Genomic DNA, 56,897 nt, shown 5'->3' on the forward strand with positions numbered 1-56,897 from the left:
CACGTAGCGCACGCCGGCTCCGATGCTGACGAGTCCGTTGCCTACGGCGAGCTTGTAGCGGCTCCAAAGCGAAGCCTGATTGCCCGGCACGCTCGCCAGCCGCCTGCCAAGTTCGGCGGCCGTATTCGATCGGATCACCCGGGCGTCGATATGGGAATACGCAGCCACCACGTCCACGGCTTTGGTCAGCGCCGCGACCGCTTCCAGTTCGACACCCTTCGAGCGCGCCTCCCCGGTTTGCACCTGGTTCAGGGGGTTGGCCGGATCCGGGGTGCGTCGATTTGTCTCGCGAATATCGTACACCGAGGCGGTGAAGCTGAGACCGCCGTTCGGCGCCTGATACTTGACGCCGATCTCAGCCTGTTCCGCCGTCTGCGGCTGGTAAGCCTGGCCGAATGCAGTGACGCCCGTGACCGGCAGGAACGATTCCGACCAGCTGGCATACGGCGACCAGCCCGAGGGATGAGCATAGGCGATACCCAGGCGCCCCGTCGTCGCGCTGCTGTCGAGGCGAGATGCCGCCGCTCCGCCAGAGTCGGACTTTGCGTGGTCGCGCCGCAGGCCCACCACGCCGATCCAGCGGTCGGCCCATTTGCCCTGATATTGCAGGTACAGTCCGGTTTGCCGCTGCTCGGTGATAGTCTGCGCTCCGGGGGTGACCGGCGTGAAGTTGCCGTAGACGGGAGCATAGACGTCGATGGTGGGCGCGGCGGCACTCGTCGCGGCGTTGCCCAGCGTCACGCGCTGCACATCCCAGCCGGCCAGCATGGTGCTTTCGAGCCGCCCGCTTTTCCATTTGGCTTCCAGCTGCGTGTCGGCAGTAAGGGCGTCAGCCTCGTTGGCGGCGGCATAAATCGTCCGGTTGACGGTGCGTCCGTCCGGGTTCAGCGTTGGCCTCGGCCCGAAACGGGAGTACAGCGATCGGTAGGTCACCTCGCTCTCGCTCTTGCGAATGTGATGCCGCAATGTCAGACGCTCGCCCAGCTTCCAGCTTGCCTCGACGCCCAAGGCCTTCTGGTCGGCCTTGAACTCGTCGAAGCTCGGCTCGCTGATGAAGGTATCGGTTGGAATCCTGCCGAATGGCGCCGGCAACAGCATGCCCTGCCATGGAAAGAAGCCGACGGACGAGCCCGACTCGTCCTTCTGCATGCTCGCGTAGAGGCGCACGCTTGTCCCTGCATTGGGTTTCCAGGTAAGCGATGGAGCAAGCAGCCTGCGGTCGTCGGGCACATGATTGACCTGGGTATCGCTGTCGCGGCCAAGAGCGATCAGCCGGTACAGCAAGGTGCCTTCTTCGTTCAGGGGGCCAGTCAGGTCCACCGCCAGTTGCTTGCGATTGTGATTGCCGACAGTGAGATCAATCTGCCTTTGCTCCGTGTCCAGCGGTCGCTTCGAAACGAGATTGACCAGGCCGCCGAAGCTTCCCTGGCCGTACAGCACCGAGGCCGGTCCCTTGATGATTTCAACCCGTTCCAGTGACCACAGGTCCGGCCGCACATTGTTGTAGAAGCCGAACAGCATGCGCAGGCCATCCTGGTACTGCGCAAAATCGGTGCCGCGGATGCGCGCCCAGTCCCCGCGATTGTCGAAGCCGAAGGTATTGGCGTAAACGCCGGCGGTATAGCGCATCGTATCTTGGAGATTGGATGCGCCCTGATCCTCGAACTGTTCCCGCGGCACCACCGAGATCGACTGCGGCGTCTCGTGCAGCGGAGTATCGGTCTTGGTGGCGGTCGCGGACCGCTTCGCTCGGTAGCCGGCCACCGGGCCGGTCGCGGTTTCCTCGGCGCTGGGTGCCGTCACGGTCACGGTAGGCAGGGTAACGCCCGGTTGTTCGTTTTGCTGGGCATATGCAGCGAGCGGGCAGGCGGCAGGAAAGGCGAACGCAGTCAGCACTGCGGCCGCCAATGGGGTACGTCGGGTCATTGCGATCCTTGATTAGGCTGTTACAGACGAATGGCTCCAAGGGAGCCGGACTGTTGGCTGGCTGGATCGGTCTGCACCGACTGGCTGACTCTACGGGTTCCGCATTCTAAATGAGAATCAATATCATTTCAATAAATGCGATGGATGCCAAGCCGTCGCTTTCGCAAATCAATGGCGGCTCCCCTGCTGCACCGACGGCCGGGGAATATCGGCGCGCTTGGGAAGGCCAAGGACATTCGGCAAGATCTTTTCCTGATAAACCCGGAACAGCCGCCGAAGCTCCTCCATCGGCGCACCATGATCATCAATCCTGATGTCGCACAATGCATATTCTTCGGTCGAGAATACAAGGACGTTGACCGAACGTTCGCCTTTGGTATCGCCGCCTGCCTCATCGCCCGCCAATAGGGCCAGCGTGAGGCGTTCCGCAAGGTCGAGATGCTCCGTAGCGAGCATCGATTGAAGCGCCCGATCAAGCACCTGCGGTCCGGCGAGCCGATTGCCCTGGATGCTGCAGTGCCGACCGCCGATGTGTCCGGCCCACGGTATTGCCTCCGAGCCGGTCCAGGCCGCGGTTCGTCCATGGTTGTCCACCACGCCGACCTGCCGCTTGTCTGCCTGCGCATCAGTCTTCAGTACTAGCTCCAGCGCCTCCTCGGCTGAAATCCCCCGCTCCAAAAGGCGTAATCCGTCATAGGCGAGGTACGGGTTGGTCAAGGCTTGCGAAGCAATCGCGCCTACATTGGCAACGGCATGGCATGCGAGTTTGCCGACGGCCTGAACTGCGGTCGCTGCAGCGACGCCAACCTGGCCGGTGCGCTGGCAATATGCAACGATGGAAAACGTCAATGTCGATCCCCTGAACGTAATGAAAAGGCAGAGAGACAAACATACCTTGAAACCCGAATGATTTTCTTAAGGCGGCGCACATCCAATGCGCATGCCTGCGCTGTTCCGCCGTCTCCTGTGGCGGCCGGACCCGAAATCCAATGGCTTGGTGCCGCCGGAAGGCTTTGGCAGCTTGAGACAGGCAGGATTATCTCGTTCGGCGCAGCCCGCGACCGGCCGCCGCTATATTTCCGGCGCTTGACATGCGTCGCGTGGTTTCCGCCAGACTATGGTAAACAGGAAATACAACGCTGGCTTTAACACGGGATAAGTCCGAATGACCCTCGACATCGCGCAAAACTTCCTGATTGCATTATTGATTGGCGCCCTGGTGGGCATCGACCGCGAGAAGAAAAAGGATAACGAACCCGGCCATACCGCCGGCATTCGCACTTACATCCTTCTGGCGCTGGTCGGAGCGGCCGCCGCGTGGATATCTCTCCAGCTTGATACGGCATGGACCTTTGCCGCAGCCTTGCTGGCTGTCAGCGCGACCGTCATTGCAGGTTATGTCTTGCAGAACCGGACGCAGGAGGATGCCATAGGACTCACCAGCGAGATCGCGGCCATCGCGGTGTTTTTGCTGGGCGGCATGGTCGTGATCGGATATCCTTCCCTCGCGGTCGCCCTGGCAGTCGTGACATCCGCAGTCCTCGCCTACAAGCAGCCGCTGCATGGTTTGGTCGAACGCATCGGTAGCGAAGACATTTTTGCAGGCATCAAGCTCCTTATTGCTTCGTTCATTATTCTTCCCCTTTTGCCTGACACGGCTGTCGATCCCTGGGGAGCGATCAATCCCTATAAGCTGTGGCTGCTTGTGATCCTGATCGCCGGTTTGTCCCTGGTGGGCTATGTGGCGACCCGTGTATTGGGAAAGGCCCACGGCACCGCCGTTACCGGACTGACAGGTGGCCTGGTTTCATCAACCGCCACCACGCTCAATTTCGCCCGCGTCAGCCGCAGCGAGACGGAAACCGGGGACGGTCACGCCATCACCGCGGGCATTCTGCTCGCATGGCTGGTGATGTTCGCGCGTACCGCGGCGCTCGTGAGCTTCATGAGTCCGTCATTGCTTCAGACAATGTGGCTTCCCTTCGCGGCCATGGGCGGCGTAACGGCCATCTTCGCCGGATGGCACTACCGCGCAAGCATGAAGGCAGCGGCACATCGCAGGTCAGGCCATGCCGGTTTCAGCGGTGATCGCGGAATGGAGTTACGCAACCCGTTCAGCCTCGGTTCCGCCGTTCAATTCGGCTTCGTGTTTGCGGTCGTGCTGCTGGCAGTGAAATTCGCACAGGAAAATGCACCGGGTCTTGGAGTGTATGTCGTCTCGGGATTGGCCGGGTCCGTCGACGTGGATGCAATCACGCTATCGATTGCCGAAAATACGGGGGACTCAAGCGACCTGGTCCAGGCGGCATCGGCCATCAGCATTGCCGCACTCGCCAACACGGCGGTGAAATGCGGGATGGTGATCGTGCTGGGTGCCGGTGCCGCACGCCGCCAGGTGGCCGTTGCCACGGCTGCCGTCTTCATCGCCGGGGGCGCATGGTTCTGGCTCAGGGCAACTGTTCTCTCAGGATAGAAGACAAGATACGGATCAAGGCATTCTAGAATGGTAGCGATCGGAGAATCCGGAACCCCGGGCTACCCGCGCCCGTCATCTGGCAACCGGCATACCGTTGTGCCAAACAAAACTGTTACATTCGGGACCGACGTTTTCACCTGTGCGGCTGTCTCGGCCGGTACAACCCATACCGCTCATTGCCATGTCCCGCCGGGGAAGAAAGGAACGCCAGCATGAAAATAGTGAAAAGCCTGCCATTTCTCTTGATGTTCGCCATGGCAAGTGTCTCGGCGCAGCCGTCGCACCCACTCGACGGCCGCATATGGGATACGCGCAGCAAGAGTTTCATCAGCACGGAAGTGGCCTATGAACGTGCCGTATCGAGCCGCCACCTGATGCTCGGAGAAAGGCACGACAGCGAAATCCATCACCGGCTGCAACTGGACGCACTACAGGCGCTCGCACGTCGCGGACGCAAGCCGACTCTGGTCATGGAGCAATTCGACCGGGAGAATCAGCCGGCACTGGCATCGGCGCAATCAAGCGGCGTGACCGATGCCGAGCGTCTGGCGGATGCGGGAAAACTTGACCGAAAGGCGTGGCAGTGGCCGATGTACAAGGACCTGATCAGGTTTGCGGCCGAGCGCAACTGGTCATTGGCGGCCGCCAATCTCTCGCGTACCGAGGCGAGGGAAATTGCGATGGGCCGCCGCCAGGCCAAGTTGCCGGATATCGGTGCGGCAGCCGTCAAGAACCTGGAAGAGGATATAGTCAACGGTCATTGCGGGCACAGGATGCCGCAGGACAGGCTGGCTTCGATCGTGCTGGCACAGCGCGCGCGCGACGCGACCATGGCTGAAGCCGTTGAAACCAGCCCCCCTCCCACTGTATTGATTGCCGGTGCCGGCCACGTGCGTCATGACCGCGCGGTACCTCGCTATATGAAGGACGGCAAGGACGTGCTGACCATTGCCTATGTGGAGACTGTCGACGGCAAAATTCAACCATCGGCCTATGACAGCGACGGTTTCGACCTCCTGTGGTTTACGCCGCCTACTCAACGCCACGATCCCTGCAGCCAACCGCTTTCCGGCGCCGTAGCAAGGGAAAAGCCTTGATCCAGTTCAGTGGCTTCGGAGCGCATGACCCCACGCCATCCATTTTTGCAACCATCGGTAATGAATGCCGCCTGTTGAACACACCGCGTCTGTGTCGCTTTGCTTCTCACGGGCACTTAGAGCGTTTTCACCCTGACCTGCCTGCCGATGCCGGACAGATTGCCGCCGGCACTGCGTTTTGACTCCTTGCCATGGCTTGGCCATGCCGCGTCGTCACGCCTTGTTCCAGCGGCAATCTGCCTCGGCCTCGACTAGGCAGGTCAGGGTGAAAACGCTCCAGCGTGATTGATGCGGCGACCGTGGCCGGAGCGGAGCTTAATGCTGTAATCCAGCAACATGCCCCATTGGGAAAGATTCAGCGTTTATACCCTTGTCTTAAGTCGTCAGATGCAAAGCCAAGCTGCATGCATTTTCATCATGCTTAAGTACGGATATCCTGCAAAACCAAATGAGAAGCGATGGATGCACCTTCATCGTGCTCATTTTGAAGAACTTGTTTGCTGAAAGTCGTATCGTGCTTCAGAACTGCTACAGCAGAATTTGGCACGGTGCGAAAATCCAGATGTCATTATGATTACAACCAATGCGTCGGCGGCGATTGCAATGCATTGGAAAACCGCTTTTCCCTTTCCCCGACGCCATGCTTTGGCCTATAGGAACGAGGTACTAATGATGGGTACCAATGTCGATGACATGCAGCACCAGGTTGCAAAACTCGAACACTTGCTGGAAGAGAATTGCTTGGCATTGGCGGCGGCACAAGAAGCACTGACGAATGCCGAAGCGAAGATTATGGAGGTCACACGGGTTTACCAAACGACCTTCGATCTGGCGGCGATAGGTATTGCACACATTACGCTGGATGGGAAATGGCTTCGTATCAATCCATTCCTGTGTGAAATGCTTGGCTATAGCAAGGAGGAACTGCAAGCAAAAACATTCCAGGAACTGACCTGCCCGGAAGACTTGGCGCCCGATCTGCAACTGGTCAATGATTTGTTGACCGGAATACGTACCTCCTACTCGATTGAAAAGCGTTATATAAAAAAAAGCGGCGAGCAGGTATGGGGGCATCTCAGCGTCTCTCTGGTCCGCGATGCGCGCGGCTTGCCTAGTTACTTCATCTCCATCATCAAGAACATCGATGCCCGCATACGGGCCCAGGACCGCGGGGAACAGAGTCGCGCGCGTTTGAAGGCCATACTCGACAGCCTGAGCGAAGGTGTGATCGTCTTTTCCAATGAGGGCCAACTGCTCGAGGCCAATCCGGCGGCGATGAGGCTGTTCGAATACAAGTCGCAAGACGACATCCGGTCAACAACCGAGGTTCTTGCAACCACCTTTGAAGTGAGCACGCTGGACGGTGACGCAATCTCCGTCGAAGACTGGCCTATCTCCAGGCTGTTGCGCGGCGAACCCGTTTCCAACGTCGAGTTGATCGTGCATAGGCTGGACACCGGCAGATCCTGGATCGCCTGTATCTCGGGCGCGCTCGTCAGTACACCGCAACTCTCCGGCCCGCTCGCCGTGTTGACCGTCGAAGATGTCACCAAGCAGCTGATGGCTGAAACTGCATTGCGGGTCAGTGAGCAACGCTTGCGCCTGGCATTCGACCATATTCCCGACATGATCGTGATCTATGATCCTGACCAGCGTATTCAGTACGTGAATCTGGCCGCAGCTCACAGTATTGGTGTGAGCGACCGCGATTTAATCGGCCAGCATGCGAGAAATGCCCCGCCAAATTCCATCCTCGCATTATGGCGGCCCTTGCTGATGGAAGCACTCGAGTCAGCGGCTTTGCAAGCGGATGACTTCGATTTCACCTCCGATACCGGCCTTCGCAATCTGAGAGTCGCCTGCGTTCCGATCACCGAAGGCGGTCATGGGGTGAGGGAAATCATGGTCATCTGTCATGATTACAGCGAGCGGCGCCAGGCCGAGGAAAAAATCCGCCAGGCTGCGCTGCATGACCCGCTGACCGGATTGCCCAATCGCGCCCTCCTCTATGAATATGCCCGCCATACCTTCGCAGCGGCAAACCGCAACGATCAGGAAGTATCGGTATTATTTATCGACCTCGATCGTTTCAAACCAATCAATGACATCCATGGGCACGAGGTCGGGGACATGGTATTGCGCGAGGTCGCCGGCCGCTTGAGACGCAGCATGCGGGGAGAGGACATCGTTTTCCGGCTTGGCGGCGACGAGTTTCTTGCCCTGGTGCCTCACCATCACGAAGCGGCTTCGGGCGAGAAGGTCGCACAGCACTTGATCGAGGCAATCAGCCGCCCCTATCATATCGGCCAGGTCGAAGCGGCGTTGTCGTGCTCCATCGGGGTCAGCGTCTATCCCCGTGACGGCGATGACGTCGACATGCTGATCGGCCATGCCGACGCAGCGATGTACGTTGCAAAGCAAATGGGCCGCAAGGCGATCCAGTTTTATACGTCTTCGCTGGCCGAGCGCGTCTACATGCAATCCATCATCGAGGAAGGCATCAAGACGGCGCTCAAGCAGGATGAATTCTCGCTGTATTACCAGCCCGTGGTCGATATGCAGACGCAGCATGTCGTCAGCGTCGAGGCCCTGCTGCGATGGCCGGGCAACGGCATGGGTCCTGACCGCTTCATCCACGTGGCCGAAGCGACCGGTCTGATCGGCCGCCTGGGGGAATGGGTTTTCGGTCAAGCTTGCGAACAGCATTCAGCCTGGATCAGGGGAGGCTTGCCGGCAATCCCGATTGCGGTCAATGTATCTCCCGTTCAGTTCCGCAAGAAGAATTTCGCCAGCCACCTGCAGGAAGCGATTCATGCACACTGCATCGCATCCAAGGGGGTACAGATAGAACTGACCGAGACGGCCGTCATGGAAGACATCGATCATGCCATCACCGTGTTGAACGAATTGCGAAGCATGGGCATCAAGATCCTGCTTGACGATTTCGGTACCGGCTATTCCAGCCTCAGCTATCTGAGTCGGCTGCCGTTGGACAAGATCAAGGTGGATAAATCCTTCGTTCACCGGATCCAGCATGACAAGGCGAGTCGGGCAATCATTGAAGCCATCATCGCGTTGGGGCATACATTGAATCTTGAAATTGTTGCCGAAGGCATTGAATCGGACTCCACATTGCAGTACCTCCGTTATCACGGATGCCATCAGGCACAGGGCTATCATGTCTGCAGGCCAATCACTGGAAACCAGTTCGCGGCATGGTACCGGGAGTACACTTCGTTGCCGCACTGAGCCCTGCCGCATTACTTGTAAGTTCTCCTGAGCTGAGGGGCGTTTCGCTGCAGGTATTCCCAAAGCCTGGCGGCAACCGGCCCCGGCCGCTTGTCTAGCCGGCGGGCTGCCGCCACCTCTTCCGTGCTGCCCGGAAGGTATCTGCCCGCAATCGAAAGCAGGGAGCGATCGTGCAATTCGTCCTCAATGAGAAAACGCGGCAGATGCCCCCATCCCATACCTTGCAGTATTACTTCCTTCTTCATTGCATGATCGGGCACAGTGCACTGGTGCGCGCCCTCCACCAGGTAGTAATCGCGCGGCGCTGAATGCCGCGCGGTGTCGCGAATGATGCATTGGGTGTAGGGGCGCAGCTGCTCCGGTCGAATCGCGCGGGATATCGGAAAGGACAGGAAGCCCGGCGCCGCCACTGGCACAAGCCTGACCTTGCACAAGTCTATCCATTCGAGCCCCGGATTCCCCTTGTCGATGCCGTGCAGGATCAGGTCCGCTTCTCCGTCGAGAAGCCGCTCAAGGGGGCCCTGCACGGCTTCGAAATGAAGGTGCAGCCTGGTGCGCGGCACTTCCGCGAAAAAGCGGCTGAGCAGGGCAAGTATGGGCGGCCGGGGACACAGGTCGCCAATGACGATGCGCAGTTCGCTTTCCTCGCCGGCCGCCAGTTGCGCCGCCTGCTGAGACAGATCATGCGCCGCGCGCAGCACCTCCTGCGCATGGCGGTGAAACGACTTGCCGGCATCGGTCAGGCGCACCCGGTATCCGCTGCGGTCCAGCAGCACCAGGTCCAGCTGGCGCTCCAGCTTGGAAACGGCGGCAAATACCGCCGGATGGGTACGGTGCAGCTGGGATGCCGCTGCCTGGAATCCTCCAGTTCGCGCGACGGCGTCGAAGCATTGCAGATCATGCAAAGTAAATGTGCCCATGTCAGGTTTTCTTACAGAGATTTGCCAAACTTCATAATATTTTATTAAACGCCCAAGGCCTATGATTTCAATGTCGGCATGGTTGCCGGTTCCCCTTCACGATCTAAGGATTTAAAGATGAACATGAAATCAGACGCCTTTTTTACCGCTGGCGACGGCACGCGCATCGCGTATCGAATCGACGACATCGACGGTCCCCGTGATGGTGCCGGCGCCTCGGACAAGCCGGTGCTGGTCTTGTCCAACTCCATCGGAACCAACATGCGCATGTGGGACCTCCAGATTCCGCGGCTATCCGAGCATTTTCGCGTGGTGCGATTCGATACCCGAGGCCATGGCGCATCGGACGTTCCGGCCGGCGCTTACTCGTTGGACCGCCTGGGCAGGGATGTCGTTGAACTGCTGGATGCGCTTGGCATTGAAAAGGCGCACTTCCTCGGCCTATCGCTGGGTGGCTTCACCGGACAATGGCTGGGCATCCATGCACCCGAGAGAGTGGATCGACTCATTCTCAGTAACACTTCTTCCTATCTCGGTCCGGCGGCGCAGTGGGATGAGCGCATCGCCGCCGTCCTACGGGAAAAGGACATGAACGCGACCGCCGCCATGTTTCTCGCCAACTGGTTCCCGGCGCACATGCTGGAGTCGAAAGCGGCGATCGTGGAAGAATTCCGCGCCATGCTGCTGGCGACTAGCCCGCAAGGACTGGCCGGTTCCTATGCCGTGGTGCGCGATGCCGACCTGCGCAGGACCATCGCACTGATCGATCGCCCGACCCTCGTCATCGGAGGCAAGCACGATACCGTGACACGTGCCGACCACAGCGAGGCCATCGCCGCGACGATACCCGGCGCAAGGCTGCTACTGCTCCCTTCTGTACACTTGACCAATATTGAACTTCCTGAAGAATTCATGCATGCGGTCGTCGATTTCCTGAGGGAGGATTGAAGAGCTGCGGCGATGAAGCGGATGTGTTTCCGGCCTTGCCCGGAATTGCGGCGCATTCGCTATGGAAGATGGAAGAAGCGGTATTCAAGTGCCGGCAAACTCTCCATCTTCGAGTGGTACTCTGCCGCCTTGTGCCTGTTTGATTGAGGACGGCCCGCATTCAGGCTACAGCCAGGCCACGGCCGGGTCAGAATCGTACGGCGCCAGCGGCGATGTCGATGCAGGCATCGCGAAAGCAGCGTGCCGCCGGGCCGAGCGCCTCGCCACTGCGATGGCAGAGGTAGGCATGATACGTGGTCCGTCCTTGCGGGCCTAGTGCAGACGCTGGCAGATTCACGAGGGTACCTGCATCGAGATCCGCAGCAACCAGCCATGCTGGCATGCTTCCCCAGCCTACGCCCGCGCGCAGCATGGATAGCTTCATGACCATATCGCTGACACGCCAGGTGCGGTGCGAAAGAACGCCGTAGTACCTTTTGCCGGTAATCTGCGAAGGATCTTCGACAACGACCTGAAGATGCTCATGGAAAGCCTGCTCCCATGCATCCTGGTTATCGTTTGGCAGCCGCGCCAGCGGATGGAAAGGCGCCACCACCGCTTCCGTCGTCACCGGCATCAGATAGCTGCGGGCGATGCGTTCATCCGGCAGATCGAGTGCACTCAATGCCACCGCGCACCTGCCGGACAACAGTGCATCCAGGGTTCCGCCCAGCGAGGTAGCCTCCACCCTGACTTCAACGTTCGGAAAACTTGCATGCATGCGCCTGAGCGCGTCGGCCGCGATGTCCGGCGCGAACAGGGTATCGACCGCCAGCGATAGCTGAAGCTCCACCCCTTCCTGCAGTTCGCGTGCGCGCGCCTTCAGGCCGTCAACCTGTCCGAGTATGAGCTTCACCTCCGCAAGCAGCGACAGACCGGCCGGCGTCAGTGCGGGCCGATAGGCAGACCGGTCGAACAATGCCACGCCCAGCTGCTCCTCCAGCATGCCAACGGCGTAGCTGATTGCCGATTGCACCCGATGCAGTTTCCGCGCGGCGGAACGGAAGCTACCGGTCTCCGCAACCGCCGCGAAGATGCGCATCTGGTCGAGCGTCAGGTTATCCAACATGTTCCATTCCTTAGATCAGGATCTTCAAGATTATCCGATTTTATCGATTGGCGAAAACTGGCAAAGTTAGGCACATGACAGCAATCAACACTTGTAGCGGACATGAACGGGAGGTTAGGTAAATGCGGCCGGAACACATTGGCACTCTGCGCACGGGCGCTTCGCCCCAGCCTTCGGCGGACGCCGACGTTCCAGTCCTGTGGCTCATCGTCGGTGCGGGAATCGTATCGGCCTTCCAGGTCGGGGAGATTTCAATTGCCTTGCCGAGCCTGAGGGATAGCATCGGCATATCCCTCCCGGATGGCGGATGGCTGTTATCCGTCTTCGCCCTGGTCGGCGCCTTGACAGGCATGCCGGTTGGAGTCAGTGTCGACACGGTCGGCGCCCGGCGCATGGCGCTCGCGGGTCTCGCCGTCCAGGGCACTTCCTCGTTGCTGAGTGCGACGGTCGATTCGTTCGCTTGGCTGCTGGCATTGCGCGTGCTGGAAGGGCTGGGATTCATGTCCGTCGTGGTAGCGATGCCTGCGCTCGTCCTCGCGTCTACTCCGGAGCATAAGCGCAAGCGGGCATTCGCCATCCTCGGCACCTACATGCCGCTCGGCGTTGCCATGGCCATGCTGTGCGCTCCACTCATGAAGTTCCTCGGATGGCAGGGGCTGACCCTGCTCAGCGGAACCGGCCTGTTTGCTTATGCCGCCCTGCTCCTGGCGGGCACGCGCCATCTTGCCGTGCCGGCCGCCGCGCAGGCTTCAGGTTTCGCCGCCATGCGCGGAACGGCCATGGCCCGCGCGCCGCAATTGCTGGCCATGCTGTTCGCCGCATTCACCGCAGCCTACTTTTCGGTATTCGGCTTTCTGCCGACTTTGCTCGCAAGTCGCATGTCGCTCGATGGCGCGACGGCAGGCATGACGGCGGCGCTTGTCGTGGCAGTCAATGCCGCCGGCAACCTGGCTTGCGGAGTTCTCCTCTCGAAAGGAATCTCTCACTTGGCCTTGATGCGCTTCAGCTTCATTGGCATGGCCGCATGTACCGCCGCAGCCCTGGCAACGGATGTATCCGGACTGACGGCCTTGGTGTTTTGCGCGCTGCTCTCTTTCATCAGCGGCCCGATACCCGTGATTCTGATGGAGCTGGCACCCCGGTCGGCGTCTTCCGCCGACCAAACCGGCGCCGCGGTGGGACTTGTCATGCAGGGCAATAATATCGGCCTGCTGGTCGGCCCTGCGGCGGCAGGCATGATCGCGAATGCGCATGGCTGGCAATGGGTATCCGCGTGGGTCGCCTGCCTGGTGCTCTGCGCTCTCGGCCTGATTGCATGGCTCGGCCGGATGCGGTCTTTCTCCTGATCAGGGAAAGCGGACATTCGCCGCGAGAAAATCGAGAAATACCCGTACACGGCTCGGCAGATTGCCTCCATGACCGATGTACACCGCATGAACCTCCTCGGCGTCTCCGGGGTTGTAGCGTTCCAGCACCGGGACCAGACGCCCGGCTGCGATGTCGTCCTTGACCTGGAATTTCGCGAGCCGCACCAGGCCCAGACCGCCGACGGCCAGCCGGCGCAGCGCCTGGCCGTCGCTCACCCTTGCGTTTCCGTTCGGCATGAAGGAAACCGGGCCGCTCTTGTCCTGCAAGGGCCAGCCCGGACTGGCCCTTGAATAGTTGAATCCGAGGCGGTTGTGCGTTTCGAGATCTGCGGGCTTGCGCGGCATTCCCTGCCGCGCCAAATAGGACGGCGCTCCGACAATCATCATGCGGGTCTCTCCCAGTTTGCGTGCCACCAAGCGTGAGTCCTTCAGCGGCCCCGCGCGAACGGCGACTTCGGTGCGCTCGCCCAGGAGATCGATCACTTGGTCCTGCAGCACCAAATCCAGCGTCACCTGCGGATAATGCAGCAAAAATTGAGGCACGAGCGGCAGCAGGAAATGCTCACCGAAAGGCACATTGGCATTGACGCGGATGCGCCCTTTCGGCTCGGCGCTGGTCGAAACGCATCTCTCCGCATCTTCAAGCTGAGCCAGCACTTGCAAGCTGCGCTCGTAAAACAGCGTGCCTTCCGGCGTGAGCTGAAGCGCGCGCGTGGAGCGGTTAAGAAGCCTCGTGCCCAGACGCGACTCGAGGCGCGCAATCAGCTTGCTGACCGCCGACGGCGTCATCTGGTAATCGAGGCCAACGGCGGTGAAGCTGCCCAGTTCTACGGCGCGCACAAAGATTTCCATCTCTCCGGAACGATTCACATCGAGTCTTGCCATGATGAATTCAACTCACAAATGTTTTTCTGGATATAGTCTATTTCAACAATCAAATTTCGATCAAGATGCCATGCTTTTCGTTCATGGAGAATCGAAATGCCAGTCGCATTGTTTGCGCTCACCGCCGGCGCGTTCGGAATCGGGGTAACCGAATTCGTCATCATGGGCTTGCTGCTCGAGGTGAGTCATGACCTGGGCGTCACCGTGCCCGCCGCCGGGCTTCTCATTTCGGGATACGCGCTCGGCGTCGTGCTGGGAGGGCCGCTGCTCACGCTGGCCACGCGCCGCTGGTCGAGAAAGACGGTGCTGATGAGCCTGATGGCGATTTTCACGATCGGCAATGCCGCCTGCGCAATGGCCGATACCTATGCCATGCTGATGGCGGCACGCATACTGACCGCACTTGCCCATGGCACGTTTTTCGGCGTCGGGTCGGTGGTTGCCACCACGCTCGTCCCGCCGGAACGGAAGGCATCGGCGATTGCCGTCATGTTCACCGGCCTCACCGTCGCCAACATCCTTGGCGTACCGGCGGGAACCTGGCTCGGGCAGGCGTACGGCTGGCGCTCCAGCTTCTGGGCTGTCACGATAGTGGGCCTGATTGCGCTGGCGGTCCTTGCCATGTTCGTATCACGCGATGCGGCGGTACGAACCGACAACAGCGTTCTCGACGAACTGCGGGTGCTGCGCCGCCGGCCGGTGCTGCTGGGGCTGCTGACCACGGTCCTTGGTTTTGCGGGCGTATTTACCGTCTTCACCTACATCGCCCCGATCCTGACTCGCATTACCGGGTTTTCCGACACTGCGGTATCGCCGATCCTCCTGGTGTTCGGCGTCGGGCTCATCATCGGCAACCTGGTGGGCGGCAAGCTCGCCGACCGCAGGCTGGTGCCGACCGTCATCGGAAGTCTCGTGACATTGGCCATCGTGCTGTTGGCGATGACATGGGCGCTGCCGCACAAGACCTGGATGGTCGGATTTATCGCATTGCTTGGCGCTGCGGCATTCGCCACGGTCCCGCCGCTGCAGATGTGGGTGCTACAGAAAGTGGACGGCGCCGGCGAGAGCCTTGCATCGAGCTTCAATATCGCGGCGTTCAATCTCGGCAACGCGCTGGGCGCATGGCTGGGGGGCATCGTCGTCGATCACGGGCCGGGGCTGGAAGCCGTTCCGTGGGCTGCGGCGATCCTGCCCGGTATTGCCGTGCTGATTGCCACGGCAAGCATCAGGGCGGAGCGTTCCAATGCCCATACCCAAGCCGCCATTGAGGCGCAAAGGCAGCCTTCCAAGGCATCCATGACTGCGTGATGACCCGCTACTTCGGACCGCTCCGGTTGTTATGGTTGCGCCGGTTGTTTCGCTGGTCTTCAATGGTCCGCGGCAGACAGTCGGCGCAGTCGCGGATGATTGGAGAGCCGCGCGTACAGGAACTCGTTCATGGCCTTGAAACGGGCGGTCGAACGCAGGTCGGGATGCATGAGTATCCAGACGTCGGTATCGAGCGCGCCTATGGCCGGAACGACGCGCTCGAGCGTCCCGTGGGATTCGGCCAGCACGTCCAGCAGCAGGCCGAGCCCGGCGCCATGCACTACCGCCTGGGTCATGCCGGCGAGGCTGTTGACGCGATAGACCACCCTGTCGGCAGGCACATGCTGCTCCATCCATTGCGCCTGGCCGAGGTGCGCCAGGCTGTCGTCGAATCCTACCCACGCATGTTCGGCAAGGCGATCGGTTCGCGGGGCATGGCGCAAATAATCCGCCGAACCGTAGACCGATGAGGCGAGCCGGCCGGCACGCCGGCCCACCAGATGCTGCGGCGGCTGATTGCTCGGACGCACCGCGATATCCGCCTCACGCTTGCTGAGGCTGGAAAACGCGTTATTGATGCATACCTGCAGTTCGATCCCGGGATGCAGATGACCGAACTCGACGAACAGGGGTGTGAGCAGTCCAAAGGCAAGCGTATCCGTCGTTGTGATCCGGATGATTCCCGAAAGCTCGGTATCCCGCCCTGCGACATGGCGCTGCGCCGATTCGATCTGTTCATCGACATTGCCCAGGCGCGTGCGCAACTCCTCGCCGGCCGCCGTCATGAAGTAACCCGAGGGCGTGCGTTCAAACAGGCGCACTCCCAATTGCTGCTCCAGGCTGCCAAGCCGCCTCAGCACCGTCGAATGATTGACCCCTAACCTGCGCGCGGCACCGGACAGGGAGCCTGTCCGCCCCACCGCCAGAAAATATCGAAGGTCATCCCAGTCGCGGTCCTGCATCTTTGCACAGGCAATATGCCTTTTTCAGGAATTGTTATGCGATGCAGTATAGCCCAAAGTGTTTTCCGACGAGACGACTAGTTTCCTAGTTTCCAAGGAGTTCACGTGCAAACATTGTTCATACTTTCTTCACTCATCGGCGGCACGGTGCTGGCGTTCCAGGCGGGCGCCAACGCGCAGTTATCGAAGGCCATGGGCAATCCCTACTCGGCAACGGCGGTCCAGCTCGCAGTCGGCGCCGGGCTGCTGCTGGCGGCTACAGTCCTGACCGACTCCTTGAGCGCACTCGGCAGGTTGTCCGGCGCGCCGTGGTGGCATGCCATTGGCGGTCTCGCCAGCGCGCTGTATGTGTTGTCCACGATCGTGCTGTTTCCGCGCATCGGCGCCATTGTTACGGTCGGTTTGCTGATTGCTGGGCAGATGTTGATGTCATTGATTCTTGACGGCTTCGGCTGGCTCGGCGTTCCGCGCCAGGAACCGGACATCGGCACCTTGCTGGGCACAGTGTCGGTGCTTGCCGGCGTCGCGGCCATCATGGCGGGACAATCGGGCAAGGATGCTGCACAAGGCCTGTCTGGCAAACCCGGACTCGCCGCTTTCGCCCTGCTCTCCGGCGCATTGCTGCCGGTACAGGGCGCCATCAATGCCTTGCTACGGGCTGACTTGCAGGCATCGTTTGCCGTCGGCTTCGTCAGCTTCGCCGTCGCCACGATGGCCATGGCGGCCGTGCTGACCTTGCGCCTGATCTTGTCCGCCGCATCGGCGCCCGTATCGGCTTCGAATGCAGGCGGATTCAGGAGCCTGCCATGGTGGGGATGGCTGGGCGGAGTTGCCGGCAGCGTCTACGTTACTGTCGTGTTTACCTCCATTCCCGCAATCGGCGCTTCCGCCGTCATCGCGCTCACCGTCGCCGGCCAGCAGGCCGCGTCGATTGTCGTCGACCGTTTCGGCCTGCTGCGATTTCCCAAACGGGAGATCAGCCGCATCCGGCTCGCAGGCGTGGCTGCGCTGCTGGCGGGCGTGGCATTGATCAAGCTTTTCTAAATGAAATCCACCATGGCACCGCTACAGCGCCATACCTACTCCACGCCGAACGGCCAATCGAACATCGCTTCCAATCTTTCGGAATGGATGCATGCCGGGCGGACGTCAGCCAATGCAGTTGCAAACGCCTATCTCGACGGCGCCGCGGGCCGCTTTTCCAGGGCGGACAGGATCCGGTAAGCTGCCTTGATCCTGGCCGCGTTCGGATAATTCCGGTTGGCCAGCATGACAATGCCGATGCTCTTGCCCGGCACGAAGGCGACATAGACGCCGAAGCCGTTGGTCGAACCGGTCTTGTTGATCAGCACATTGCCTTGCGGCGCGACGGAAGGATCGAGCGCGGTCACAGGGTTTGCCTTCAGCACCACGTCTGCGGAACTGTTCTCGATCAGCGCATCAAGGGAGCCCGGATAGGAATACCGCTCCCAGCCCAGGCCCTGCGTCAGGCTTCCCATTCTGAAGTAACCGGCGTGGGTCGCCGAGATTGCCTGCTGCATCTCTTTCTCGAAGCGCGAAGGATTCATGTTGGCTTCGACGAAGCGGATCAAGTCGGCGGAAGTCGATTTGACGCCATACGCTTCGGCATCGAGCGGCCCCGGACTGACCCTGACCGGCGTATCGTCCCTGGCATAACCCCAGGCATAGTGTTCCATTTTCCGCTCCGGAACCCGGATATGACTGTCGCGCAGCCCAAGCTTGGGAAACAGCATGGTTTCGAGGAGCTCGGCATACGGCTTTCCCATGCTGCGCGCCGCCAGAAAACCAAACAAGGCTATGCTTGGATTGGAATAAAGACGGTGTGTACCGGGCCCATACGCCGGTTTCCAGTTTTTATAATAGGCCTCGATGTCTTCCTGGCTGCCGACGGCATCCGGAAACTGCAACGGCAGTCCGCCCGCAGTATAGGTCCCCAATTCTAGAAGGCTGATCTTTTCGACAGCGCTGCCGCGGAGTACTGGCCAGTATTTGGCAGCGGGATCGTTCAATGACAGCGTACCGAGCGCCTGCCCGTAAGCCGCAAGCGTTGCCGTGAAGGTCTTGCTGACCGAACCGATTTCGAACAGCGTATCCTGAGACACTTGCTGCCCGCTCTGGCGGGATGCGACACCGTAGTTGTAGAAATACCTGTGTCCGTTGACGGTCACGGCAACCGACATGCCCGGAATCCGGTGCTCCTGGAGAACCGGTTTGATTGCGGCGTCAACCGTCGCTTGCAAGCTGTCTTCAATGGTTTCGGGGCTGGCGGCATGAACCGCCGTGCATAGGCCTGCCAATGACAGCATGGCGCTTCCGAGTGTTGCGAAAATTTTTTGATACATAGGCATTTGAATTACTTTTTCCTCTAGCAAATGAGCCGGCTGCACGAGGTAGGTGTATCGGAGCGGGCCGCATCGAAGTCTATCGCGTCTGATACAAGCAGGCCCGTGGCGATATGTGGGCAGCTTGTGCCTGCCGGCATGCCTTGCCCGATTAACAATATCGAAGGCAAAGCGAGCAGGTATCGTAGGAGAAGCGGAGTCTGCGGGCAACGGCTGGAGCCTTAACCCCGGCAACCGCCGTAACCGCTGTAACACAACTGAACGGGCAAGCCGCAAACACGGCACAATAGAGCGCCCTGGTGCCTACGCCATCACGCAGTTCAATGATCACGACCATTAAAATCGAGTTGACCGCGCCGCAGGCGGTCAACGGCCAGCGGGCCGCCTACCAGTCTCTGTGGCTGCTGGTACGGCTCTACCATGCGGCACGTTTCGAAGCTGCCACCGATGCGATCCGGCTGTCCGAACTGCGCCAGCAGTTCACTGATGCGCGCAGCTTGCGGATGTTCATCAGCCGCGCATTTCGCGACTTTTCGCGCTGGGGAATCCAGGCGGGCTGGGGAGAAGACATGGACAGTGATCCGCGCTTTTTGAACCCGGACCGCCGCAGCCAGGGGCCGTTCTGGTTGTCACCCGGGGAAGCGGACAAGATCGTCTGCATGGTGAACGGGGCGGCGGCAACGCGCACCGATCTGTTGCGCTTCCTGAACATAAAGGTCAAGCCGTTGCCGACAGAAAGTTCCACGATGCCGATGCCAGCCGATTTCTGGATGCGCTACGCCCTCGCGCAGCAAAACCTTAGACAAGGCCAACTGCTCGCGACGATGGCGGAGCAAGGCGGAGCGGAGCGTCATCCGGGCGCATTGGCCGGCTTCAAGGATGCCGCGAAAATGGCGAGCAGCCGCTCCCAGCACGCGTTGGCGGCATTGGGCGAAGCGCAGGTCTGGCGGCGGCTGGACGATCTGGAGGCGGCCCGCAAGACCTTGTCCCAATTGCGACGCCTGCTCAAGGAAGCGCGGCCCGATGAGGGAGGCTATCTGGACGCCATGGAGCAAATCCTTACTGCATGGTGCGCATACAGCCAACGCGATGTTTCCCTGACCGAAGCGTTGCTGGCCGCAATGCGCGACATCGAACCCCGCGCCAGCGTGGTTCGCTACCATCCGCGCATCCGTTTCGAATGGCACAACCTGATGGCGCTGGTGCGTCGCGCCCATGCGCTCAAGGACGAGGACTCTCCGGTTCGCCAGCGCGCGGCCGCCGAGTCGATGGCGCATTTCGCTTCGGCGCTTGACGCCGCGTTCGAGATCGGCTCCTTCGACGCGGCGCAGCAAGTAGCCGCCAACGTCGGCATGGCGACCTGGCTCTTCGCCAGCGAAGGCCTGGTACCGGGCACCGATGCCATGGGCGCGCGGCCCGAGGCGCTGCGCTGGCTGCTGCTCAGCGAATGGCTGTCACAGCGGTCCGGCACGTCGGGACAGTCGGCATGGAATGCCATCTACCTGATGCGCATCGCGCGGGGTCATTGCGATACCGGCGAGCGCCCTTCGCTTGCGGCGTTCCGCGCGCAGCAGCCATTGCAGCCGGCGGACTTGCATGATTTTCTCGGCGCGGGCGCCGAGTTCAATATCGGCATGCTGCCGGTCTCCGACTGGCGTGCGCTTGCCACCCGTCTCCTGGCCGCGCAGCAGCATGGCGACAGCCGTTACAGCCTTCTGCAGCGATGCGGTTGCCGGCTCGAACATGCCTGGTATGCGACCCATGCCGGCGAACTCGCCGCGGCATCCCGCTCGCTTGCAACGCTCGCGGCGGAAATCGCCGGTTTGCCGGCAAGCGACAAGGCCTTTTTCCAGGCGATGCTGCGCCGCTTTCCGGTCGAGGTCCTGGAGCTGGAGCGCGCGCCTTAGCGGCTCTCGATCAGCCGCCATGCCGGTGATCCCGGTCGTGCCCGCGCGGTTGTGCAAGCTCGCCCATGATCCATTCCTTGAGGACGGTCACGGCCGGCTGATCGCTCCTGCGCGCGCTGTACACGAGGTCGTAACGGAAGCTTTCGAGCGACATGGCGAACGGTTGCACCAGCACTCCCGAGGCAAGCTCTTCCGCCACGAGAGTCAGGCTCAACAGGCCCACGCCCTGCCCAGCGAGCGTGGCCTGGACCGCATGGATTTCATCGGTGAACGACAGGCCCGCGTCGGCGTCGATGCCGGTCATGCCTGCCTTCTCCAGCCAGTGACGCCATACCGATGCGCGGGCGTCGTTGCGCATCGCCGCGCCCCATTCGAAATGAATGAGCGTCGCCTTGCGCAAATCTTCCAGCGTCGATATTCCCAGGCGGGGACTGCAGACGGGACCGAAGGAATCCTGGAACAGGGGAATGACCGTCATCCCCGGATGGTTGCCGCTGCCATAGCGGATCGCAAGGTCGGCCTCCGAGTCGAGATCCACGGTCTTGTTGGACGCATCCAGGCGCAAGGTCCAGTCGGGATGCGCCTCGCGAAAGGAGCCGGCAAGCGGCGCCAGCCGTCGCGCCATGAAAGCCACCGTGGAAGACAGGATGGCGGTCTTGCCGACCTGCGTTCGGCGTACGGCGTCCACCGCACGCTCGAAGGAATCGAGTCCATCGCGCAACGGCGGAAACAGCTGGTGGCCTGACGAGGTCAGCCTGACGCTACGGGTTCCGCGTTCGAACAGCTTTGTACCCAATGTCTCTTCGAGATATCGGATCTGGTGACTGATAGCCGTCGGCGTCACGTTCAGTTCATCAGCCGCCGCCTTGAAACTCAAACGGCGCGCCGCGGCTTCAAATGCCCTCAGGGCGCTCAGTTGAGGCAGCTTTCTCATGTTCCGATATGCATGAATTCATCTCATTCATAAGCTGAAAAATGGCCATTTGTCGGCCAATTCAAGTTCTTCGATACTGCATACAGGCGGAACTCAAACGAGCACGCCATCTTTTATAAATGATTTTAACTTATCCGTTGAAATGATTTTTCCATGACATTCGAACAGGTACGCACCGAGCCGGATCCCTATGCGCCCTATCTTCTGTCCCAGGCCATCCGCCTGGAAAACCTGCTGTTCGTCTCCGGCCAGGCGGGTTACGGCGATGACGGCGCCATCGTCGGCCGCGAGGATTTCGATCGCCAGGCTGACCAGGCCTTCCGCAATCTGCAGCGGGCGCTCATTGCAGGCGGCTCCAGTCTCGACAAGGTCGTGAAGGTAACGATTTTCCTGACCTCGATGAAGCACTTCGGCAAGATCGTCGAATTGCGGCGCAAATGGTTCAGCGCGCCCTATCCGGCCGACACCATCGTGGAAGTGTCGGCCTTGTACACGCCGGACGCAATGATCGAAATCGAGGCAATTGCGATTGCAACTACCAATTCGCAAGGAGAAAAATCATGACGGCGAGCGACGACCGTTACGCATCATTGCTTGCACCGTGGGAAAGAAATCGGATTGCGGTCGGCAACCGGCTGGCCGTGGCGCCCATGACGCGCATCAGCGCAACGGCGGACGGCACGCCGACCGAAACGATGCGGCGCTACTACGAGCGTTTCGCGCATGGCGGTTTCGGGCTCGTCATTACCGAGGGCATTTATACCGACCAGGCCTACTCGCAGGGTTACCTGTTCCAGCCCGGGCTGAGCGACCGCCAGCAGGCCCAGGCCTGGCGGGGTGTCACGGATGCGGTCCATGCGGGCGGCGGGAAGATCTTTGCGCAACTGATGCATGCAGGCGCGCTGGCGCAGGGAAACCGCTTTCGGACGGAATCGCTGGCGCCGTCGGCTATCCAGCCCAAGGGCATCCAGATGCGCGTCTATCGCGGCGAAGGAGCATATTGCATGCCGCGCTCCATGTCGGATGCCGATATCGCAGATGCCATCGACGGTTTCGCCCGGGCCGCTTCGCTTGCGATGGATATCGCGCGGTTCGATGGAATCGAAATCCACGGTGCCAACGGCTACCTGCTTGATCAGTTCCTGACCGACTACTCGAACCACAGGAAAGATGCGTGGGGAGGCGCAATCGACCGCCGCATCCGCTTCAGCGTGGAAGTGGCGCGGGCGGTTCGCCGGGCGGTGGGCGCGGACAAGCCGGTCGGCATCCGCATTTCCCAGGCCAAGGTGAACGACTACGATCACAAATGGCAGGAAGCGGAAGCCGGCGCCGCTGCAGTTTTCGGCGCGCTGGCAGACGCCGGGCTCGACTATATCCATGTGACCGAATTCGAGGCATGGCGGCCCGCTTTTGGCGACCATGGCCCGAGTCTCGCCGGCCTCGCCCGCCGATATGCGCCGGGGCTCACCATCATTGCGAACGGCAGTCTTGAAGATCCCGTGCGCGCCGTCGAACTGCTGCGGCATGACGCCGACCTGATCGCGCTCGGCCGCAGTGCCTTGGCCAACCCGGACTGGCCGCGGCTGGTGGCTGCCGGGCGGACCCCGAGGGCGTTCGACCAGGGGCTGCTATCCCCGCTCGGCGATATCAAGCCTTTCGAGATAGAGGCTTGACCGGAGCAGCTTCCGCGCCGGCGCCGACATACGCTTCCGGCATCAGCCAGCGGAATACCAGGACGGCGGCGACCGCCCCCGATACCTCGGCAGCGATGAAGCCCGGCACATCTGCGAGACGGATTCCGGAAAAGGTATCGGTAAAGGCGCGAGCGAAGCTCACCGCCGGATTGGCGAAGCCCGTCGGCGTAAACCAGAAGCTCCCGCCGATATAGGCTGCGACAACCGCGGCTGCGGATGACGGGCGCATTTGGCCGCAGACCCATACCACTCCCACCAGGCCAAAGGTTGAGATGAACTCGCTGAACAGTAGTGAGGGAGTATCCCTGGCTTGCGTGGACAGTGCGAATACCGGGCTGCCGAACATCGCCGCCGCCACCCCCACGCCGATAAGCGCTCCGACGAATTGGACCAGCGCATAGGCCATGGCGACGCGCGGCTCGATGTCGCCTCGTACAGTGGTGGCGGCTGTGACCAGCGGATTGAAGTGCGCGCCCGACAACGGCGCGAACCACTCGATCAGCGCATACAAGGTGGCCGCAGTAGCCAGGGAATTCGCCAGCAGCGCGATGGCCGTATTGCCGCCGGAAAGCCTGTCGCCGAGGATGCCCGAACCGACGATGGCGATCAGCAGGAATGCGGTTCCCAGCGCTTCGGCCGCAAGCCGGCGATGCAGCGGAAAAACAGAAACGGAAGATACAGGCAAAACCGCAATCATCGGACATTCCGGCGCTCCTGTCTCGTCCCGCACCGTCGCCGATGCGCCGGCGTCAGCATCGACATCGACATCGAACTTCGTCCGAGTGGAAGCCGGTAAGCCGGTCTTGCAGCGAACATTGTCCATGGGGTCCATTCAAAGTACTTCGCACACTTTGTAGGCGATTCCGCCGTCGACGAGGTAACCGGCGCCGACGCAGACGATGTCGTTCACCCACGCATATTCCTTCGAGCCGGTTTCAAGGAGTGGATTGGTCCGGAAGTAATAACGGGAGGGGTCGACCCGCGAACGTCCGGCGGGATCCGCCATTTCCACCTTGAGTTCCGGCGGGGTCACCCAGCGACCGCCGTAGGTCATGTGAATCAGGGCGCCGTCATGGGTTTTCAAACTCAGTCTCACATCGAGCGTCATCGTGCCATCGGGACGAAACAGCGCCCAGTCGCCGCCTCCGGCAAGGACTTCGCCACGCAGTTTGGGGCCGTCGAAACTGCCGCCTGCGGAGCCGAACAGGATGCGCTGCCCGAAGGGGCCGCTGCCGAAGTTGAGTCGCGGATTCAGGTCGACGACGATGTCGAAGAGATGTCTAGTTCCGATTTCGCCGATATCTTTTACGCGCGGATCTTTAGCCATGATCTGGTTTCCTTTGCTGTTTTGATTGCTGTTTCGATTACTGTTGCCGCTGGTGTTGCTGCTGTTGTTCAATGCGCGGCGGGAATCAGGACGCCTGCACTTCCAAACAGCTTCTGCCGGACCGAGTCCGTGGATACGCCCGACTGTGCGCAAAGCGTGGAAAGATCGAAGAAGAAACGCTCGCTTGCAATCAGGTCATCCTTGAATGTGAAGTGGATAAACACCGGCATCTCCGTGCGCTTCCCGTTAGGCATGACACCGAAACGGTTTCCAGTCATTGTCATGCGTACCTTGCCCCAGCAGATCAGCGTTTCCGCATTGCTTGCGCTTCCCTGCAGCTCGACCTGGTAGTCGGGGAAGCTCATGAAGAAGCGGTTCAGCGCCTGTTCATTCTCGGCATGTCCCTTCGCCGTGCTGCCGAATGCCGGATTTTCCAGCACCATGTCGGGGTGCAGGAACTGCATTGCCGCAGGCACATTCTGCCGGCTCTTTGCCGACGCTAGTCCCTGTACAAGTTCGAACATCCTTTTACTGTCCATTTGTTCTCCTCCTTTAAGACACGAACGCGCCACGCATTACCACGCAGAACAACTCTTGCGAGTCGATAACACCAACTTATAAACTTCATGTTTTTTACATACCGTATGTATACGTTATGCCTGCAGTATTTTTGTGTCAAGTGGTATATTTAAACCATGGATATGGAAAAATCTGCCCGCAGCCGCCGGGATGAATACACTGAAGCGACTCGCCTGGCCTTGCTGGCTGCAGGCCGCGAAGCTTTCTCACAGGATGGCTATCAAGCCGCGGGCATTGAAGCGATCTCGCGTGCCGCGCGAGTCACGCGGGGTGCCTTCTACCACCACTTTGATGACAAGAAAGCGTTGTTCGATGCGGTGGTCGTCGCCATGCAGAAGGAAGCGGCGGACGCCATCGAGCAGCGGGCGAAGGCCGTCCCAAGCGTCTGGGATCGATTGAGTGCCGGCGTGAACGCCTATCTGGATGCCTGCCTCGATCCTGCTTACAGGCGAATCGTCATCCAGGAAGCGGCTGCGGTATTGGGCAATACCCGATACCGTGAAATCGAGGAGACGTATCCGATGTCCCTGCTGATCGCAACACTTAATGCGCTCAAGCAGCGGGGCGAGCTTGAATTCGATGATATTGACTTGCTGAGCCGCATGGTGGACGCGATGATCTGCAAGCTCGCAATCATGCTGCCGGATGTGCAGGATTCCGGAAAATTGAGGAAGGACGGGCAAAAGATCATTGCCAGCCTGCTGGATGTCTACCGGCGCCCCGCACTCCGACATCCTGAACCTGGTTGAATCTCCTGGCCCGGAAGCGCACCTCCCCAGTGCTATCAGGACGTGGCGGTATTGCGTTTCCGATATGCCGCCACTTTATTCCGGTTGCCGCACAGGGCCATGCTGCACCACCTGCGGCGATGGGCCTTGGTCCGGTCGTAGAACCACATCATGCATTCCTGGTCTTCGCACTGCCGGACCAGCTTGAAGTCGGCCTCCGCCAATAGTCTGGCAACCGCTTCCGCGACCGCGCCAAGCAGTTGAGCCCTGGAGCTGGACGTCGGCTGCCATACTAGACGCACTTCATCGGCATTGCTACAGCTCAGTACCGGGTAGCGCTGGTATTCGCGCAAAAATGCATTCAGCCGTTCCGCACTTCCGCTCCTGCACAAACCGGCTTTACGCTGCTCCACCAACTCGCGCGCAATGGCACGCAATTCCCTGGCTTCTTCAATTAAATCCAGCATGTCATCAGGCAACGTCGGGATTTCTTCAAGAAAGCCGGAGCGCTGCATCCACCTGAGGACGTCGTCATTTGTCCGCCAGAAATCATAGGGGTTGCCGGCGATCTGCGCTTCCGTATTGAGCAGGTCCAGTGCGGGGTGATCCGCCAGCAGGTGGGGCCCCATGGAAATGGAAGCGTCGATGAAAGTCATGACTTTCTCCAAATGGAAATGATGAGAAATGCCGTTCATTGTAACCATTAAAAAACCACTTGAAAAGTTACAGCACGCATGCAAAGATACCTAGCATAACCTCTGAAATGCCATTTTTATGGTTACTCAATAGGTTCAGTGTGGAATTTTTCTAAGGAGCGCGTTATGGGTCACGCAATACCAGCCGTTCTTGCCGCCGGCTTTGCGGCAGTCGTCGGTCTTACGTCTGTCAGGAGCGAAGCGGCCGTACCTGTCCAGCCGGTCCGCCACAATGTCGAAAACATCGACGGAATCCAGGTGTTCTACCGGGAGGCAGGATCCAGGGATGCGCCCGCGGTCCTGCTTCTGCATGGCTATGGCGCCTCGTCGCACATGTTCCGGGACCTGTTGCCCAGGCTGGCAGCCGATTATTACGTGGTTGCGCCCGACCTTCCCGGCTTCGGCTTCACCTCGGTGCCGCAGGAAAAACCGTTTGCCTATACATTCGACAACCTCGCCCGTGTCATTGATGCCTTCACCGAAGCAAAGGGCATGGACAAGTATGCGATGTATGTCTTCGACTACGGGGCACCGGTCGGCTGGCGCCTCGCCGTGAAACACCCGGAAAGAATCACGGCGGTGATCTCGCAGAACGGAAATGCCTATGAGGAGGGGCTGAGCACCGCCTGGAACGATATCCGCGCGGCGTGGAAGGCTCCCGGCACCGAAAGCCGCGACAGCCTGCGCAACATATACACGCCGGAGATGACCAAATGGCAGTACACCGCCGGCGTCAGGGACGAAAGCCTGATTGCTCCCGAGACCTACTTCCTTGCCCAGGCGATGATCGACCGCCATGGCCATGAAGCGCAGCTGGACCTTATTCTCGACTATGCCCGGAACGTCGAGCAATACCCCGAGGTGCACGCCTACTTCCGCCGCCATCGTCCGCCGACGCTGGCGATCTGGGGCAAAAACGATCCATTCTTTCTGCCCGCTGGCGCTTCCGCCTTTCGCCGCGATAACCCGGATGCGGAAATCGAGTTCCTGGACACGGGGCATTTCGCATTGGAAACCCATGGCAATCACATCGCGGGCAAAGTCCATCGCTTCCTCGACCGCCATCTCCGCAAGGAGACAGATACGGTCCGGGAGGCACGATGATCAGTAGCTCCTTTCCCCGCGGATCGGATCCCGTACCGTCGCGCTGATATCGATCGCCATTCCTTGGAGATCGACCACCAATTCAGCCGGTTCAGCCGGCAATTCGGGAAGCGGCTCGGAAACCGCGGTGTTGGCGATTACCGCGGACGCCAGGCCCGCGGTTGAAAAAACAAACGCGCAGGCGATCAGAAGTCTTGATGCATTCATTGTCATCACATTTTCATTAACGATTGAGGAAGTCATGCATGCCTGACGGCACGCAGCTGGGGAATTAAATTAAAGGTACCCGGGACATCGAAAATATAATGCGATACCGCCAATCGTACAAACGATTAAATCTTCGAGGATAGTTAAGAAAAACTTGTCCCGTGCCCCAGCGACACAAGGGCGCAAAACACAAGGGCGCGATTGCATTGAAATTGCAGCGTAGATGGAGGGGCGAGCTAATTTATTTGACGGCAAGGCGCAGCACAAACCTTTTCCAGGCACCGCGCCCGGAAAAGGTAGGCGGTTGTCAGCGGCATTTCTTGCAGTGCAGGCGGTGTTGAATTATGCCGGTTAATCGATCTGCAGGGATTTGGCAAGCCGCCTGTCTTCAATCGTGCGGCGGGCCGAGATGCGCTTGTCCAGCGCATTGCGATAGGCCTTCGGCGTCATGGGCGGCTGTCGCATCACGTCCTTTAAGCTTGCCTGCTGTTCCACCTCAGGATAACTTTTGCGGTTCATGGTTCACCTCTTCGCAACGAAATACATCTCTCATCTTCTCGCAAACATCATGCCAGTCATCCAACTAGATCAAATGCGCGATAAATAAATGTGTGCACGCTCCATTATGGTGATTAACTTCCAAATCGGTGCATGCAAGCGCATGACGCGCTGCGTCATGAATTTTTTGGCAGTGTCCCGGTAGTATTGCCGAATTTGCAGCTCGAATATCCGGCATTGCAAACGACTTTCGGATGGCATGACAAACGACCAGCAAAAAGAATGCGTTGGCCTTGGAGCGGCCTTGCGAATATCAATCAGCATTGGAAAGGCGCGGGCTTCGCTTGGATGCCCTCCCATTTTCCGCGGATTCGCGTACAGCACTGCCACGCGTTCGCAAAGCGCGTTCATTCGAAGCCGCGCTTCTTTTTGCCCCTTGCTGCCGCGCATCCCCTAGGTTAGCCGCCATGACCAGGATCGTGCGCATGGTTTCCTGATCATTCGGATTGACCAGCCCGATGCCCACTCCCAATTCGGCTCCTTCAGCAAGCTTTTTATAAACGACGCCGGCCCGTTTGAGGCTGGCAAATGATCCGGGAAGCAATGCAAGGCCCCGGCCCCTCGCCACATCGGCCAGCAGAACATGGTGGTCATTCGGCTCCCTGAGGGTTGACGGGGCAAAGCCATGTCGAGTGAAGATTTGCTGGCAGTGGTCATAGAAGGCAGGCTGCCGTGCGCGTTCGAACCAGAAGACCGGTTCCGATCCGATGTCGGCCAGACTGATTGTCCTTCGCCGCGCCAGCCGATGGTTGCTGTGCATGGCGACCATCATCGGCACGCGATCGAGATGCAGAACGGTCAACCCGCGCACATCGGTTGGAAGCGCCACGAATGCGGCATCCAGCTTCCCGGAGCGAAGCTGGCGCACCAGCCTTGGCGAGGTGTCATAGAGCACCGATACGGCCATCTCCGGTTGCGTTGCCTGCAGCCGTTCAACCAGACCATCGAACCAGGCTGGTTCCACGGCGTTGGTTAATCCCAGCCGAAAAGCGTTGGGCAATCCAGGCGCGGTCAATTCCGCTTCCGCGTCGCGCAGGAGCCTTGCAACACGTCGTGCATATGGAAGCAACCTGCGCCCGTCCTCAGTGAGGACGACGCCACGTGTATTGCGCACGAAAAGCGGCATTCCCAAGCGTTCTTCGAGTTCGCGAATGGCCCGACTCAACGGCGGCTGCGACATGTGAAGGGTCTCGGCCGCCTGACGGAAGCTAAGCGTGTCCGCCACGGCGAGAAAGAGTGCGAGAGAACGGGAGTCCAGGCGGTTTGACATACCAAAAAGGTATCACCAATTTGGTTATTCCGCCAACCGGGCGGGCACTTTAAATTGACTCATGCCGACATTTTTGGAGAACAAATTGATTCAGCACCTTCGCAATCCTTCATCGCCTGCCCTTAAACCGATCTCTACGAGCTCGCCGTTGGCGATATCAGAGACGGTACGTTCCAGCTGTATCGACACGGAGACATCCCATGAGCAATGAGCGTTATGAGCGCGGTGAGCGCATGTTGTCCGATGTGGACGGTCCGGCCGGTTTGGCGGTGGTCGACTCTCTCTCGAAGTCATTCCCCGACTTCGCCCGTTATCTCGTGGAATTCCCGTTCGGGGATATCTATGCCCGCAAGGCGCTGAGTCTGCGCGAGCGCGAAGTGGCGACGGTGGCGGCGCTGTGCGCGCTCGGTAACGCCCTTCCGCAATTGCGCGTTCATGTGCATGCGGCTCTGCATGTCGGATGCACGCCTGCCGAAGTGATCGAGGTGGTAATGCAAATGGCGGTGTACGCGGGCTTCCCGGCGGCGCTTAATGGCTTGTCCGTCGTTCGCGAGGTCTTTGCCGAGGCCGGGATCGCGTTGCCGCTGCCGAATAATCACGAAGAAATTCGAGAAGGCTCGGCAACCGGTACTTAGCCTGCAAGGCTGTCCATGGCGCCGATACGGGCCGTAGGCTACTCGATCGGCAATGCAAGGCCGACCTTCACACGATCCATCGCAACGAGCGTCTTGAAACGCTTGACATTGTTGTCGCCGAAGAACAGCGTGCGGGTGAGGCTGTTGTACTGCTCCATGTCCTTTACCGCGAGGACGAGGACGAAGTCCCACTCACCTGCGACGTAGTAGCACTGCTGCACTTGCGGACATTTCGCAAAGGTCCGCTTCATTCGATCCAGCAGATCGATCTGCTCGCTCTCGACCTCCACGTTCACGATAATCGACAGTCCATACCCGACTGCGGCAGGGGCGACCACGGCGGTGCATTGCATGATCGCACCAACCTCCGTGAGTCGCCGTATTCGCCGGTTCACCGCCGCGGCCGATAGATTGACGCGGGCACCCAACTCGTTTTGAGACACGGTAGCGTCTTTTTGCAGTTCCGAAAGTATCTTACGATCGTAGGCATCGAGTTCAGCAGTCATGCGTTTCCCATGGAGGCGTCGAATTTGCAAAGAAATTGCATGGAATCGATGAATATTAAGTCAATTCCCTTCCCTGCTTTCACTAAAATTCCTTTCATGCGCCCGGCGACCGTTCCAGGCGAATGTCATGAAAAACCTTTGGGACATATCGATGCTGGTAATGAATGAAACGATCAATCGCACAACCTACCCTGCCGAACTGGCGAAGATCCTGAACATGCAGGCAGCCGAGGAAAGCCGGGCCTGGCTACGGCAATGGGACCAGTTGAGGCAGGATGCAACGCCGCTCTGGAAGCTTCCTGCGGCGGCAAGGAGGCTAGGCGTGGCGGAAATCGCCGTCAAGGATGAATCGACCCGTTCACCGCTGGGCAGTTTCAAGGCGCTTGGCGCACCCATAGCGCTGGCAAGGCTGGTCCGCCGCCTGTGGACGGCCGAGGACCTGAGCGCGGCTGATCTATTCCGGGGAAAGCATCGCCCGCTTCTTGAAGACCTGACCGTGATCAGCGCGACCGATGGAAACCATGGCCGCGCGCTGGCAGCGGCGGCGCGTTCACTCGGCTGCGGCTGCGTCATCGTGCTGCATGCCCATGTCGGCATGGAGCGGGAACAAGCCATTGCGGCCCTTGGCGCTCGCATCATCCGCATTACCGGTAATTATGACGACTCGGTGAATGAGGCCGCACGGCTTGCCGCCGCCAACGGCTGGCATGTCGTCTCGGATACCTCGTATGACGGTTACGAAGATATTCCGCGGGATGTCATGCAAGGATACGCCGCCATCGCCGCCGAGGCGATCGAACAAGCTCGTGGATCACGGACCAGCCCGGCGTTCACGCATGTGTTCCTTCAGGGCGGAGTCGGCGGCATGGCAGCGGGCTTGGCCAGCTATTTCTGGGAGTATTACGGCGAACACCGCCCCGCATTCGTGGTGGTGGAGCCGGAACAGGCGGATTGCCTGCTGCAAAGCGCGATACGGAAAACCGCTTCCAGGGCAACGGGCAGCGTGGATTCCGTCATGGCCGGCCTTGCCTGCGGCGAGGCTTCTCCGCTCGCATGGAAAATTCTTCAACCGTGCATCGACGCATTTCAGACCATCGGGGACTCCAAAGCAGTCGAAGCGATGCGGTTGCTGGCATCGGGAGGCGACGGCGATATTCCGATTGTCGCGGGCGAATCAGGGGCCGCCGGTTTTGCCGGATTGGTCTCGCTCCTCGAAGACGGAAAGCATGCGCGCATACTCGGCCTGGACAGCAATGCACGCGTCCTGCTTGTCAATACCGAAGGAGCGACTGCACCGTCAGTCTATGCCGATCTGGCCGGCGTGCCGGCGCAACAGGTCCTAAGGCACCAGGCTGAACATCTTCTGCGCGAAAGCGCTTAAACTTTAGCCGCGGAGGAACCGCCTGAGCCGTCCAGACCAACTAACCCGGGTAGCAAGCCACATCCATGTTCTCTCACATCTTTGTCGGCGTCAGCGATTTCGAGCGCGCCATCGCATTCTACAATCCGCTCATGGAGGCTTTGGGAATCCGCCCGCGGTTCTGCGACCGGGATCGGCCCTGGGCCGGATGGCAGTCCGAACCCGGTCCTCGCCCGCTGTTCATCATCGGCGCCCCTTTCGACGGGCAAGCGCATGCGCATGGCAATGGGCAAATGACCGCTTTCCTCGCAAGAAACCGGTCCATCGTGGACCTCGCCCACGAAGTGGCTCTGGTCAATGGCGGCCTTTGCGAAGGACCGCCCGGCTTGAGACCGGAATATCACGAGCATTATTACGGAGCCTACTTTCGCGACCCGGACGGCAACAAGCTTTGCGTGGCGTGTCATGCCGCGGTGAATTAGGTTCGTGAATTAGGCTCGTGAATCGCTCCCGGACCGGCGGCTCGCCGGCAAGCGGGACAGCCGGTGGCCGGCTTTATCCGACGACCTTGCCCCGCATGGCCTTGACCTGCCCTCGGACCGCCTTCTTGTCGAGACGCCGCTGCTGCGATCCGCGTGTCGGCTTGGTGGCGCGCCGTGCACGCGGCGGCTCGGAAATACTCGCCACCATCTCCAGCAGCCGTTGCATGGCGTCTTCCTTGTTCTTTTCCTGGCTGCGGTGCGCCTGAGCCTTGATGACGATGACGCCCTCCCGGGTGATCCGCTGGTCGTTCAATTCCAGCAGACGTTCCTTCATCGGTTCCGGCAGCGATGAGGCACGGATATCGAAACGCAAGTGAATCGCGTTCGACACTTTGTTCACATTCTGGCCGCCCGCGCCCTGGGCACGTATCGCGGTGAACTCGACCTCGCTCGCGTCGATTACCGGAATATGGCGGCTCATCTCGAACGCCCGGATAGAGAATCGCCTGCCTTCATCGGTCACGAGTCCCTGCTGGCAAGCCCGCCGGTCTCCCTGCTTTGGGCTTCTTGGGTTTCTTCGGCTTTTTCAGGACATGGCCCTGTCCGTCGGTCAAGGGTACACGGTGGCTGGGTTCGAAACCAGGCACTTCAGTGCGGGGCAGCGTCTTGCGGATCAGGGCTTCGATCGCCGACAGTTGCGTGACTTCATCGGCGCAAACCAGGGAAACCGCTTCCCCCGTCGCGCCGGCACGCCCGGTGCGTCCGGTGCGATGGATGTAATCTTCGGCAACGATCGGCAGGTCGAAATTGACCACGTGCGGGAGCTCGAGAATATCCAGCCCGCGCGCGGCGACGTCGGTTGCCACCAGTATCTGCACCTCGCCCGACTTGAAGCGCTCGAAGGCGCGCAGCCTGGCGGGTTGCGGCTTGTCGCCGTGGATGGCATCGGCATTGCAGCCCTGCGCGAGCAGCGCCTTGACCAGTTCGTCTGCGCCATTGCGCGTCTTGACGAAGACCAGCACCTGCTGCCATCCGTGCTTCTGCCGCAGGTGCAGGAACAACTCGAGCTTGCGCTTCTTGTCCACCGGAACCATCCACTGATGGATACCTGTCGCCATGGTGTTGCGCGGCCCGGTGTCGATGGACAGCGGATCGGTCAGCATCGATGCGGCCAGCAGCCGTATTGCGTCGGAGAACGTTGCCGAGAAAAGCAGGGTCTGGCGGCGCGCGGGCATCAACGCAAGCAATGCGTTGAGTTCACGGGAAAAGCCGAGATCGAGCATCCGGTCCGCCTCGTCCAGCACCAGGGTTTGCAAACCGTTGAATTTCACCGCGTTCTTCTGATGGAGATCGAGTAGTCGGCCAGGCGTGGCCACCAGGATGTCGAGCCCCTTGCGCAACGCCATCATCTGCGGATTGATGCTGACCCCGCCATAGGCGGCCAGGGTGCGCAGCGGCATGTGCTTTCCGTAGGCGGCAAAGCTCTTGTGCACCTGCTCGGCCAGTTCCCGCGTCGGCACCAGCACCACCGACCGGACCATGTTGCCGGCGGGACGGGCGCCTTCCGCCTCCAGGCGCTGCAACAGCGGCAGGGCGAAGCCGGCGGTCTTGCCGGTTCCCGTCTGCGCGGCGGCCATCAGGTCGCGCCCGGCGAGAATTGCGGGAATTGCCTGCGCCTGTACCGGCGTCGGTGTTGTATAGTCGAGCGCATCGAGCGCCTGCAGGAGCGGGGTTATCAATCCCAGGGAAGAAAAGGTAGTCAAGGCGGTAGTCAAGGCTGAGCGGCATGCCAAATGTCAAAACAAGGGTAGAGTGTAGCCAACCACGCGCCTTTACGTCAGTTCTTCTCTGCAGTCCCCACCGGTTTTGCGGTCCAAACCTGATTGCCTGTGCGCTCTTGTGCATTCCGCGGCGTTTCGTCCGCTCAACATCATTCGTAGAAATATCATGCCGGAAAACCAAATCTCCTCCTTCGCCAGCCTGGCGCTGAACGACGCGTTGCTTCGCGTATTGTCCGAACTCGGTTATGAACTGCCCTCGCCGATCCAGGCCGCCACGATCCCCGTCCTGCTCGAGGGCCGCGACGTGCTCGGACAGGCCCAGACCGGCACCGGCAAGACCGCGGCATTCGCATTGCCCATTCTGAATGGAATCGATATCCGGCAGCAGGCCTTGCAGGCGCTGGTGCTGGCGCCGACGCGCGAACTGGCGATACAGGTCGCGGAGGCGTTCCAGCGCTATGCGACGCATATTCCAGGCTTTCACGTGCTACCCATCTATGGCGGCCAAAGCTATGGCCCCCAGCTCAGCGCCCTGCGGCGCGGCGTGCATGTGGTGGTGGGCACCCCGGGACGCGTGATCGACCACCTGGAAAAGGGCTCGCTCGATCTCTCCCGGATCAAGACGCTCGTGCTGGACGAGGCGGACGAGATGCTGCGCATGGGTTTCATCGACGATGTCGAGCACATCTTGCAGAAGACGCCCGCGTCGCGCCAGACAGCGCTGTTTTCCGCGACCATGCCGGGCGCGGTGCGGCGGATCGCGCAAACCTACCTGCGCAATCCGGCGGAAGTCACCATCGCCGCTAAAACCGGTACCGCCGAAAACATCCGCCAGCACTACTGGCTGGTCAGCGGACTGCACAAGCTCGATGCCCTTACCCGTATCCTGGAAGCCGAGCCGTTCGACGGCATGATCATTTTCGCCCGCACCAAGCTGGGTACCGAAGAACTGGCCGGCAAGCTGCAGGCGCGCGGCTTTTCGGCCGCCGCCATCAACGGCGACATGGCGCAGCAGCAGCGCGAGCGCACGATACAGATGCTCAAGGACGGCAACATCGATATCCTGGTGGCGACCGACGTGGCCGCGCGTGGCCTCGACGTCGAGCGCATCAGCCATGTGATCAATTACGACGTGCCCTACGACCCGGAAAGCTATACCCACCGCATCGGACGCACCGGTCGGGCGGGACGCAGCGGCGAAGCGATCCTGTTCATCACGCCGCGTGAAAGGAACCTGCTGAAGGCCATCGAGCGGGCGACGCGCCAGCCGGTATCGCCGCTGACCCTGCCCAGCATCCAGGATGTCAACAACGTGCGCATCTCCCGCTTCAAGGACCAGATCAGCGAAGCGCTGGCCGCGGACGGGCTGGATGTGTTCCGGTCGCTGATCGAGGATTACGAGCGCGAGCACAATGTGCCGGCGGTGGAGATCGCAGCAGCGCTGGCGAAGATTGCCCGTGGCGACATGCCGTTTCTTCTGGAAAAAAATGGCCGCGAAACGAGGGACGAACGCCCGCGCTTCGAAGACGGCGCTTCGGATGCCGGCCGACCGGAACGCGGCGGCAGGAGCGAGCGCAGCAACCGGGTCTTCGCGGAACCTTCGCATTTTGAACGCAGCGAACGCGGCGAAAGGCCGCATAGGGAAGACAGGCAGGACCGGCGCGATGCCGGCGACCGCCCGCACCCGCCGAAAAAGGACCGCGTGCAGCGCCCGCCCGAAGTCGGCATGCAGAGCTACCGCATTGAAGTCGGCTACGTTCACGGCGTCAAGCCGGGCAACATCGTCGGCGCCATCGCCAACGAAGCCGGTATTGAATCCAGGCATATCGGCCGCATCGAAATCTATGACGACTACAGTACGCTGGATCTGCCGGCGGACCTGCCGGAAGATCTCCTGCGCCACCTGCGGACCGTATGGGTGGCCAACCAGCAGCTCCGCATCAGCCGCGAGGATGCCGGCGCGCGCAATGACGCGCACGGCGGCGTTGCCATGGCGCCCCCTGTGAAGGAGCGCCCGGCCGCGCCGCACAAGGAGCGCAAGGATCACAAGGAGCGCGGCGAGGCCAACATGCAGACCTACCGCATCGAAGTCGGGCATGCGCATGGCGTGCGGCCGGCCAACATCGTGGGCGCCATTGCCAATGAAGCTGACCTGGATCCCAAGCTGATCGGGCGCATCGAGATCTACGACGACCACAGCATGATCGACCTGCCTAAGGGCATGCCGAAAGACGTGTTCGAGCTGCTGAAGACGGTATCCGTCTCCGGCCAGCCGCTTCGCATCAGCACGGCGGCGGCACAGCAGCCGCGCGAGTCGGGCCACGCCGGCAAGCGGACCTTGTCTGCGCCTGTCGACAAGGGCGGCAGGAGTGACAGGGGCGGCGAATTCCGGAAAGGCGCGGGGAACAGGGGCGTGGAGACGCCGAAGTCCAAGGCCAAGCCGCATCGCAAGGGGCAGCGCAACGCCTGATGCATGAACGGGCGCAGACGATTTACGGAGCGAATCATGGAGATGAAAAAAATCAATGCCGGCAAGCTGCGTGCGATCGGCTACGACCCGCGCGCGCGCATCCTTCGGGTCGAATTCGAGGATGGCAGCGCGATCGACTATTCGGGAGTCGGCACCGAAGTCTGGCGCAAGCTATCGACCTCCGGTTCCGCCTGGAGCTATTACCGCGACAACATAGAGGAAGAATTTACCGGCCGCCGGGGCACCGTCCAGCAACAGGGAAAGGCCCGGCAGCAGCTCGATGATCTTTTCAGGGCGCCGGATGACGACCCGGCCACCTGAAAGGAAGCGGCGATACTGGATGCCGCTTCCCATCGTTGCCTGGCGAGACTTCAGCCCCCGACTTCCCGGATGCCGATGACGGTGCCTTCGCGCCGCTGATCCGCGCCGCCGTATTGCTTTCCGTTCTTCAGGTCGATCACGATGCCCTGCACCGAGCCGATGGTGGAGGCGCACGCCGGCGCACCGTTCACCTGCGGCACCTGGTGCCCGAGCGCTGCCAGGCCCTGCAGGGTTTCCGCCGTGATACCTCTCTCGCAGGTAATGGTGCCGGCGGCACTGGTCACGGACCAGCGGGGCGCATCGATGGCTTGCTGGATCGACATGCGATGGTCGACAAGATTGAGCGTGACATTGAGCACGGAGTTGATGATGGTGGCGCCGCCGGGAGAGCCATAGGCGGCGACGGGCTTGCCCTGGTAGAACAGCATGGTCGGCGACATCGACGAACGCGGCCGCTTGAACGGCTCGACGTCGTTGGCGCCGGGGTTGCCGGTGGCGGCGTTACGCGTCGGAGTGAAGTTGAAGTCGGTCAGCTCGTTATTGAGCAGGAAACCGTATCCCGGCACGACGATGCCGGTACCCCAGGTGTTTTCAATCGTGGTCGTATACGACACCACGTTGCCGTCGCGATCGACCACCGAGAAGTGAGTGGTATGGACACCCTTTTCCTCTTCCAGGCCGGCCAGCCTCAGCGGCGCATCGCCAGCGTCGGCGGTATCGCAGGCACGCGGATCGCCGGCCGCAGCGGTCGCCAGCCGCTGGTCCGGCTTGATCAGCTGTCGCCGTTCGGACAGGTAGCAGGAAGAGATCAGGCCTCGCTTCGGTACCGGCACGAAATCTTCGTCACCCATCCACACCGCGCGGTCTGCGAATCCCAGGCGCATTGCTTCCGTCATCACATGCAGGGTGCGGGTACTGCCGAAGCCGAAGCCCTGGTCGGCGTCACCGATCGGAAACTGTTCCAGCATCTTCAGCATCTGGATGACGGTAAGCCCCCCGGATGACGGCGGCGACATCGATTTCACTTTCACGCCGCGGTAATCACCTTCCACAGGCTGGCGAATGGCGACATCATAGGCTGCAAGATCCGATAACGCCATGCGGCCGACGCCGGCACTGCCCAATGCAGGATTGCTGCGCTTCTGCGCCTCGACAATCGCTTTCGCGATCTCGCCCTTGTAGAACACCTGGCTGCCCTGGGCGGCAATCAGGCGGAAGGTCTTTGCCAGGTCGGGCTGGCGCAGCAGGTGGCCTTCCGGCAATGGCGCTCCGCCGGGAAGGCGGAACAAGGCTTGCGCCTCCGGTTGCAGCGCGGTGCGCTCGTTGTTGATGTCGGCCGAGAGAAAGCGGTTGATACGGAAGCCGCTGTCAGCCAGGGTGATGGCCGGTTGAAGGGTTTGCGCCAGCGACTTCGTACCCCATTTCGCCAGCGCGGTTTCCACGCCCAGGACGGTGCCCGGCACGCCGACCGAATGGCCGCTGGTGGAAGCGGCGGCAAACGTCTGGTTGAGGAACATGTCCGGGGTGGCGGCTGCGGGCGCCTTTTCGCGGGAATCGACAATGAAGGTTTCATTCGTCTTCGCAAGGTGAATCATCATGAAGCCGCCGCCGCCGATGCCGGAAAACTGCGGCTCGACGACATTGAGCGCGAACTGGATGGCGGCTGCCGCATCGATTGCGTTGCCCCCCTCTTCCAGCATGCGGGCGCCGGCCTCGGCCGCCAATGGATGCGAAACGGAAACCACGCCCTTGCGGTAAGCCTGCTCCTGCGCGGCGAGCGTATCGGGAAACGTGCGTGCCGTATTTTCGGCAAAAACCAGGCCGGCGCTCAAGGCGGCGGCGAGGGGAAGGATGCGCAATGCGCGCGGCATCATCTTGCTCATGTGAACCCTTTCTTTTCGATTCGTATGATTGCTCCCTGCAAGGGAGCAAGGTCTCGTGTCGGCCTGATACCTGTCGCCAAGCCAAGCGCATCCGCTGCACCATCCTTGGGCACGCGGCAGTAATTGAAATCTACTAATCGGCATCCGCTTTGCCAGTGCTTCACGCCTGGGTTTGAGCGCGATCAAGCGAAACGGCATGCTGCAAATACCAAAGGCATCGCCATGTCCGGCGCGTGGAGTAAAAGCGTAAAATTCTGTAGACTTGCAGTTTGGGAAGAAGAACAGCTAGAACAGCAAGAACAGGTAGAACAGTCTGCCACTGGCTTCACATTGAATCAGACTTCCATGCAATTCCGCTGCTGCATTCAGTCAGTGCTTCATTTATGCATATCGGATGCTGAAATGACATGCCAGCGCTCATGACGACAACGAGCTTAATGTTCCGAGCAACACTATGGTGAATGACCTTGAAGCAGACGTGAGTGCGGTATCGCGGATCGACGCCGTTCCCGCGATTCTTGAAGTGATCTGCCGTACCAGCGGCATGGGCTTTGCCGCAGTAGCGCGGGTGACCGAGGACCGGTGGATTGCCTGCGCGGTGCGCGACGATATCAACTTCGGCCTGAAGCCGGGCGGCGAACTGAAGGTCGAAACGACCATCTGCAACGAAATCCGGGCCAGCAGAAAGGAGGTTGTCATCGATCATGTGGCCGAAGACTCCGTCTATTGCCAGCACCATACACCGGCAATGTATGGTTTCCAGAGCTACATTTCGATGCCCATTTTCTATCCCGATGGTCGCTTCTTCGGCACCCTGTGCTCCATCGATCCCAGCCCCGCAAAACTGAACCGTCCCGAGATCGTGAAGATGTTCAGGCTGTTCGCCGATCTCATCATGTTTCATCTGCAGGCCCAGGACAAGCTTGAACTCGCGCAGGACAACCTGCGGCATGAGCGTGACATGGCCGCCCGGCGCGAGCGTTTCGTCGCCACGCTGAGCCACGATTTGCGCAACCCGCTGGCCGCAATCGATGCCGGGGCGGAAATCCTGAAAATGGAAAGCCTCGGCAGCCGGGGAGCAACCGCGCTGCAGATGATTCAGCGCAGCGTGCAGCGGATGGTCGCGCTGGTGGACGACGTTCTGGATGTGGCGCGCGTGCGGCTGGGCACGGGAGTGCCGGTGGTGCGCCGGAACATCCTGACTCAGGCGGACCTGGAACAGGTGATCGATGAACTCCGGAGCGCCTGGCCGGACCGCGAGATCAGGACCGCCGTTGCCATTTCGCGCGACGTACCTTGCGATCGCAGCCGGATCAGCCAGCTTTTTTCCAATCTTGTCGGCAATGCATTGGCACATGGCGCGAGCGATGCGCCGGTCCATGTGGAAGCAAACTGCCGTGACGGGGTCTTCGAGTTTTCGGTTGCAAACCAGGGCACACCGATTCCCGCGGATATGCTGGAGACGCTGTTTGAACCCTTCTCCCGCCATTCGAACAGCCACCAGAACAGCAGGATAGGGCTTGGCCTCTACATTGCGTCGGAAGTTGCGCGCGCCCATGGCGGCACGCTTCATGTCTCGTCTGCCGAAGACGGAACGCGATTCTGGTTCCGTATGCCGCTGTCGCAGGAGGCGGAAAACGACATCGGTGACAATGCCGGCCATGACAGGTCAGATGACAAGGCGAACGCAGATTGAATGACTAGAGCGGTTTCACCCTGACCTGCCTGCCGATCCCGGACAGGATGCTGCCGGCACTGCGCTGTGACTCCTTGCCATGGCTTGGCCATGTCGCGTCGTCACGCCTTGTTCCAGCGGCACTCTGCCTCGGCCTCGACTAGGCCGGTCAGGGCGAAAACGCTCTAGCTGGAACAATAGCGCGGCCCCTCGGAGCTAACGCTCCTGCAAGCCGGGCCGGATACTCCCCATCTCGATCATCTTGGCAAGGTGCGGCAGGCTGATGCCGCACCTTGCCTGCCTGTCAGAATGTATGACGCACGCCAAAACCGATGGTGTCTGCCGATTCGAAGCCGGTCTGCTTGTCGCGGGAATAGACCGCATAAACATCCGTTCGCTTCGACAGGAAATGGTCATAGCCTATCGATGCAGTGTTGCGCTTGTTGTCCGGCAGGCCGGCGCGCTCGCGCTTGGTATGCGCCCATTCCGCCAGAAGCGCCCCGCTCTGCGTGATCGGCACGCGCACACCGACATCATGAGTACGGGTATTGCTGGACACGCCGCTGCTGTCCGTCTTCGCGAGCGAGCCATACACCTTGACAGCCTTGAAATCATAAGTCGCACCCAGCAGATAGGCGTTCTGCTGTGCCAGCGGTGCGGTGACCGGCACCCGAAAACGCTGCGCGGAAAACGCCGCGCTGAAATTCCCGTTGACGTAATTCGCATGCAGGCCGAGGTTGGCCCGCCCGCTGCTGCCGGGCACCTCGCCGAGTCCGTAGATGATGTTGCCGGCCAGCCCGCCGACTCGTGGCGTGGCGTACTGGATGGTGTTGTTCCAGACCGTATCGCCGATCAGTGCTCCGTTATAGGTACCGACGAAAGATTGCAACACCAGCGGCGAAAACACGACCGAGACGCCGAACGGGCTCAGCGTACCCATGTTGATATAGGTCGGATTGGTCTGGCGGCCGAAGGTGAGACGGCCGAAGCGGCTATCGACGCCGACGAAGGCATTGCGCGCGAACAGGCCATCGACCGCGTTGCGGCCCAGACCGCCGGTGTCGGTCTGGAAGAAGCTCTCCAGCGCGAATATCGCCTTGTAACCGCTGCCCATGTCTTCGCTGCCCCGCACGCCCCAGTACGAGGTAGTCAGGCCGCCGTGACCAAGCTGCGTGACGGCGGCGGGTCCGCCGCTGCGCTCCGATTTCGCTACATAGGCACCGACCAGTCCGTACATCTGGACCTGCGTAGTCTGTTGTGCGAACGCATTCAATGCCGCGCCCGCAACGATGAAGCCCGCTCCAAGCCTCATCATGTTATTTGTTTTCTTTTTCATTGTTGTCATACCGGGTTAAAGGAATAAAAACTTCAAGCCTTTGCAAGCCTTTGCGAGGTCTTGCGCGACATGCCTCCCTGCCTCGCACTCAAAGGCACAGCCACAGGCACAGGCGAATTGACTATCTCTTTACTGTTATTGCCGCGTCCTCACTGCTTTTCAATCTTTGCCTTCTCGATCACCCCGCCCCATTTCGCGATATCGGAGGCCAGCAGGTTCTTTGCCGCATCCGGAGTGCCGCCCTGCGCGACCACGCCGAGTTCCAGCAAGCGCTTCCTGATGTCCGGATTCGACACCGCCGTATTGATCTCCTTGTTCAGACGGTCAATGACGGCCTTGGGCGTGCCGGCCGGCGCGGCCAGGCCGTTCCACGAGGCCGCCTGGTAGTTGGGCAGTCCGCTTTCTCCCACGGTGGGCACGTCCGGCAAGCCCGAAAAACGCTTCGCGGAAGTCACGCCAATGACATTGAGATTGCCGGCCCTGATCTGCGGCAGCGTCGGACCAAGAATCTCCACCGCTGCATCGAGCTCACCAGTGGTAACCGCGGTAATCACTTCAGGCGTTCCCTTGTAAGGGACAATGAGTGCATCGATGCCGGCCATCGAAACGAAGAGTTCGGCGGCCAGGTTCTGCGTGCTTCCCCGATTGATGGTGCCGATATTGAGCTTGCCCGGATTTTTCCTGGCGTAGGCAATCAGATCGGCGGCATTCTTGACTGGCAGTTTCTTGTTGACGATCATCGCCAGATCGAAGAAACCGAGCGTGGAGATGGGTGTGAAATCTTTGAGCGTGTCGTACGGCAGCTTCTTGAACAGGCCGGCACTGACCGCCGTGCCGTTACTGATCAACAGCAGCGTATAGCCATCCGCACTTGCCTTGGCAACCGCATCCGCGGCCACGATGCCGCCGGCACCCGGACGATTTTCAACAATGATCGGCTGCTTCATCGATTCCGACATTTTCTGCGCTACCGTCCGCACGGTAAGGTCGGCGATTCCACCGGCCCCGAAAGGCACGACAATCTTCACCAGCTTGCTGGGATAGTCCTGTGCGAATGCGGACGCGGACATTACGAGCGACAGCGCCGCAACGCAGCACTGCATATTTTTCATTACTTGTCGGATCATTGACGCACCTTGATGATTGGAGAGAATGTCGTGCTCTTGGCGGCACGTCATGCCGACGGCAGAGCGCCGGCTGAAGCTGTTCGGAGGACTTGGTGGTCCCACGCCGCTTCATTTCGGGCCGATTATGGAACAGCGCCGATACATGAACAATACGATATCAGCGCTAGCTGCTATAGCAGATTGTTATAACAGAGCGTGATGGCAATACTTGCAATGAAGGTGGATTGCAGACAGTTGAAGGGGGATGGCGTACTGCATCGTAGCCGCTGGTGGTGTGCGTTCGAAATTTGTTGAAAGCAAATGTGGCGAACTCCTGTCGAGACAAGGAAAAAAGCACAGCAAGGCCGGGGCCTTGCTGTGCTTTTTTGACGCAGTATCGGCGGCATGATTCTCGCCCATCATTTGATCAAAAAATTTTAACTCGCACCACTAGGTACCCAGTCAGGATTCGCGCAGGATATCCTTGGCCACCTTTTCCAGCAGCTGCAGCATTGCCTGCTGGGTGCCGGTCGCGGGGCGACGGGAATTGATGGCAATGAACAGTTTCGAACGCAGGCCCGGCTCGACAATACGACGCATCGAGTAACGCTTCGGATGCGCTGCGGTGGTCACCGCGTTACGCGACAGGATGGCCTTGCCTGCGCCGTCGGCCACCAGGTCGAGGATCGCGCCGACACCATCGACTTCCATTGCTATCTTCGGCTGCACGCCGATATTGATGAGCTCCGTTTCCACATGCATGCGCAAGGCATTCGGTCGGCTGGGAATGATCAATGAATGCTTGCCGATGTCGCGCAGCTTCACCGGCTTGCCGCCACCCGTATCTTCCAGGCGCTGCACCAGCAGCAATTCCTCCTCCACCAGCGGAAGCAAGTCGATTTCCGGCGAGGGCAAGGCGTTATAGAGAAGTGCAATATCAAGGCGGCCGGACAGGAGGGACTCCTGCATGGTCTTCGACAGTCCCTCACCGATGGAAAGCGTGGCCTCAGGCATCAACGCCTTGAATTCCCGTGTGATAGGGACGGTCAGGATCTTCGACAGAGTGGGCGGAAGTCCGATCGCGACTCGGCCGGCGAGCGAGCCGTGCACTCGCGACAATTCCTCGCGCAGGCGATCCATCTGGTGCAGCACGCCGCGGCTGTGTTCCAGCAGGACCTTGCCGGCTTCGGTGAGGGTAACGCCGCGGCCGTTGCGCAGTAGCAGGGTCTGGCGCAATTCCACTTCCAGCAGCCGCACCTGCCGGCTCAGCGCCGGCTGCGCGATGTCCAGCGCGGTGGACGCCCGGGTAAAGCTCCCGAGTTCGGCGACACGCACGAAATAGGCAAGTTGCTTGATGTCCATGATGCTGCTCCGACCGGCTAGGAATCCCCGAATGAAATAGGTGCACCAATGATATAGCAAATCGCGATAGCTGCTAGAACGCGCCAGGTCTTACTCCAGGCTTGCAACCGATGGAAAATGCGCGCTATGCAAACCTCCATCAACACCCTTTTCATGCGCGGCGGGACCTCACGCGGTCCTTTCTTCGCCGAGTCCGACCTCCCGGCCGACAGGGAAACACGCGATCGTGTCCTGCTTGCCGTCATGGGCTCTCCCGACATGCGGCAGATCGACGGATTGGGCGGCGCACATCCTCTGACGAGCAAGGTCGGCATCGTCCGCCGCAGCAGCGTGCCGGGCGTCGATATCGATTTCCTGTTTGCCCAGCTGCAGCCGGACAAGGAGTCCGTCGATACCACGCCCAACTGCGGCAACATGCTGGCCGCCGTGGTGCCCTTCGCCATCGAAACCGGCCTTGCACAGGTTCAGGGCGACGCCACCACCCTGCGCGTGCTGACCCTTAACACCGACATGCAGTGCGACATCACCGTGCAGACCCCCGGCGGCCGCGTCGCCTACAGCGGCGACGCGCGCATCGACGGCGTGCCGGGAACCTCGGCGCCGATCACCATCAATTTCCTCGATACCGCCGGTTCGGTATGCTCAGGGCTTCTTCCGACCGGCAAGGTGCGGGACGTGATCGACGGCATTGAAGTCACCTGCATAGACAACGGCATGCCGCTTGTCATGTTCAAGGCCGAGGCAGTCGGACGCACTGGCTATGAAAGCGTGGCCGAGCTCAATGCCGACACCGAACTGAAGGCCCGCATCGAGCGGCTGCGCATCGCCTGCGGCCATGCCATGGGCCTGGGCGACGTGAAGGAGAAGAACTATCCGAAGATGACGCTGATCGCCCCGCCGCGCTCCGGCGGCAGCCTGAACACCCGCAGTTTCATTCCGCACGTCTGCCACGATGCGATCGGCGTGCTGGCCGCGGTAACGGTCGCCACCGCCTGCGTGTTGAAAGGCTCGGTCGCCGAAGGCGTTGCCAGGGTGCCCGAAGGCGGCATCAAGCAGATTTCGGTCGAGCATCCCACCGGCGAGTTTTCAGTGGAGCTCGAACTCGATCCGGCCAATCCCCAGAATGTCACGCGTGCAGCACTGCTGCGCACAGCCCGCCTCATCATGCGCGGACAAGTCATGGTCCCCACATCGGTATGGAACAAAGGAGAAACAGCTTGATCATCGATATCCACGGCCACTACACCACGGCTCCCGGAGCGCTGGAAGCCTGGCGCAACCGCCAGATCGCCGGGCTGAAGGATGCGACGCTCGCGCCGAAGGTCTCCGAACTGCAGATCAGCGACGACGAACTGCGCGAGAGCATTGAAACCAACCAGCTCGCCAAGATGAGGGAGCGCGGTTCCGACCTCACCATCTTCTCGCCGCGCGCCAGCTTCATGGCGCACCATATCGGCGACTTCAATACCAGCGCCACCTGGGCTGCGATCTGCAACGAACTTTGCCATCGCGTCAGCAAGCTGTTCCCGGACCACTTCATCGGTGCGGCGATGCTGCCGCAGTCGCCTGGCGTCGATCCGGCCACCAGCATTGCCGAACTCGAAAAATGCGTGAAGGAATACGGCTTCGTCGCCATCAACCTGAATCCGGATCCCTCCGGCGGCCACTGGACCAGCCCGCCGCTGACCGACCGCCACTGGTATCCGATCTACGAAAAGATGGTGGAATACGACATCCCGGCAATGATCCATGTCTCGACGTCCTGCAATGCCTGCTTCCACACCACCGGCGCGCACTACATCAATGCCGACACGACCGCCTTCATGCAGCTGCTGCAAGGCGACCTGTTCAAGGATTTCCCTACCCTCAAGTTCATCATTCCGCATGGCGGCGGCGCGGCGCCGTATCACTGGGGCCGTTACCGCGGGCTGGCGCAGGAAATGAAGAAGCCGCCGCTCAAGGACCATCTCCTCAACAACATCTTCTTCGATACCTGCGTCTATCACCAACCGGGCATCGATTTGCTGACCAAGGTAATTCCGGTCGAGAACGTGCTGTTCGCATCGGAGATGATCGGCGCGGTGCGCGGCATCGATCCGGAAACCGGGCACTACTATGACGATACGAAGCGCTACATCGAGGCGGCCAGCCTGAGCGATGAAGACCGGCACAAGATTTTCGAGGGCAATGCACGCCGCGTCTATCCGCGTCTGGATGCAGCCCTCAAGGCGAAAGGACAATGACGATGACGACTCCGCTCTTCAACCAACTGGGCGTGGTGAAACGCAACATTGTCCGCGCTGATGCCGCAGCAACCGCGCAGCTTGCCAAATACGGCAGCGCCACGGTGCATGAAGCGATGGGCCGCGTCGGCCTGATGAAGCCCTACATGCGCCCGATCTACAGCGGCGCGCAGGTGTCCGGCACCGCCGTCACCGTGCTGCTGCATCCGGGCGACAACTGGATGATGCACGTCGCAGCGGAACAGATCCAGCCGGGCGACATCGTGGTCGCCGCTGTTACCGCGGAGTGCACCGACGGTTACTTCGGCGACCTGCTTGCCACCAGCTTCATGGCGCGCGGCGCCAGGGCGCTGATCATCGACGCCGGCGTGCGGGACGTGAAGGTGCTGACCGAAATGGGCTTTCCTGTCTGGAGCAAGTCCATCAGCGCCAAGGGCACCATCAAGGCGACGCTGGGCTCGGTCAACATCCCGGTGGTATGCGCCGGCGCCCTGGTCAATCCGGGCGACGCGATCGTGGCCGATGACGACGGCGTGGTCGTCGTGCCCGCCGCCGATGCGGTGCGTATTGCCGAAGCCGCGCAAAAGCGCGAAGCCCTTGAAGGCGAGAAGCGCGAGAAGCTGGCCTCGGGCGTGCTGGGCCTGGACATGTACAACATGCGCGGCCCGCTGGAAAAGGCCGGGCTCAAGTATGTCGACTAGAAGAACCGCTGGCATCATCATGGACATCGATTCAATAACTTTCGCATTGGCCGCATTGGCCGATGCGGTATCCCGAACATCTGAAGAAATAATATGGTGATGGAATTCGTTAAAACTCCAGGCTGGCTCGACTGGCATCCCGATCCAAGCACACCCCGCTTCCAACTGCCGGCCGGCGCGGTCGACGCGCATTGTCATGTATTCGGCCCGGGCGCCGAATTCCCGTTCGCCGCGGAACGAAAGTACACGCCTTGTGATGCCGGCAAGGCGCAATTGTTTGCACTGCGCGACCATCTCGGCTTCTCCCGCAACGTGATCGTGCAAGCTACCTGCCACGGCGCAGACAACCGGGCGATGATCGATGCCTGCATTGCGTCCGGCGGCAAGGCGCGCGGCGTGGCGACCGTCCGCCGCGGCATCGGCGACCAGGAGTTGCAGCAATTGCACGACGCTGGCGTGCGCGGTGTACGGTTCAATTTCGTCAAGCGCCTGGTCGACTTCACGCCCAAGGACGAGCTGATGGAAATCGCCGGGCGCATAGCGCGCTTCGGCTGGCACGTGGTGATCTATTTCGAGGCGCAGGACTTGCCGGAACTATGGGATTTCTTTACCGCGCTGCCGACCAAGGTAGTAGTCGATCACATGGGCCGCCCCGATGTCAGAAAGCCGGTCGACGGCGAGGAGTTCGCGCTGTTCATGAAATTCATGCGCGAGAATCCGCAGGTCTGGAGCAAGGTCAGCTGCCCGGAGCGCCTGTCGGTGCGCGGACCGCGGGCGCTGAACGGCGAACGGGAAGCCTACCGCGACGTGGTGCCATTCGCCCGGCGCATTGTCGAGGAATTTCCAGATCGCGTTCTTTGGGGCACCGACTGGCCGCATCCCAATCTGAAGGATCACATGCCCGACGACGGATTGCTGGTCGACTTCATCCCGCACATTGCGCCGACCGCCGAGCTTCAGCGAAAACTGCTGGTGGACAATCCCATGCGCCTGTACTGGCCGGAAGAAGTTTGAGTTCGATCTAGAGCGTTTTCACCCTGACCGGCCTAGTCGAGGCCGAGGCAGAATGTCGCTGGAACAAGGCGTGAAGACGCGACATGGCCAAGCCATGGCAAGGAGTCACAACGCAGTGCCGCCGGCATTCTGTCCGGGATCGGCAGGCAGGTCAGGGTGAAAACGCTCCAGGCTCCTTCCTTCATTCCGCGTCATTGTCCAGATTGGCACGGACCCGCTGGAGCAATGTCACCAGCATGCCGCGCTCGGCGTCGGCCAGTCCCTTGACGGCGACACTCGACAGGTGCCGTCCCTGAAGCCGCAGGCGCCGGAAGACTTCCTGGCCCGCAGCCGTGACCTGCAGGCGAACGCTGCGGCGATCCGCCGCATCGGTACTCGCTTCGAGGAAATCCCTATCCCTCAGCCCCTTGATCAAACGCGCAAGCTGGGCCTTGTCGCGCCCGGTATGCGCGACGAGATCGCTTTGCGTTGCTCCAGGGTGCCTTGCAAAGTAGCCAAGCACCTTGGTTTCCATATGCGTCAGGTCATGTCCACCTTCGCGAAGCGCCCGGTACTGCCGGGAGCGGTAGAGATGCATGATCGCGTGTATGGACTCGAATACCTCGTCGGAAATGTCAGACATGCTCGTGGTCGCATCCTTGGTTTTTTGGTTGACTTTCTCATCTTGTTTTTTCAAGATAGGAGACATTATCAACCAAAAGGCCAACACAATGAAAACTGGCTCGCATCTCTTGCGGGATTCGCATGCATCGCACGCACGTCATGCTCAGCGGGTTGGTATGAGATAAAACAGCGGGGTGTGGAAGTCGTCAATATCAGACCGGTCGGCGCCAACTTTATCAGCATTACCTTCTGAGGCGACGCATTGCGGGATTTTGAAACGGCCTCGTTCAAAGGTCATGTCAAATTCACATTCTCCGACGCGGTCGAGGACGTGGTGCGCTAGGACTACACAGTCAGCGGACAACAAAATGCCTCATAAATGGACAACAAAGTCCAATTACATTCCTGATGGCTTGGTTTGCAGGATATTCGCACTGTGTTGCCCACTTCATTCTGCATGACAGAAAATTTAGACTTTGTTGCCCACCCTGGCTGTGCGGCCGCAGTGTTACCCTAACCCGCCACTCGCGACTAATTTTCCTTCGACAGCAGACGACCCTTACCGGCCGGAAGGATCTCTGGATAGCGGACATTCAATGTAGAAGCGATAGCATCCAAGCCACGGAGCGAAGTGCGAACCAAAAAGCAAAGCTCTTTGGCCGCATTCGATTTGAGCTATCAGATAACCTATTGACTGCTCACTGAGACCCACTTAGCGGGACATAGAGCGCGGTAGCTGAACGAGAACCGGTCAGGCGCTAGCGCTCCTGACATGAACAAAGATATACGCGTAGGGTTCGCCAATGACTTGAAGCGGCCGTTCTCCACGCGGGTTGACGTACCATAGTGGCTTGTCACCGTCCTCATTCATGCTTGCGTTCCAGGACTTTGAAGAGTGCCGCTACCTGCTGCTCGCCATACCCAGCCGCGACGGCTTTACCGAAGATCGCCGAGGCCGCGGTAGGAATATCCGCGTTGATGTTTGCCTCGGCCGCGTGCTGGCGATGCAGTTCGAAGGTATCCACCACGACTTTTACCGAGCTCTCAACGGACTCATAGGTGCCGGACTCGATAACCTCAGCCTCATGCCTGACCATTTCGTCGATGGCAGGCATCAACTGGCTGATCGATGTACCAAAATCAGCTACCGATAGACCTTCCGCACGGTAAATGTTCGCACCGTGGTAAAAACCGAGCAGTGCATTGAGCAAAAACGAAAGCGTCGCCAAATCGACCGTGGACGCCAAGCCTACCTCTTCGCCGAGATAGCGGACGTTACCTGTCAGATGCGCTAGCAATGGGAGTACCTTTTGGTATGCGGCCTCCTGTCCTGAGACAAATATGATGCCAGCCTCGCCGCCAATCTGATTCGGCGTAGCCAGGATCGCACCATCAATGTAATCAACATTGCGCTCGCTGGACCAGCGTTCGCTATCGCGGGCTTCCTGCGGCGTTCCGGTGCTTAGTTGAAGTAGCACTTTCCCCTTTAGGGCTTCCGTCACGCCTCGAGCATCAAGGATTTCCTTAGCCGTCGGGTAGTTGGATACGCAAACCAGCGCGACCGGACTGGCCTGTACCGCAGTCAGTACGTCCTTAGCTAAGGTTGCGCCGTTTTGTACCAACGGCTCCGCTTTTGTGCTGGTACGGTTCCAAACGGTAACCTTGACACCTTTGTTTAATAACGTCTTTGCTAGTGCCATCCCCATGGCTCCCAGTCCAATAATTGATATCGCATTCATTACAAGACACTCCCTGTCAGATATATGGAAAATCGAGAACTCCGACGTCGCGTCGGATGCATCATATTCCTCGGAATGCGCGACTGGTTCGCGCACAAATCGATCTTCGAGAGCACAAATCGACGGCAAAATGTCCGCCATGGGTGAGTGATATACTGATTTCCAAACTTTGTAGGACGTGCGCAACAATGACTTCCACTTCCACGCTCACCTCGGCGCCATCAAAATACCCAAATGCTGGCGCAAGCTTAGGTCCTCACGTTCATGCCAGTATTGAGCGGCGCTTGCCCGGTTTCGTGACCGTGCATACGCAAGCGGACAACTTCATCAAAGTGCATGCTGGACCGCTCGATTGCGCATGCAATACTCGCTTGCATTATCGCGCTGGCGACGTCGACATCATGCCTGCCGGGATGCTAGAGGAATGGGAAGAATTTACGCCGAGTACGACCCTGGTCGTGAAACTCCCCAACGCAATTTTGAGGGATGCTGCGGAACAGGCGGGTGTGGGCGCGCGAATGAGTGGACTGGAGGCCCGCTTCCAAATCAGGGATCCTCAAATTGAGCACCTTGCGTGGGCTCTTAACGTTGAACGTGCAGATGCCTATCCTGGCGGAAGAATATATACCGACTTGTTGGGAATGGCGCTGGCAATCCATTTGCTTGGACGCTATGGCGCCCCACCGCTTCCGTACGGCGGCTTGGGAAAGCGCCAGTTGCGCAAGGTGACGGACTATATCGAAGATAATCTCGACCAAGACTTGGCGCTGGCGCGACTGGCTGCCCTCCTTGATATGAGTGTTTCTCACTTTAGTGCTCTTTTTAAACGCGCCGAGGGAATTCCGGTCCATGAATACGTTATCCGCCGGCGTGTTGAACGAGCTAGAACGCTTTTACAAGTCAGTAACCTCCCTGTGAGTCAGATTGCCTTGGATGTAGGCTTCGCCCACCAGAGCCACCTTGCGCGGTGGATGCGGCGCCTGCTTGGCGTAACGCCTACCGACTTGCGTAGACGTTCGACAAGCTAACGGCTGTCGAATAGTCATAATTGACCGTAGTCCGAAGCTAAACTGCCGTTGACCGTACCCTGCATGAGCAACGAAGGATCGGAACAGAAGGCCAGAAACCGCCGTGGAGGGCAGTGGCGCCTTTCTCACGGTGGTCGACGGCTATGGACCACCTTTCCGACATTGACGTCTAGGACTCGAAATGGCGCTATCGACCCTAAGCTGCCATATCCGCATCCCCATAGCTGCCGCTCACTTGCACATCCTGACAGGCGCGCACCATCAAGGCGTTTTCACACGACCTAGACCAAATGCGAACATAACGATGCATTAATCTCATTGGCTTTTCGTTTGCCAAGCCAAGCATTTATTGAAGTGATCGCCTGCAAAGATTAAATCATGAAAAAAGCCCCGTGGATTCACGGGGCTTCCAGTACAGAGAAGGATGTTCAGGAGCAGGTGTAGCTTGACGCCACGTTCGGATCGCCACTGGTGTAGGTTGCCTTTTGGGGATACAGGCAGAGCGGGCGGCTCTTCTGTCCCAGCGTGGCAGTAGCCGGTGCCGTGGCGGTGATCGTGCCGGGCGCAGTACCATTTTCAACCCAGTCGGTCAATAATCGGTACAGCTGATCGTTGGTCGGCAGCGGCGGGTTGGCAGTAGGGTTGGACGTGCCATTGGCAAAACCGTGAGCCATGCCCGGTACTAGGTAGAAACGATAGAAGCTCTGGATCGCCGGAATGCCCCCCATTTGTGCCGCAACCCGATTGTAATAGTTGACCGTCCCTTGCGGCATGATCAGTGTATCCGCCAAGCCGTGGTACGAAAGCAGCTTGCCGCCACGGTTTCTGAAGGCGGACAGATCCGGGTTGTCGGTATTGATGTTCGCGAACTGCGGCTGTAGTGCCACGCCTCGATCTGAAGCATTAGCTAGTTCCGCGTAGGTCAGGCTTTTCCAGCGGTCGGCACCATTGCCGGTGGCGTTTCGGAACAGATTGCTGGCCAGCAGCGGATTCTGCAGTTCCAGGGCGACCATCTCGCTGGCGATCGGGAACTGAGTAGCGCCGCCAAGTCCTGCATTCAAATCGGTACCACGCGTGAGGCCGTACCATTTCTGGCTGCCGCTCGGCGTGATGCTCCAACCGTTGTCCGCCGCTGGATCTGGCACGCTGCCGTCGACTGTTTGACCGTACCAGATCTTGTTCATGGCAGTTGCCTGCGTCAGGTTGACGCAGTTGGCAGTCGTATTCGCTCCGGTGATGCCGACACCTGCTTGCCCGTTGCATAGGACGTTCGCGTCCTTGCGCGGATCATAGGTGCACTGCGATGGATCAGGAATGTAGCCAAGTTTGACACCCCCGACTGTACCGCACGCGTCGATGGCAGCATTCGACATGAGACTCAGCTGGCCAGCCGTGAGATTCACGCCGCCAAGATCACGCTGGTAGACGATCTGTGGGTACAACTCGGCGGTGATGAACTTGGTCCAGTTGAATGCCGGCGCTCCTGCCAGGATACCGTCGAAATCGGCGGGGTTGGCTTGCGCTTCCTTCATGCCCTGACGTCCACCAGTAGAGAAACCATTGAAGTAGGAATACCGGGCGTCACGGCCGTAGTAGGACTTGGCCAGTGCCTTAGTTTTAACGGCCATCTCGTGGATGGCGCGCTCGGAAAAGTCACGCCAGAGCGCAGTATTGATGGTGCCGTCCGGGTTCATTGCCCAGGACGCGTCCCGTCCTGGGACTGTGCCGGTGTGACCTGTATCGGTCGATGCCGACACTGCGCCTTCAACCATGGCCGTAGTAGCCACCGAGCCGGAACTGCCCGAGCTTGTTCCAACCAAGGTCGTGGTGGAGCGTTCGGCCGTGCCTGCCCAGCCACCGCCGCCCTTCAGATGCAGGCGGTTATTCCAGTTGGCTGGTGCCGGCAGCCAGACTTCAATGCCAATGCCAGGCGAGGTCGACGGCGCGTCTGCAGGGCCAGTATTGCCGGGACCGACATTGAGCTTGACTACGCAGACGTCATTGCTTGCCGTAGGCGTTGTCGGCGTAGCAGCGCCGGTCAGTAGCAGTGGCTCGCCCTTCTTGAAAGACTTCACCATGGTCACCGTGGTACTGGCATCCGGGGCGAATGCCGTTTTCATGCTGTCGTCGCAAACCAGGGTGGACTGGGGAGCCTGCTGCGGCGCTTGATCGGAATTGTCGTCGCTGCTACCACAGCCGACCAAGGCAGCGGCGGAACCGCCGGCCATCAACGCCAAAGCAACACGTATGGCAACGCGCACGTTGGAAAAGGATTGCATCGCTATGTCTCCATCTCATTGAATTGGAGTGCTCATCTTACGATTGATAACGCAGGATACGCAAAACATTTCTTGATAACGTTTTCATTCAATAATTTACGCCCATAAAATGCACTATGATGCATATCTCTCTAAAGAAATGCTTTTTTGTTAATGAGGTGCAATACGTCTCAGAGCTTTAACCGAATCCTTCCGTTTGTGTGGTCAACGGGAATAGGCTCTATTGCCAACACGATGTTGATGAGAACAATAGTTGGAAAGTCGATCGAGGAACGGTGACAATTGGCTTTTTATCCAATGCCCCATTTTGTGATGGCAGATCCTAATCTTCTAAAAGCACGGCCGGGCAACCCAGTGACCATCCATGACGTGGCCGCGCTGGCCGGGGTGTCCTTGGTTACCGTCTCCCGCGCTTTCAACGATCCAAAACAGCTTTCGCCGAAAACCTTGGCGAAGGTGCTGGCAGCAGCCGAGAAGACAGGATATGTTCCGAATCTTTCGGCAGGCAGCCTGCGTTCTTCCAAGACCCGCCTCATTGCTGCATTTGTGCCGACATTGCAGGGCCATTTCGCGTCCATGATTCAGGCCCTGACCACTCGATTTGCAGCGCAGGGATATCAGGTCGTGCTGGGCCAAGTTGGGTACTCCATAGAACAGGAAGCTGCCATGCTGCGTACCGTTATCGGCCGGCGTCCGGACGGGATCGTGCTGGCCGGTGTCACGCACTCCGCGGAATCACGCAAGCTCCTGGCTTTCTCCGGCATCCCGATCGTCGAAACGTGGGATGTGACGCCTGAACCTATCGACATGCTGGTGAGTTTCTCTCACGAAGACACAAGCGCGCAAGTATGTAAATTCCTTGCTCGCAAAGGCCGATCCAAGATCGCAGTCATCAGCGGCAACGACCCGCGTTCCCTGCGGCGTAACGACGCCTTCCTTAAAGCTGCGCAGGAACTGGGAATGGCGCTACCGATGATACGGACCGTATCGGTCCCAACGACCCATGGTGCCGGACGGGCGGCACTGTCTTCTCTGCTTTCCGAGCATACCGATATCGATGCTGCTTATTGCAGCTCCGACATGCTTGCCATGGGTGTACTCACGGAGGCGCGTGTACGCGGAATTAAAGTGCCGCAGCAGCTTGCGGTTGTCGGGTCGGGCGACCTCGACTTTGCCGCGACGCTCGATCCAAGTTTGACCACGGTGCGTATCGATGGGGCTCTGCTTGGTCAGACGGCAGCTGAGTTCATCATTGACCGCATCGAAGGAAAAGAAAGAACGGAGAAGACAGTAAGCATCAGCTTGCCCATCATTGAACGGCAGAGTGCCTGACCAATGAACCAAAATTTCCTACGCTTTCTCGTTTGCTTTTTGATGGGGACTTTGCTGCTCAGCCATGCAGCACCCGCAATTGCCGACACTGAAAAGCCATGGCCGCTAAGGCCAATTACGCTCGTCGTTCCCTTCCCTGCAGGCGGATCAATCGATGCGATCGGTCGCCTGCTTGGGGACAGGCTAAGCAAAGAACTTGGACAACCGATCATCATCAGCAACCGCCCAGGGACGAATGGCTCGCTTGCTTCCGATGCGGTCGCGCGTGCCGTTCCCGACGGTTATACGCTGATCCTGACCAGCATCGGCACCCATGCCATCAATCCCTTGGTCAACCCACGGGTCAGGTATGATGCCAAGCGGGACTTTACTCACATCTCCATGGTTGCCCAGACAGCGAATGTCCTACTGGCTTCCCTTTCGTTTGGTGGAAAGACCCTTGAGGACGTTGTGGCTCAGGACAAAATCAAACCGCTCAATGTCGCGATAACCGGTTATGGATCGTCAAACCATGTTGCCATGGCGCTGTTCAGGCAGACTGCACATCTCCGACTTAATGAGGTGGTCTATAAGGGTGATGCCGTTGCCCTTAACGACATGCTGAATGGCCAAGTAGACCTGATGTTCGTAAATTACTTGGCAGCGCTTCCTCACATCAAGGCGAATCGTTTACGTGCTCTTGCCGTCACGGCGGCAGCACGAAGTGAGTTGCTTCCGGATGTGCCGACAATGAGTGAAGCAGGCTTTGAGGTTGCCATCGAAGCCTGGATCGGACTTGCTGCCCCAGCCAATCTACCTGCACCGATTGCAGAGCGGTTAAGCTCATTGGTTAGAAAAATTCTTCTCACACAGGACATGCAGGAGAGGCTAGCAGCAGGTGGGGCCTCAGTGATCCCCAGCATACCGCAGGAAGCAACTTCTCATATCGCGGAAGAGATTGCGAAGTGGACCAAGGTCGTGAGAGCGGCGCAAATCGTTTCCGAGTAAGTCGCGCCGTAGGCGTCGTCAGGGCATCTGATTTTTCAGAATCTCGCGTCCGTACATTTCACAACGGCTCCTTTTGGCCGGGCCCAGCAGAAGATCGCTTTCTTGCGGTTGGCGGCTATTAACCACTTTCCGGACGGTGCTAGGCAGGGCGGGAAATGCCGAACGCGACCCACAACAGCCCTACAGTTTCCTCGGAAGCGGACCTTCGGCGTTATGCATGAGCGGTGAAGCGTAGGACAAAACGGCATTTAAATCGGCCGCTGGATGAAGGAGTCAGGCTCCTCGCGTCGGAGCCTGCGGAAAGCTCTTGCTCGACTCATGAATGTTCACCCAGGGCAACTTGCCCTCGCAATAGATACTTAGGGAATCTCTGCAAAAGTCGTCCGTTTTATTGTGTCATGCGTTAAGCATGTAGGCTTGAAACGGAAGAGGGAAATCTGAC

At 59.8% G+C, this 56,897-nt stretch carries 51 protein-coding genes (1 of these 51 only partly in view); 26 read left to right on the top strand and 25 right to left on the bottom strand.

Features of this window, described 5'->3' with window-relative positions; genetic code table 11:
- Both RY831_RS16655 and RY831_RS16660 read right to left on the bottom strand, forming a co-directional pair.
- Positions 1-1,926, bottom strand: partial view of a TonB-dependent siderophore receptor gene (locus tag RY831_RS16655; RefSeq protein WP_326507504.1) — the 5' portion only. 210 nt of this gene lie to the left of the window's left edge; 1,926 of the gene's 2,136 nt are visible here — the first part of the coding sequence; the start codon lies at positions 1,924-1,926; the stop codon falls past the left edge of the window.
- A gap of 168 nt (positions 1,927-2,094) precedes the next feature.
- A complete protein-coding gene (locus RY831_RS16660) occupies positions 2,095-2,814 on the bottom strand; it encodes a DUF1028 domain-containing protein (protein ID WP_326507505.1) in 720 nt (239 codons plus the stop codon).
- Positions 2,815-3,091: 277 nt separating this feature from the next.
- Between RY831_RS16660 and RY831_RS16665 the strand changes: the two genes are divergently transcribed.
- The 4 genes from RY831_RS16665 to RY831_RS16680 all read left to right on the top strand — a co-directional run bounded on the left by RY831_RS16665 (position 3,092) and on the right by RY831_RS16680 (position 8,748).
- On the top strand, positions 3,092-4,399 hold the full coding sequence (locus tag RY831_RS16665) for an MgtC/SapB family protein (RefSeq protein WP_326507506.1): 1,308 nt from the start codon (positions 3,092-3,094) through the stop codon (positions 4,397-4,399).
- Between the two features lie 215 nt (positions 4,400-4,614).
- Positions 4,615-5,499, top strand: a complete 885-nt coding sequence (locus RY831_RS16670; protein WP_326507507.1) for a ChaN family lipoprotein — start codon at positions 4,615-4,617, stop codon at positions 5,497-5,499.
- Positions 5,496-5,681: a hypothetical protein gene (locus RY831_RS16675; protein WP_326507508.1), complete on the top strand. Its 186-nt coding sequence runs from the start codon at positions 5,496-5,498 to the stop codon at positions 5,679-5,681. Before RY831_RS16670 ends, RY831_RS16675 begins: the two co-directional genes overlap by 4 nt.
- Positions 5,682-6,168: 487 nt before the next feature.
- On the top strand, positions 6,169-8,748 hold the full coding sequence (locus RY831_RS16680; RefSeq protein ID WP_326507509.1) for a sensor domain-containing protein: 2,580 nt from the start codon (positions 6,169-6,171) through the stop codon (positions 8,746-8,748).
- 11 nt (positions 8,749-8,759) lie between these two features.
- Here the strand turns inward: RY831_RS16680 and RY831_RS16685 are convergent, their stop codons facing one another.
- On the bottom strand, positions 8,760-9,668 hold the full coding sequence (locus RY831_RS16685) for a LysR family transcriptional regulator (RefSeq protein ID WP_326507510.1): 909 nt from the start codon (positions 9,666-9,668) through the stop codon (positions 8,760-8,762).
- A 123-nt stretch (positions 9,669-9,791) separates the two neighbouring features.
- On the opposite strand from RY831_RS16685, the gene pcaD reads away from it, so the two are divergent.
- On the top strand, positions 9,792-10,616 hold the full coding sequence (pcaD, locus tag RY831_RS16690; protein ID WP_326507552.1) for a 3-oxoadipate enol-lactonase: 825 nt from the start codon (positions 9,792-9,794) through the stop codon (positions 10,614-10,616).
- A gap of 187 nt (positions 10,617-10,803) precedes the next feature.
- Here the strand turns inward: pcaD and RY831_RS16695 are convergent, their stop codons facing one another.
- Positions 10,804-11,724: a LysR family transcriptional regulator gene (locus tag RY831_RS16695; protein WP_326507511.1), complete on the bottom strand. Its 921-nt coding sequence runs from the start codon at positions 11,722-11,724 to the stop codon at positions 10,804-10,806.
- Between the two features lie 122 nt (positions 11,725-11,846).
- On the opposite strand from RY831_RS16695, the gene RY831_RS16700 reads away from it, so the two are divergent.
- Positions 11,847-13,070 carry an MFS transporter gene (locus RY831_RS16700; RefSeq protein WP_326507512.1) on the top strand — a complete coding sequence of 408 codons (1,224 nt, stop codon included), beginning with the start codon at positions 11,847-11,849 and terminating at the stop codon, positions 13,068-13,070.
- On the opposite strand, the gene RY831_RS16705 is transcribed toward RY831_RS16700, so the two are convergent.
- Positions 13,071-13,976, bottom strand: coding sequence for a LysR family transcriptional regulator (locus tag RY831_RS16705; protein ID WP_326507513.1), 906 nt, complete (start codon positions 13,974-13,976; stop codon positions 13,071-13,073). It lies immediately after the preceding gene.
- A 96-nt stretch (positions 13,977-14,072) separates the two neighbouring features.
- On the opposite strand from RY831_RS16705, the gene RY831_RS16710 reads away from it, so the two are divergent.
- Entirely contained in the window at positions 14,073-15,284 is a 1,212-nt protein-coding gene (locus tag RY831_RS16710; protein WP_326507514.1) for an MFS transporter, read from the top strand.
- A 59-nt stretch (positions 15,285-15,343) separates the two neighbouring features.
- On the opposite strand, the gene RY831_RS16715 is transcribed toward RY831_RS16710, so the two are convergent.
- Positions 15,344-16,246: a LysR family transcriptional regulator gene (locus RY831_RS16715; protein WP_326507515.1), complete on the bottom strand. Its 903-nt coding sequence runs from the start codon at positions 16,244-16,246 to the stop codon at positions 15,344-15,346.
- A gap of 105 nt (positions 16,247-16,351) precedes the next feature.
- On the opposite strand from RY831_RS16715, the gene RY831_RS16720 reads away from it, so the two are divergent.
- Positions 16,352-17,290, top strand: coding sequence for a DMT family transporter (locus RY831_RS16720; RefSeq protein ID WP_326507516.1), 939 nt, complete (start codon positions 16,352-16,354; stop codon positions 17,288-17,290).
- Between the two features lie 128 nt (positions 17,291-17,418).
- Here RY831_RS16720 and ampC read toward each other — a convergent pair whose 3' ends face one another.
- On the bottom strand, positions 17,419-18,609 hold the full coding sequence (gene ampC, locus RY831_RS16725) for a class C beta-lactamase (RefSeq protein ID WP_326507517.1): 1,191 nt from the start codon (positions 18,607-18,609) through the stop codon (positions 17,419-17,421).
- 323 nt (positions 18,610-18,932) lie between these two features.
- Between ampC and RY831_RS16730 the strand changes: the two genes are divergently transcribed.
- Positions 18,933-20,516, top strand: coding sequence for a hypothetical protein (locus RY831_RS16730; protein WP_326507518.1), 1,584 nt, complete (start codon positions 18,933-18,935; stop codon positions 20,514-20,516).
- Positions 20,517-20,526: 10 nt separating this feature from the next.
- Here the strand turns inward: RY831_RS16730 and RY831_RS16735 are convergent, their stop codons facing one another.
- Positions 20,527-21,450, bottom strand: coding sequence for a LysR substrate-binding domain-containing protein (locus tag RY831_RS16735; RefSeq protein ID WP_326507519.1), 924 nt, complete (start codon positions 21,448-21,450; stop codon positions 20,527-20,529).
- Between the two features lie 153 nt (positions 21,451-21,603).
- Between RY831_RS16735 and RY831_RS16740 the strand changes: the two genes are divergently transcribed.
- Both RY831_RS16740 and RY831_RS16745 read left to right on the top strand, forming a co-directional pair.
- The gene (locus RY831_RS16740; RefSeq protein WP_326507520.1) at positions 21,604-22,014 is read left to right on the top strand and encodes a RidA family protein; all 411 of its coding nucleotides are present in this window, start codon (positions 21,604-21,606) and stop codon (positions 22,012-22,014) included.
- Positions 22,011-23,123, top strand: a complete 1,113-nt coding sequence (locus RY831_RS16745; RefSeq protein ID WP_326507521.1) for an oxidoreductase — start codon at positions 22,011-22,013, stop codon at positions 23,121-23,123. Before RY831_RS16740 ends, RY831_RS16745 begins: the two co-directional genes overlap by 4 nt.
- On the opposite strand, the gene RY831_RS16750 is transcribed toward RY831_RS16745, so the two are convergent.
- The 3 genes from RY831_RS16750 to RY831_RS16760 form a co-directional block, all read right to left on the bottom strand.
- Complete coding sequence (locus RY831_RS16750) at positions 23,098-23,967, bottom strand: aquaporin (RefSeq protein ID WP_326507522.1); 870 nt, start codon at positions 23,965-23,967, stop codon at positions 23,098-23,100. The genes RY831_RS16745 and RY831_RS16750 overlap by 26 nt on opposite strands.
- A gap of 9 nt (positions 23,968-23,976) precedes the next feature.
- Positions 23,977-24,471, bottom strand: a complete 495-nt coding sequence (locus RY831_RS16755; protein ID WP_326507523.1) for a DUF3237 domain-containing protein — start codon at positions 24,469-24,471, stop codon at positions 23,977-23,979.
- Between the two features lie 68 nt (positions 24,472-24,539).
- Positions 24,540-25,010, bottom strand: coding sequence for an ester cyclase (locus tag RY831_RS16760; protein WP_326507524.1), 471 nt, complete (start codon positions 25,008-25,010; stop codon positions 24,540-24,542).
- A gap of 162 nt (positions 25,011-25,172) precedes the next feature.
- Here RY831_RS16760 and RY831_RS16765 point away from each other — a divergent pair, with 162 nt between their 5' ends.
- On the top strand, positions 25,173-25,799 hold the full coding sequence (locus tag RY831_RS16765) for a TetR/AcrR family transcriptional regulator (protein WP_326507525.1): 627 nt from the start codon (positions 25,173-25,175) through the stop codon (positions 25,797-25,799).
- Between the two features lie 35 nt (positions 25,800-25,834).
- On the opposite strand, the gene RY831_RS16770 is transcribed toward RY831_RS16765, so the two are convergent.
- Positions 25,835-26,434 (bottom strand): CGNR zinc finger domain-containing protein, encoded by a 600-nt coding sequence (locus RY831_RS16770; protein ID WP_326507526.1) that lies wholly within the window; start codon positions 26,432-26,434, stop codon positions 25,835-25,837.
- Positions 26,435-26,599: 165 nt separating this feature from the next.
- On the opposite strand from RY831_RS16770, the gene RY831_RS16775 reads away from it, so the two are divergent.
- A complete protein-coding gene (locus RY831_RS16775; protein WP_326507527.1) occupies positions 26,600-27,577 on the top strand; it encodes an alpha/beta fold hydrolase in 978 nt (325 codons plus the stop codon).
- Here RY831_RS16775 and RY831_RS16780 read toward each other — a convergent pair whose 3' ends face one another.
- From RY831_RS16780 to RY831_RS16790, 3 genes are all read right to left on the bottom strand, one after another.
- A complete protein-coding gene (locus RY831_RS16780; RefSeq protein WP_326507528.1) occupies positions 27,578-27,784 on the bottom strand; it encodes a hypothetical protein in 207 nt (68 codons plus the stop codon).
- A gap of 351 nt (positions 27,785-28,135) precedes the next feature.
- The gene (locus tag RY831_RS16785) at positions 28,136-28,303 is read right to left on the bottom strand and encodes a hypothetical protein (protein ID WP_326507529.1); all 168 of its coding nucleotides are present in this window, start codon (positions 28,301-28,303) and stop codon (positions 28,136-28,138) included.
- Positions 28,304-28,595: 292 nt separating this feature from the next.
- A complete protein-coding gene (locus RY831_RS16790; RefSeq protein ID WP_326507530.1) occupies positions 28,596-29,612 on the bottom strand; it encodes a LysR family transcriptional regulator in 1,017 nt (338 codons plus the stop codon).
- A 200-nt stretch (positions 29,613-29,812) separates the two neighbouring features.
- On the opposite strand from RY831_RS16790, the gene RY831_RS16795 reads away from it, so the two are divergent.
- Positions 29,813-30,247, top strand: coding sequence for a carboxymuconolactone decarboxylase family protein (locus RY831_RS16795; RefSeq protein ID WP_326507531.1), 435 nt, complete (start codon positions 29,813-29,815; stop codon positions 30,245-30,247).
- A 38-nt stretch (positions 30,248-30,285) separates the two neighbouring features.
- Here RY831_RS16795 and RY831_RS16800 read toward each other — a convergent pair whose 3' ends face one another.
- A complete protein-coding gene (locus RY831_RS16800; protein ID WP_326507532.1) occupies positions 30,286-30,753 on the bottom strand; it encodes an Lrp/AsnC family transcriptional regulator in 468 nt (155 codons plus the stop codon).
- A 151-nt stretch (positions 30,754-30,904) separates the two neighbouring features.
- Here RY831_RS16800 and RY831_RS16805 point away from each other — a divergent pair, with 151 nt between their 5' ends.
- Positions 30,905-32,134 carry a diaminopropionate ammonia-lyase gene (locus RY831_RS16805; protein ID WP_326507553.1) on the top strand — a complete coding sequence of 410 codons (1,230 nt, stop codon included), beginning with the start codon at positions 30,905-30,907 and terminating at the stop codon, positions 32,132-32,134.
- Positions 32,135-32,199: 65 nt separating this feature from the next.
- Positions 32,200-32,595, top strand: coding sequence for a VOC family protein (locus RY831_RS16810; protein ID WP_326507533.1), 396 nt, complete (start codon positions 32,200-32,202; stop codon positions 32,593-32,595).
- Positions 32,596-32,668: 73 nt separating this feature from the next.
- Here RY831_RS16810 and arfB read toward each other — a convergent pair whose 3' ends face one another.
- Complete coding sequence (gene arfB, locus RY831_RS16815; RefSeq protein ID WP_326507534.1) at positions 32,669-33,076, bottom strand: alternative ribosome rescue aminoacyl-tRNA hydrolase ArfB; 408 nt, start codon at positions 33,074-33,076, stop codon at positions 32,669-32,671.
- 31 nt (positions 33,077-33,107) lie between these two features.
- Entirely contained in the window at positions 33,108-34,370 is a 1,263-nt protein-coding gene (locus tag RY831_RS16820; RefSeq protein WP_326507535.1) for a DEAD/DEAH box helicase, read from the bottom strand.
- 172 nt (positions 34,371-34,542) lie between these two features.
- Here RY831_RS16820 and RY831_RS16825 point away from each other — a divergent pair, with 172 nt between their 5' ends.
- A complete protein-coding gene (locus RY831_RS16825) occupies positions 34,543-36,846 on the top strand; it encodes a DEAD/DEAH box helicase (protein ID WP_326507536.1) in 2,304 nt (767 codons plus the stop codon).
- A 36-nt stretch (positions 36,847-36,882) separates the two neighbouring features.
- Positions 36,883-37,167, top strand: coding sequence for a KTSC domain-containing protein (locus RY831_RS16830; RefSeq protein WP_326507537.1), 285 nt, complete (start codon positions 36,883-36,885; stop codon positions 37,165-37,167).
- 50 nt (positions 37,168-37,217) lie between these two features.
- Here RY831_RS16830 and ggt read toward each other — a convergent pair whose 3' ends face one another.
- Positions 37,218-39,050, bottom strand: a complete 1,833-nt coding sequence (gene ggt, locus RY831_RS16835) for a gamma-glutamyltransferase (RefSeq protein WP_326507538.1) — start codon at positions 39,048-39,050, stop codon at positions 37,218-37,220.
- Positions 39,051-39,504: 454 nt separating this feature from the next.
- Here ggt and RY831_RS16840 point away from each other — a divergent pair, with 454 nt between their 5' ends.
- Positions 39,505-40,746, top strand: a complete 1,242-nt coding sequence (locus tag RY831_RS16840) for a GAF domain-containing sensor histidine kinase (RefSeq protein WP_326507539.1) — start codon at positions 39,505-39,507, stop codon at positions 40,744-40,746.
- Between the two features lie 283 nt (positions 40,747-41,029).
- Here RY831_RS16840 and RY831_RS16845 read toward each other — a convergent pair whose 3' ends face one another.
- The 3 genes from RY831_RS16845 to RY831_RS16855 form a co-directional block, all read right to left on the bottom strand.
- Positions 41,030-42,040, bottom strand: a complete 1,011-nt coding sequence (locus RY831_RS16845) for a porin (protein WP_326507540.1) — start codon at positions 42,038-42,040, stop codon at positions 41,030-41,032.
- Positions 42,041-42,210: 170 nt separating this feature from the next.
- Positions 42,211-43,173, bottom strand: a complete 963-nt coding sequence (locus RY831_RS16850; protein WP_326507541.1) for a Bug family tripartite tricarboxylate transporter substrate binding protein — start codon at positions 43,171-43,173, stop codon at positions 42,211-42,213.
- Positions 43,174-43,629: 456 nt separating this feature from the next.
- Positions 43,630-44,529 (bottom strand): LysR substrate-binding domain-containing protein, encoded by a 900-nt coding sequence (locus RY831_RS16855; protein WP_326507542.1) that lies wholly within the window; start codon positions 44,527-44,529, stop codon positions 43,630-43,632.
- 126 nt (positions 44,530-44,655) lie between these two features.
- On the opposite strand from RY831_RS16855, the gene RY831_RS16860 reads away from it, so the two are divergent.
- The 4 genes from RY831_RS16860 (at position 44,656) to RY831_RS16875 (ending at position 48,487) form a co-directional block, all read left to right on the top strand.
- Complete coding sequence (locus tag RY831_RS16860) at positions 44,656-45,750, top strand: 4-oxalomesaconate tautomerase (protein ID WP_326507543.1); 1,095 nt, start codon at positions 44,656-44,658, stop codon at positions 45,748-45,750.
- Complete coding sequence (locus tag RY831_RS16865) at positions 45,747-46,772, top strand: amidohydrolase family protein (RefSeq protein ID WP_326507544.1); 1,026 nt, start codon at positions 45,747-45,749, stop codon at positions 46,770-46,772. Before RY831_RS16860 ends, RY831_RS16865 begins: the two co-directional genes overlap by 4 nt.
- Positions 46,773-46,774: 2 nt before the next feature.
- A complete protein-coding gene (gene ligK / locus RY831_RS16870; RefSeq protein ID WP_326507545.1) occupies positions 46,775-47,473 on the top strand; it encodes a 4-carboxy-4-hydroxy-2-oxoadipate aldolase/oxaloacetate decarboxylase in 699 nt (232 codons plus the stop codon).
- 96 nt (positions 47,474-47,569) lie between these two features.
- Entirely contained in the window at positions 47,570-48,487 is a 918-nt protein-coding gene (locus tag RY831_RS16875; RefSeq protein ID WP_326507554.1) for an amidohydrolase family protein, read from the top strand.
- 181 nt (positions 48,488-48,668) lie between these two features.
- On the opposite strand, the gene RY831_RS16880 is transcribed toward RY831_RS16875, so the two are convergent.
- Both RY831_RS16880 and RY831_RS16885 read right to left on the bottom strand, forming a co-directional pair.
- Positions 48,669-49,109, bottom strand: coding sequence for a MarR family winged helix-turn-helix transcriptional regulator (locus RY831_RS16880; RefSeq protein WP_326507546.1), 441 nt, complete (start codon positions 49,107-49,109; stop codon positions 48,669-48,671).
- 844 nt (positions 49,110-49,953) lie between these two features.
- Positions 49,954-50,829, bottom strand: a complete 876-nt coding sequence (locus RY831_RS16885) for an NAD(P)-dependent oxidoreductase (RefSeq protein ID WP_326507547.1) — start codon at positions 50,827-50,829, stop codon at positions 49,954-49,956.
- A gap of 188 nt (positions 50,830-51,017) precedes the next feature.
- Here RY831_RS16885 and RY831_RS16890 point away from each other — a divergent pair, with 188 nt between their 5' ends.
- On the top strand, positions 51,018-51,857 hold the full coding sequence (locus tag RY831_RS16890; protein WP_326507548.1) for an AraC family transcriptional regulator: 840 nt from the start codon (positions 51,018-51,020) through the stop codon (positions 51,855-51,857).
- A 428-nt stretch (positions 51,858-52,285) separates the two neighbouring features.
- On the opposite strand, the gene RY831_RS16895 is transcribed toward RY831_RS16890, so the two are convergent.
- Positions 52,286-54,136 (bottom strand): tannase/feruloyl esterase family alpha/beta hydrolase, encoded by a 1,851-nt coding sequence (locus RY831_RS16895; RefSeq protein WP_326507549.1) that lies wholly within the window; start codon positions 54,134-54,136, stop codon positions 52,286-52,288.
- A 282-nt stretch (positions 54,137-54,418) separates the two neighbouring features.
- Between RY831_RS16895 and RY831_RS16900 the strand changes: the two genes are divergently transcribed.
- A complete protein-coding gene (locus RY831_RS16900; protein WP_326507550.1) occupies positions 54,419-55,468 on the top strand; it encodes a LacI family DNA-binding transcriptional regulator in 1,050 nt (349 codons plus the stop codon).
- Positions 55,469-55,471: 3 nt separating this feature from the next.
- Positions 55,472-56,455: a Bug family tripartite tricarboxylate transporter substrate binding protein gene (locus RY831_RS16905; protein WP_326507551.1), complete on the top strand. Its 984-nt coding sequence runs from the start codon at positions 55,472-55,474 to the stop codon at positions 56,453-56,455.
- Positions 56,456-56,897: the final 442 nt, after the last annotated feature.

Origin of the sequence: Noviherbaspirillum album (assembly GCF_035916955.1) — a bacterium.
Taxonomy (GTDB): domain Bacteria; phylum Pseudomonadota; class Gammaproteobacteria; order Burkholderiales; family Burkholderiaceae_D; genus Noviherbaspirillum; species Noviherbaspirillum album.

Bases quoted from the DNA above. Each gene is read 5' to 3' on its own strand.
- RY831_RS16665 (WP_326507506.1), top strand. From the start codon at position 3,092: ATGACCCTCGACATCGCGCAAAACTTCCTGATTGCATTATTGATTGGC.
- RY831_RS16670 (WP_326507507.1), top strand. From the start codon at position 4,615: ATGAAAATAGTGAAAAGCCTGCCATTTCTCTTGATGTTCGCCATGGCA.
- RY831_RS16680 (WP_326507509.1), top strand. From the start codon at position 6,169: ATGATGGGTACCAATGTCGATGACATGCAGCACCAGGTTGCAAAACTC.
- RY831_RS16685 (WP_326507510.1), bottom strand. From the start codon at position 9,668: ATGGGCACATTTACTTTGCATGATCTGCAATGCTTCGACGCCGTCGCG.
- pcaD (WP_326507552.1), top strand. From the start codon at position 9,792: ATGAAATCAGACGCCTTTTTTACCGCTGGCGACGGCACGCGCATCGCG.
- RY831_RS16695 (WP_326507511.1), bottom strand. From the start codon at position 11,724: ATGTTGGATAACCTGACGCTCGACCAGATGCGCATCTTCGCGGCGGTT.
- RY831_RS16700 (WP_326507512.1), top strand. From the start codon at position 11,847: ATGCGGCCGGAACACATTGGCACTCTGCGCACGGGCGCTTCGCCCCAG.
- RY831_RS16705 (WP_326507513.1), bottom strand. From the start codon at position 13,976: ATGGCAAGACTCGATGTGAATCGTTCCGGAGAGATGGAAATCTTTGTG.
- RY831_RS16710 (WP_326507514.1), top strand. From the start codon at position 14,073: ATGCCAGTCGCATTGTTTGCGCTCACCGCCGGCGCGTTCGGAATCGGG.
- RY831_RS16715 (WP_326507515.1), bottom strand. From the start codon at position 16,246: ATGCAGGACCGCGACTGGGATGACCTTCGATATTTTCTGGCGGTGGGG.
- ampC (WP_326507517.1), bottom strand. From the start codon at position 18,609: ATGTATCAAAAAATTTTCGCAACACTCGGAAGCGCCATGCTGTCATTG.
- RY831_RS16730 (WP_326507518.1), top strand. From the start codon at position 18,933: ATGATCACGACCATTAAAATCGAGTTGACCGCGCCGCAGGCGGTCAAC.
- RY831_RS16735 (WP_326507519.1), bottom strand. From the start codon at position 21,450: ATGAGAAAGCTGCCTCAACTGAGCGCCCTGAGGGCATTTGAAGCCGCG.
- RY831_RS16740 (WP_326507520.1), top strand. From the start codon at position 21,604: ATGACATTCGAACAGGTACGCACCGAGCCGGATCCCTATGCGCCCTAT.
- RY831_RS16745 (WP_326507521.1), top strand. From the start codon at position 22,011: ATGACGGCGAGCGACGACCGTTACGCATCATTGCTTGCACCGTGGGAA.
- RY831_RS16750 (WP_326507522.1), bottom strand. From the start codon at position 23,967: ATGGACAATGTTCGCTGCAAGACCGGCTTACCGGCTTCCACTCGGACG.
- RY831_RS16755 (WP_326507523.1), bottom strand. From the start codon at position 24,471: ATGGCTAAAGATCCGCGCGTAAAAGATATCGGCGAAATCGGAACTAGA.
- RY831_RS16760 (WP_326507524.1), bottom strand. From the start codon at position 25,010: ATGGACAGTAAAAGGATGTTCGAACTTGTACAGGGACTAGCGTCGGCA.
- RY831_RS16765 (WP_326507525.1), top strand. From the start codon at position 25,173: ATGGAAAAATCTGCCCGCAGCCGCCGGGATGAATACACTGAAGCGACT.
- RY831_RS16770 (WP_326507526.1), bottom strand. From the start codon at position 26,434: ATGACTTTCATCGACGCTTCCATTTCCATGGGGCCCCACCTGCTGGCG.
- RY831_RS16775 (WP_326507527.1), top strand. From the start codon at position 26,600: ATGGGTCACGCAATACCAGCCGTTCTTGCCGCCGGCTTTGCGGCAGTC.
- RY831_RS16780 (WP_326507528.1), bottom strand. From the start codon at position 27,784: ATGAATGCATCAAGACTTCTGATCGCCTGCGCGTTTGTTTTTTCAACC.
- RY831_RS16785 (WP_326507529.1), bottom strand. From the start codon at position 28,303: ATGAACCGCAAAAGTTATCCTGAGGTGGAACAGCAGGCAAGCTTAAAG.
- RY831_RS16790 (WP_326507530.1), bottom strand. From the start codon at position 29,612: ATGTCAAACCGCCTGGACTCCCGTTCTCTCGCACTCTTTCTCGCCGTG.
- RY831_RS16795 (WP_326507531.1), top strand. From the start codon at position 29,813: ATGAGCAATGAGCGTTATGAGCGCGGTGAGCGCATGTTGTCCGATGTG.
- RY831_RS16800 (WP_326507532.1), bottom strand. From the start codon at position 30,753: ATGACTGCTGAACTCGATGCCTACGATCGTAAGATACTTTCGGAACTG.
- RY831_RS16805 (WP_326507553.1), top strand. From the start codon at position 30,905: ATGCTGGTAATGAATGAAACGATCAATCGCACAACCTACCCTGCCGAA.
- RY831_RS16810 (WP_326507533.1), top strand. From the start codon at position 32,200: ATGTTCTCTCACATCTTTGTCGGCGTCAGCGATTTCGAGCGCGCCATC.
- arfB (WP_326507534.1), bottom strand. From the start codon at position 33,076: ATGAGCCGCCATATTCCGGTAATCGACGCGAGCGAGGTCGAGTTCACC.
- RY831_RS16825 (WP_326507536.1), top strand. From the start codon at position 34,543: ATGCCGGAAAACCAAATCTCCTCCTTCGCCAGCCTGGCGCTGAACGAC.
- RY831_RS16830 (WP_326507537.1), top strand. From the start codon at position 36,883: ATGGAGATGAAAAAAATCAATGCCGGCAAGCTGCGTGCGATCGGCTAC.
- ggt (WP_326507538.1), bottom strand. From the start codon at position 39,050: ATGAGCAAGATGATGCCGCGCGCATTGCGCATCCTTCCCCTCGCCGCC.
- RY831_RS16840 (WP_326507539.1), top strand. From the start codon at position 39,505: ATGGTGAATGACCTTGAAGCAGACGTGAGTGCGGTATCGCGGATCGAC.
- RY831_RS16845 (WP_326507540.1), bottom strand. From the start codon at position 42,040: ATGATGAGGCTTGGAGCGGGCTTCATCGTTGCGGGCGCGGCATTGAAT.
- RY831_RS16850 (WP_326507541.1), bottom strand. From the start codon at position 43,173: ATGAAAAATATGCAGTGCTGCGTTGCGGCGCTGTCGCTCGTAATGTCC.
- RY831_RS16855 (WP_326507542.1), bottom strand. From the start codon at position 44,529: ATGGACATCAAGCAACTTGCCTATTTCGTGCGTGTCGCCGAACTCGGG.
- RY831_RS16860 (WP_326507543.1), top strand. From the start codon at position 44,656: ATGCAAACCTCCATCAACACCCTTTTCATGCGCGGCGGGACCTCACGC.
- ligK (WP_326507545.1), top strand. From the start codon at position 46,775: ATGACGACTCCGCTCTTCAACCAACTGGGCGTGGTGAAACGCAACATT.
- RY831_RS16880 (WP_326507546.1), bottom strand. From the start codon at position 49,109: ATGTCTGACATTTCCGACGAGGTATTCGAGTCCATACACGCGATCATG.
- RY831_RS16885 (WP_326507547.1), bottom strand. From the start codon at position 50,829: ATGAATGCGATATCAATTATTGGACTGGGAGCCATGGGGATGGCACTA.
- RY831_RS16890 (WP_326507548.1), top strand. From the start codon at position 51,018: ATGACTTCCACTTCCACGCTCACCTCGGCGCCATCAAAATACCCAAAT.
- RY831_RS16895 (WP_326507549.1), bottom strand. From the start codon at position 54,136: ATGCAATCCTTTTCCAACGTGCGCGTTGCCATACGTGTTGCTTTGGCG.
- RY831_RS16905 (WP_326507551.1), top strand. From the start codon at position 55,472: ATGAACCAAAATTTCCTACGCTTTCTCGTTTGCTTTTTGATGGGGACT.